Below are 56,270 nucleotides of genomic sequence, written 5' to 3' on the forward strand. Positions count from 1 at the left end.
CGCGTGCGCCTTGCAGAAGCCGTACGAGCCGAACGCCTCGACGATCTCCCAGGTACGTTCGATCACCTCGGGGGTGTACCCCCGTCGGCCGGTCCGCTCCGTGAACCAGGCCCGCACCTGCCCCTGGACCTCCGGATTCGACAGCGCGCGCCGCTTCTCGTCCGCCTCGCCCCGGTCGCAGCCGGTCATGATCCGCAGGATTTCGATGATCTGCTCGTGGAAGACGACCACGCCGTAGGTCTCGCGCAGCGGCTCCTCCAGGTCCGGGTGCGGGTAGCGGGCGGGTACGCGGCCGTGCCGGGCCTCGATGAAGGGCCGCACCATGTCGGCCGAGACCGGCCCGGGGCGGAACAGCGAGATGTCGACCACCAGGTCGTGGAAGGTGGCGGGCAGCAGCCGGCCGACCAGGTCGCGCTGGCCCGGCGACTCGATCTGGAAGCAGCCGAGCGTCTCGGTGGAGCGGATCAGGCCGTAGGTGGCGGGGTCGCCGGGCGGCACCTGCGCCGGGTCGTCGAGGTCGACGGCGCGGCCGGTGGCCCGCCCGATCTCGGCGGTCGCGTGCGCCATCGCGGACTGCATCCGTACGCCCAGCACGTCCAGCTTGAGCAGCCCCATCTCCTCCACGTCCACCTTGTCGAACTGCGACATCGGCAGCGGGGAGCCGCCTTCGCCGTCGCGGTGGGGGATCTCGCTGCGGGTCGGTACGACGGGGGTGCGGTCCAGCAGCGAGGCGTCCGAGAGCAGCACCCCGCACGGGTGCATGGCGATGCCGCGCGGCAGTGCGTCCAGCGCCTCGACCAGGTCCCACATCGGCCCGTACCGGTCCGCGTCCACGCCGCGCAGCTCCGGCAGCTCGGCGAGGGCCGCGCGGGCGTCGCGCGCCCGGATGTGCGGGAAGGACTTGGCCAGCCGGTCCACCTCGGCCGGGTCCATGCCCAGGGCGGCGCCCACGTCCCGTACGGCGTGCCGGACGCGGTAGGTCTCGGGCATGGCGACGGTGGCGACCCGTTCGGTGCCGAAGCGGTCGAAGATCGCGCGGTAGACCTCCAGGCGGCGCGCGGACTCCACGTCGATGTCGATGTCGGGCAGCACCGCGCGGCGCTTGGACAGGAAGCGCTCCATCAGCAGCCGCTGTTCGACCGGGTCGGCGTGGGCGATGCCCAGCAGGTGGTTGACCAGCGAGCCCGCGCCGGAGCCGCGTGCGGTGACCCGGATGCCCAGGTCCCGGGTGTCCTCGACGACCTGGGCGACGGTCAGGAAGTACGACGCGAAGCCGTGGTGTTCGATGATGTCCAGTTCGTGGTCCATCCGCTCCCAGTACGTGCGGCGGCGGTCGTAGCCGCGCAGCACCATCCCGGCGGCGCAGCGCGAGCGCAGCACCCGTCCGGCCGTACGGCGCGCGGCGCCCACCAGGCGGGGTTCGGGGAAGTGCACGGTGCCCAGCCCGATGTCGTCCTCCGGGTCGACCCGGCACCGCGCGGCCGTCTCCTCGGTCATCTCCAGCAGCCGCTGTGCGGTGCCGCGGCCGAGCCCGGCCGCCTCGGCGACCCGCTCGGCGGCGCGGGCCATCGCGTTCGCGTCCTTGAGCCACCGTTCGCCGCTGTCCCGGGCCTCCGGGCGGTGCCGGTCCACCGGGACCAGGCGGCGGGCGGAGTCCAGGACGTCGGCGACCGGGCCCTGGCCGGGGTCGGCGTAGCGGACGGCGTTGGTCAGTACGGCGCGGACGCCGTGTTCGACGGCGAAGCCGAGGGTGCGGGCGGCGAGGCGCAGCGAGCCGGGTCCGGTGCCGGTGCGGCCGTGGTCGACGACCTCCAGGCGCAGCGCGTCACCGAACAGTTCGCGCCAGGGGGCGAGGAGCCGGGCGGCGCGGTCGGGGCGCCCGGCGGCCAGCGCGCGGCCGGTCTCGGAGTCCGGGCCGAGCAGGACGGTGACCGCGTCGGGCGCCCCGGCGCGCACCGCTTGCGTGAGGGCGTCCCAGGTCAGCACGGGCCGGGTGGAGTCCCCCGGCAGGGTGGCCGCGTGCGCGGCCGAGACCAGGCGGCAGAGCATGGCCCAGCCGGCCGCGCCGTCCCGGGCAAGGAAGACGGCGCGGGCCGCCGACTCGTCGATGAAGGCGCCGCCGCGCACCGGGCCGCGCCGCCGGGCCGTACCGGGGGCCGGTGCCGGATGATCGCCCACGGGCGGGGCCACCGCCAGTTCGGTGCCGAACAGCGGGCGGACGCCGGCCGAGGCCGCGGCCTTGGCGAAGCGGACGGCTCCGGCGAGGCCGTCCCGGTCGGTCAGCGCGAGGGCGTCCATGCCGCGTTCGGCGGCGCGCTCGGCGAGCCGCTCCGGGTGGGCGGCGCCGTACCGCAGGGAGAAGCCCGAGGCGGTGTGCAGATGCGTGAACCGTGGCATCCGCGCCTCCTGCCGCTCGTACACCCCCTGACCGTTGCTGCGTCCCCCGTCGCGGTTCCACCATAACTCTTTTCTCGAACAACCGTACGAAATTCGAACAGCGCCTGCCGCCGTCCACCCCGAACGCCCCTCCATCCCCCACCCCTCCGCCCCGATCAGCCCGCCCGGCCTGCGAAGGCCCGCGATGGACCGGAAGATATGGGGCAAAAGGTATGAGAACGAAAGATCTACTCGGCACGACAGGGCGAGGGAGTGGCACATGGCCACGGCGGACGACGGCACCCGCGGAACCCGGGACGAGGACACCCGGGACACCAGCTTCCTCGGGGAGGTGAAGGACGCGATCTCGGCGCGGGCCGCCCTGCTGATGATCGGCGTACTGGCCCTGACGGCCCTGTTCATCGCGTCGTACGCGGGCGCCTTCCACTCCCCCAAGCCGAAGGACATCCCGCTCGCGGTCGTCGCGCCCCAGCAGATGGGCGGACAGCTCGTCGAACGGCTCGACAAGCTGCCGGGTTCCCCCCTCGACCCGCGCGCGGCCTCCTCCGAGGCGGACGCGGCACGGCAGATCGAGGAGCGGGACATCGACGGCGCGCTGATCGTCGACCCGCGCGGCACCACCGACAAGCTGCTGGTGGCCAGTGGCTCCGGCGCCTCGCTCTCCCAGGCCGTCGAACAGGTCGTCACGCAGGCCGAGAAGGCGCAGAAACGCACCGTACAGGTCCAGGACATCGCCCCCGCCGACAAGGACGACACCCGCGGCCTGTCCTCGTTCTACCTGGTGGTCGGCTGGTGCGTGGGCGGCTACCTGTGTGCCGCGATCCTCGCGATCAGCTTCGGCGCCCGTCCCACCAACCTCAAGCGGGCGGTCGTCCGGCTGGGCGCGCTCGCCGTCTACTCGATCCTCACCGGCCTGGCCGGCGCGGTCGTCATCGGCCCCATCCTGGGGGCCATGCCCGGCAGCCTGTTCGGGCTGTGGGGCCTGGGCGCGCTGATCGTGTTCGCGGTGGGCGCCACCACCTTCGCCTTCCAGGCCATCGCCGGGATCATCGGCATCGGCCTGACCATCCTCGTGGTGGTGATCGCCGGCAACCCCAGCGCGGGCGGCGCCTACCCCTACCCCCTGCTGCCGGGCTTCTGGCGCGCGATCGGCCCCGCGCTGCCGCCGGGCGCGGGCACCTGGGTGGCCCGCTCCATCGCGTACTTCCACGGCAACGCGGTGACCGGCCCGCTGCTGGTGCTGTCCGCCTGGGCCGTCGCGGGCACCGCGCTGACGCTGGTCTTCTCCGCCCTCACCAAGGGCCGCACGGCGATCAACCGCAGCGAGGTACGGCAGTGACGGCGGTACGGCCGCGACAGTGACAGCGGTACGGCTGCGGCAGTGACAGCGGCGGCCCCCGGCACCGCCCGTGCCGGGAGCCGCCGGTGCTCCCCTCACATGTGCGTACCGCCGTCGATGCGTATCTCCGTACCGGTGACGAACGCGCCGTCCTCGGAGGCGAGCATCGCGATGACGCCCGCGACCGTCTCCGGTGGCGCGAAGCCCTCGCCGATGGCCGGCATCAGCTTCCCGAACAGGCTCATGTCGGCGTCCGCGGGCAGGCCCGGGTCGTCGGTCATGCCGGACCGCACGGACCCCGGCGCCACACACACCGCGCGCAGCCCCTGCTTGGCGTACTCGCTCGCGATGGCGTGCGTCATGGACTGGATGCCGCCCTTGCTGGCCGCGTACGCCGCCATGTAGGGGTGCGCGAACGCGGCGGAGGTGGAGCTGAAGTTGACCACCACCGGCGCCCGGCCGCGCAGCAGCGCGGGCAGCGCCTCGCGGATCATCAGGAAGGTGCCGGTCAGGTTGACCGCGATGATCCGGTTGAAGGCGTCCAGGCTGGTCTCGTGGGTGTGCGAGGCGCGCAGGATGCCCGCGGCGTTGACCAGGACGTCCAGTCCGCCGAGCGCCTCGACGGCGGCGGTGACGCCCGCGCGCGCCGCGGCCTCGTCCGCGATGTCCAGGACCGCGGTGCTCAGCCGGTCGCCGCGGCCGTCCGCCGCGGCCCGCTCCGCGGTGGCCTTCAGTCCCGCTTCGCTGATGTCCGCGGCCACCACCCGGCCGCCCTCGGCCAGCACGCGGTGGACGGTGGCCTGCCCGATGCCCGACCCGGCCCCGGTGATCAGGACGCGGCGTCCGTCGAAGCGCTCCATGTGGCTCTCTCCTGCCCTCGGTGTCCGCGTTCCGCCGCGGACGACACCGGCACCGTACGCCCAAGTGGCACGTTGTGCCACATCCGCGCGTCGTGCCACTTGGCCGTACGGGCGACGTAAGCTCACTTTCATGCCCACCGCACCGCGCTCCACCGCACCGGCCCCCGCGCCCCCGGCGCCCGCCGCGCCCTCCCTGACCGAGCGGCGCAAGGCAGAGACCCGGCTGGAGATCGCCCGCGCCGCGGCGGCCCTGTTCGCCGAGCGCGGCTCCGCCGTCACCGCCGACGACATCGCCCGCGCCGCCGGCGTCGCCCTGCGCACCTTCTACCGCTACTTCCGCACCAAGGAGGAGGCCGTCGCGCCGCTGCTCGCCGTCGGTGTACGGCAGTGGCTCGCGGACCTGCGCCGACTGGCTGCGGAGGGGGACGGCCTGCCCGTACGGGACGTGCTGGAGCGGGCGGCACGGCAGGCGCTGACGCCGTCCGACGAGCGGGCCGCCGAGGCGCTGCGCTGGACGCGCGGGCTGCTGCGGGCGATGCGGGACGACCCGGCACTGCGCTCGGTCTGGCACCACGTGCACCACGACTCCGAGGAGGCGCTGATCCCCGTCCTCGCCGGGATGACGGACGGCGGCACGGCGGAGGTACGGCTCGCGGCGGCGGCCGCGAACACGGCGATGCGGGTCGCGGTGGAGACCTGGGCGGCGGACGACGCGCCGGAAGAGCGCGCGGACGACCCGGCCGAGCTGGTGGTACGGGGAATGCGCGCGCTGACGGCCGGCCTGTCCGGACTGGACCGGCGCCGGACGACGACACCACCACCCGTCTGACCGGCACCGGACGACGACGGCACCACCACCCGCCTGACCGCACCGCCCTCCTGACCGGCGCCGGACATGACACCGCCGGGCCCCGCGAAGGGCCCGGCGGCAGTTCGTACGGGGCGGATTTCACCGGCCGCCCCGGCGGAGCACTTACAGCGCGCGCTCCAGGCGCTCCGCCACCAGCTTGGTGAAGCGCGCCGGGTCGCTCAGTTCGCCGCCTTCGGCGAGCAGCGCCATGCCGTGCAGCAGTTCGGCCGTCCCGGCGAGGTCCGCGTCGTCGGGGCGCTCGGCCTGCGCCTTGCGCAGCCCTTCGACCAGCGGGTGGCCGGGGTTGAGCTCCAGGATGCGCTTGGCCTCGGGCAGTTCCTGGCCCATGGCGCGGTACATGTTCCGCAGCGCCGGGGTCACGTCGTCGGTGTCCGAGACGACGCAGGCCGGGGAGACGGTCAGCCGGGAGGACAGCCGTACCTCCTTGACCTCCTCGCCGAGCCGCTCCGTCATCCAGGACAGCAGCCCCGCGAAGTCCTCCTGGCGCTTCTCCCGCTCGGCCTTGTCCTCCTCGGACTCCTCCTTGGCGAGGTCCGCCTCGCCCTTGGCGATCGAGCGCAGCGGCTTGCCGTCGAACTCGGGGACGGTCTCGACCCACACCTCGTCGACCGGGTCGGTCAGCAGCAGCACCTCGTAGCCCTTGTCCCGGAAGGCCTCCATGTGCGGCGAGTTCTCGATGGCGGTACGGGACTCGCCGGTCATGAAGTAGATGTGCTCCTGGCCCTCCTTCATGCGCTCGGCGTACTGCTGGAGGGTGGCCTGCTCCTCCGGGTCGCGGGTGGTGGCGAACGAGGCGATGCGCAGGATGGCGTCGCGGTTCTCGTGGTCGCTGAGCAGGCCCTCCTTGACGACCTTGCCGAACTCGCCCCAGAACGTGGCGTAGTTCTCCGGGCGCTGCGCCATCATCTCCTTGACGGTGGACAGCACCTTCTTCACCAGCCGGCGGTGCATGAGCTGGATCTGGCGGTCCTGCTGGAGGATCTCGCGGGAGACGTTGAGCGAGAGGTCCTGGGCGTCGACGACGCCCTTGACGAAGCGCAGGTACTCGGGCAGCAGCGCTTCGCAGTGGTCCATGATGAAGACGCGCTTGACGTAGAGCTGCACACCGCGCCGGTGCTCGCGCGCGAACAGGTCCTGGGGCGCGCGGGAGGGCAGGAAGAGGAGCGCCTGGTACTCGAACGTGCCCTCCGCCTGCATACGGAGGGTTTCGAGCGGGTCGGACCAGTCGTGGCTGATGTGCTTGTACAGCTCGTGGTACTCGTCGTCGCTCACCTCGTCCCGGGAGCGCGCCCACAGCGCCTTCATCGAGTTGAGCGTCTCGGGCCCGGGGGTCTCGGCGTCCTCGGCGTCCCCCTCCTTCTCCTCGGCCGGGGCCTCGGGGGCCATCCGGACCGGCCAGGTGATGAAGTCGGAGTACCGCTTGACGATCTCCTTGATCTTCCAGCGGGACGTGTAGTCGAAGAGCTGGTCCTCGTCGTCCACCGGCTTGAGCCGCAGGGTGACCGCGGTGCCCTGCGGCGCGTCCTCGACCGGCTCGACGGTGTACGTGCCCTCGCCGGTCGACGACCAGCGGGTGCCCTCGCTCTGCCCCGCGCGGCGGGTGACCAGTGTGACCTCGTCGGCCACCATGAACGCGGCGTAGAAGCCGACGCCGAACTGTCCGATCAGCCCCTCCGCGGTGGCCGCGTCCTTGGCCTGCTTCAGCTCCTGGAGGAACGTGGCGGTGCCGGAGTTGGCGATCGTCCCGATGAGCTGGACCACCTCGTCGTGCGACATACCGATGCCGTTGTCGCGGATGGTCAGCGTCCGGGCCTCGCCGTCGGTCTCGATGGCGATGTGGAGGTCGGAGACATCGGCGTCGGGCGCCTCGTCGCGCAGCGCTTCGAGGCGCAGTTTGTCCAGTGCGTCGGAGGCGTTGGAGATCAGTTCGCGCAGAAAAACGTCCTTGTTCGAGTAGATCGAGTGGATCATCATCTGCAGGAGCTGTCGTGCTTCTACCTGGAACTCGAACGTCTCGGTCGGCATATTCGTCAATCCTTCTCGTGTCACCAGGTGACGGGGGGTCCCGAGAACTCTAAATCAGCCGGTCGGGCCGCAGGCGCGCTTCCCCGGCACGGCCGCACGGAAGCCCGCGCGCGCGGCGGACCACAGCCCCCTCGACCTCCACCGCACCCCTCGCGCACGGCGGGTCGGCGTCCCCCTCGGCCTCCGCGATGCCCCTCGCACATGCGGCCGACAGCCGCACTTCGGCCATTAGCGGCGAACCCGCACGAGCCCCCTGCACCCCCACGAAGCACAGGAGTTGGCCGCTTTTCGCCGCGCGCCCGGCCCGGCCGGATCCCCGCGCCCCGGAGGTCCCCGCTGACCGCACGGCATAGCACACATCACGTAGCGAAACGCCCGTCGCACAACTTCACGCCACCACGCAGTGTTTTCAACCAACGACTGGAAGTCACCGATCGATGTGCTTTCCTGATGCGCCTCGGCCAGACTCCTCGGTGTCCGGCATTCGAGACAACAACCAAAGGAGTGTTCGAAAATGCGGTACATCACTGGGGGGATCGCGCTCGGCGCGGCGCTCGCGCTCGGCGGCCTGGCCACCACGGCCGAGGCACAGCCCGCGACGCCGAAGAGCCTGTACGCCCCCTCGGAGTTGGTCCTCACCGTCGGGTACGGGGACACCGCCGCCACGGCCTCCATCCAGCGCGCGGTATCGCTGAGCTGTAGCTCGTCCGGGACCGGTTCGCACCCCATGGCACGTGCCGCCTGCGCCCAGCTGCGGACCGCGAACGGCGACTTCGACACGATCACCAAGTCCGCCACGGACCGTATGTGCACCAAGGAATGGAACCCCGTCACGGTCACCGCGAACGGTGTCTGGCAGGGCCGCCGCGTCGCCTACGAGCACACCTTCGCCAACCCCTGCGCGATGGAGGGCGGCAAGGGCCTGGTCTTCGAATTCTGACCGGGCGATGACCCGCTGAGCGGTACGGCCGCCGGCACCTCGCGGCCGCACCACCGGCCGGCCCCCGGGCATCCGCAGGGATGCCCGGGGGCCGCCGTATTGCTCCTACCGCTGTACGCGACAGCTCGTCACACCCGAACGCCCCGCCACTTCACGGGCTTGGCCAGGGACGAATTGAGCGAGGAGCAGTAGGCGTACGACGTGGTTCCCGAAGCCGCGACCGCGCCTCGCGCAGTCCGGCCGTTCTTGCACTTGGCCTTTGCGTAGAACGCGCTTCCGGTGCACTTGACACCTGCCGTGTTGTCGTCATGCCAGGCCAGTTGACACCGAAATGCCGTTGCACCGGCCGGAGTTGCGGATGCGCTCTCCGCCGTGGCCACGAGTCCCGACCCGGCCAGGAGTGCGGCCGCCAACGTGCTGGCGAATATCCGTTTCACGATAGCTTCTCTCCCCGTGGAGGATCCGTTGCTCCATCGAGGATTCATGGTGGTGGCGCACCGGAAGCAAGGCAATGGAATAAGTCCCGGTTTGGACAATTTTGCATTGTCCCGCCTGGTTGTCGCATTGTCCGAGAGTTGTTCGACCGGCCCGCCCGCCGTTCGCACCGTGCTGCCGCCCCGCCCCCTCCACGGGGCGGCAGCACGGAAGCCCTCGCACCGCTCACCGGAACAGCACGGCGTGCGGCTCTCCGGCATCCGCCGGATTCATTTCGACCACGGGGCTGATGCATCATTAGAGCCAGCCGCAACGGGCTTGGCAAATCCGCTCCGGCCCTCGAACGGGAAAAGCCGGGAGGGTATTTGGACGGCGGCTCCCGACTTCCTGAAGTCGTCGCGACCCACACCGGCGAAACAGCCTCATACCGGACATTTGTCGGCCGTTTCCCCAAAAAGTGGCACGCCTGAGAGGTGCCTCACACTTCCTTCGAATGAGCGGGTCACATGACGTTCTCGTCAACATTTCAACGGCGGACGCTCGGCAGTGAAAACGATTCCCTGGATTCCCGGGTTCACTGACGGAGCCGCCCCGGCCCTCCCCTCTCCACGCCCACCTCCGCATCCGCGCCCCCTCCACCTCCGCCCGGCCACCGCTCACCGCCCATCGGCCACCGCCCACCCGTCCGGCGCTATTTACACAGACTCCTTTCCTATTCCTTTTCGCCGGCGGTCCGCCCGGAAACGGCAAACGGCCCCCGGCGGCAATTGCGTCCGGGGGCCGTTCCACTACGGAAGGACCGTACTCAGGGCATCGGCGTCACGCGCCGGCCGGTCTCAGCCGATCTCCGCGCCGACCGCCTTCAGGGCCGCCGGGACCGGCTGGAAGAAGGTTTCGCCGCCCGAGGAGCAGTCGCCGCTGCCGCCCGAGGTCAGACCCAGCGCCGAATCGCCGTCGTACAGCGCGCCACCGCTGTCGCCGGGCTCGGCGCACACGTCGGTCTGGATCAGTCCTTCGACCGAGCCCTCCTGGTAGTTGACGCTCGCGTTGAGCGCCTTGACCGTGCCGTCGTGCACCTGGGTGGTGCTGCCGCTGCGCGTGACCTTCTGGCCGACGGTCGCCTCGGCGGCCTTGGTGATCTTCTGCGGGCTGCCGCCGTAGGTGTTCACCTCGCTCGGGTGCGCGGTGTCACCGGTGTACTTGGCGATGGAGTAGTCGCTGCCCGGGAACTTGGAGTCCTCGGTGGTGGCGATCTCCTGGCCGCCCTGCTTGTCCGACCACGACTTCACGGCGTTGCCGCAGTGGCCGGCGGTCAGGAAGTACGGCTTGCCGCCCTTGACGACGTTGAAGCCGAGCGAGCAGCGCGAGCTGCTCCCCCAGATCGCGTCGCCGCCCGCGATGAACGGGGTGAACTCGCTCTTGCTGTGCCGCAGCGTGACCTTGCTGCCGAGGCTCTTGACGACCTTGTTCAGTTTGTCGAGCTTGGCGCCCGCGACCGTGCGGTCGGCGGTGACGACGACCTTGTTGGACCGCGGGTCCATCGCCCAGGCCGTACCGGGGATGGTGGCCTGCTCCTTGAGCGTCTGCCGCGCCGCGTCGAGCTGGGCGAGGCTGTGCGGGACGATTCTGGCCTCGGCGCCCTTCGCCCGTACGGCGTCGGCCGCCGCCCGGTCGACGACGTTGACCACCAGCTTCTTGGTCCCCGCGTCGTAGTACGAACCGGCCGCGTGCCCGCTGAGCTGGGACGCGAGCGCGGTGGCCGCGGCGGGCGTGAGCTGCTTGGCGGCCGGGCCGTCCGCCGCGTTGGCGTTGGCCAGGGTGAGCGTCGCGGTGGCCGCGATGGCCAGCGCGCCCGCGCCGGCCAGGACTGCACGCCGCTGGGTATTCCGTCGGTGCTTCAACTCAAAGCCTCCCGTGGGGGGATGGGCCGCGGTGTGTGGGGGGCCGCGTACCCGGAGGGTGTTGAGGAACAGACACGGAACGGGAGATGCCTGCGCAGCTTGCCGCAGGAAGTCGCGTCCATGCCAATGCGCGGTGTCGAGTATTCCGATTAACGGTGCTCGCGCACAAGACCGAGATCCGGTCTGGAGAACGGGCCGCGTCCGAGCGGCCGTTCATCTCGCGTTCCGATATCCGCGCACGTCGTTCCCCTGTGCGGACACCAAACGAACACGTTGGAGTGGCCGGGAACGGGCCTCAGGCGCGGTCTATACCTGTCTGAAAATCGATGTTCCAGGCCGGACTTCGCCCACCGGGGCCGGTACGGCAACAGGAAGATTCAGCCCATCGAGGGACTTCCTTCGCACATCAGGACGGGATTTCCGCCTCCGCGAGCCGCCGCTCCCGTGTCAGGGGAGCTGCTCCGCCTCCGGCAACTCCTCCAGCCCGGCCGCCGCTCCGGCACCCGGCGCGGTTCCGGACAGCGGTACGGATTCCGGCGCGGCCTCCGGTATGGGGGCCGACGCGGAGGCCGGTGCAGATGCCGGTGCGGCCGGCGGTACGGATGCCGGTGCGGCCGCCGGTGCGGCGGCGGTCGCCTGCCGCTCGTACGCCTCCGTCTGGGCCTGCGCCTGGAGGCCGGAGCGTTCCAGGAAGCGCAGCAGCTCCACCGGGAACGGCAGCACGAGCGTCGAGTTCTTCTCGGCGGCGACCGCCACCACCGTCTGCAACAAACGCAGTTGCAGGGCGGCGGGCTGGTCGGACATCGCCTGGGCCGCCTCGGCCAGCTTCTTGGACGCCTGGAGTTCGGCGTCGGCGTTGATGACCCGGGCCCGGCGGTCGCGGGTGGCCTCCGCCTGGCGCGCCATCGACCGCTTCATGGTCTCCGGCAGCGACACGTCCTTGATCTCCACCCGGTCGATCTGCACGCCCCAGCCCAGCGCCGGGCTGTCGATCATCACTTCCAGCCCCTGGTTGAGCTTCTCCCGGTTGGAGAGCAGGTCGTCGAGGTCGCTCTTGCCGATGATGGAGCGCAGCGAGGTCTGGGCGACCTGGGAGACCGCGAAGCGGTAGTCCTCGACCTTGACCACCGCGTCGGCGGCGTCCACGACCTTGAAGTAGACCACCGCGTCCACCCGGACCGTCACGTTGTCGTGGGTGATGCCCTCCTGTGCAGGCACCGGCATCGTGACGATCTGCAGGTTGACCTTGCGCATCCGGTCGACCCCCGGGACGATCATGGTGAATCCCGGCTCGCGCGCGGTCGGCATCAGCTTGCCCAGCCGCAGGACGACGCCCCGTTCGTACTGCTTGACCACCCGCGCCGCCGCCATCACGTACACCGCGCCCGCCGCGGCCAGCGCGACCCCGGCCGTCACCAGTTCCTCGACCATCACGGCCCCCTGCCGAATGCGCCCGTGTCCGAGTTCGTGCGTCCTCACCACGGTATGGCCGGTCCCCGCAACGGTCGAGAGTGCGCGTCGGCCTTGCCCGCGCCCAACGGGCGAGCCCTCGCCCGCCGTTGCGGACGAGGGCTCCGGTGCTGCCGGCTGCGTGGGGGGCTGGGTGTGGGGCCGTCCGGGCGCGGTACGCCGAAAGCGGGCGGCCCCCGGGTATCAGTAGATGCTGACCCCGTACGCGCTGATCGCTTCGGTGACCGGCTGGAAGTACGTGGTGCCGCCGGAGGAGCAGTTGCCGCTGCCGCCGGAGGTCAGGCCGAGCGCCGTGCTCCCGGCGTACAGGGGGCCGCCGCTGTCGCCGGGCTCGGCGCACACGGTGGTCTTGATCATGCCGTAGACGACGTCGCCGTTGCCGTAGTTGACGGTGGCGTTCAGACCGGTGACCTTGCCGCTGTGGGTGCCGGTGGTGGAGCCGCGGCGGGTGACGGTCTGGCCGACGGTCGCGTTGCCGGCCTTGCTGATGTCCTGACCGCCGACCGTACCCTCGTGCGACACGCTGTTGTTGTCGTACCGGACCAGGCCGTAGTCGTTGACGGGGAAGCTGGAGCCGGCGGTCGGGCCGATGCTGGTGCTGTGCGAGGAGTTGGTGTACCAGGGCGGGTTGCCGTCGGTGCAGTGGCCCGCCGTCAGGAAGTAGTACGCGCTGCCCTTCTTCACGTTGAAGCCGAGGGAGCAGCGCCAGCTGGTCGCGTAGATGGCGTCGCCGCCGGAGATCAGCTTGCGCAGCACGCCGGGGGTGCGCTCCACCTTCAGGGCACCGGCGTTGGCGCCCGCGGTCTGCTTGATCCTGTCGAGCTGTGCCGGGGTCACCCGGCTGTCGGCCTGGACGACCACCTTGCCGGTCGCGGGGTCGACGGCCCAGGCGGTGCCCGCGACGTCCGCGGACCGCACGGCGTCGCTCACGGCGGCGAGCTGGGACGCGCTGAACGTGGTGGGCGGGGCGGGTTCGCCCGCGTGGGCGGTCGGCAGGGCCATGGCGCCGATCGCGGCCAGCCCGGACGCGACGGCGATCAGCCGCCCGCGTCTAGCGATGCCGCTCCGGGGGGTAGTGCGCTCGTACCTCACTGCTACCTCCGAGGGGATCGTGGGACCCGCCTGTGGGCAGGTCCGTGCGACGCCGCCCGGCGGGCACGCGGGACTCCGCACGTCCCGTCAGCGCGTGCCCCGGACAGCGCTGCTTCGGGAGTTTCGAGGGCCTGGCCCGCCCGCGCAAGGGTGCCTTTCGGACGGCCGGTCGGCCCCCGTACCCACGCACGCCCCGGCAGCACCAACAGGCGCTGCCGGGGCGGCTGTTGACCCCCTCGGTCGGTGCTGTGACGGTTCAGCGCGCGATGCGGTTCCGCTCTCCTGCGCGGAGCGCGAAGGGCAGCGTGTTGCCGGGCGGCGGGAAGGGGCAGATGAAGTGGTCGGCGAAGGCGCAGGGCGGCAGCAGGGTGCGGTTGAGGTCCACCGGCACGGTGCCGTCGTCCTTGGGGGCGGGCGTCCGCAGGAACCGGAAGCGGTAGCTGTCCGTGCCGCTGGTGGCGTCGGCGAGGACGGCCCACAGCGTGCCGTCGGCCTCGACGGCGGCCTGGAGGGTGTGTTCGTCGCCGTCCAGGGTGAAGGCCAGTTCACCGGCGAGTCCGAGGCCGCGCTGCCGGCCGTCGGCGTTGTGCACCTGGACCGTGCGCCCCGCGCCGTACGGCCGGAACAGTCCGGGCCGCAGCCAGCGCTCGTCGTAGGGGAAGACGTCGATGCCGCCGAAGGTGCGCCGCGCCTCGGAGCCGGGGTCGAAGACCCGTACGGCCCAGAGTCCCTCGCGGCGCAGCACCGGCAGCCGCCGGCCGTCGTGCGCCACCCGGGCCGTCGCGGGGGCGCTGTCCGCGCCGAGCCGTACGGTGCCGTCCAGCGGGGCGCCGTCGACGGTCAGCCCGTCGTCGGCGGCCGCGCGCAGGAGCACCGCGTCGCCGTCCGCCTTCCAGTGGCCCGGTACGCCGTCCGGGTGGCCGTCGGGGAAGTCCGCGAGCCAGTGTGTGGCGGTCAGCGCGAGCGGGCCGTACGGCAGGGCGATCTCGGCGGCGCGCTGCTCGTGCCAGGTCTGCCACTGCTGCTCGGCCGGTGTGCCGGTGCGGGTGGTGATGCTCATGGCGGTCAGTCCTTCCCTACAGGACGTACCGGTTCCGGCAGCCCCAAGTGAGAGCGCAGTGTCGTGCCCTCGTATTCCGTCCGCAGGACGCCGCGCTCCTGGAGCAGCGGCACCACCCGGTCCACGAAGTCGTCCAGGCCGCCGGGGGTCAGATGCGGTACGAGGATGAAGCCGTCGGCGGCGCGGGCGGCCACGTGGGCGGTCATCTCCTCGGCGACGGCGGCGGGCGTGCCGACGAAGGACTGCCGCCCGGTCGTCTCGATCACGGTTTCCCGGATCGACAGGCCCTTGGCCTCGGACAGCGCCCGCCAGCGGTCGGCGACGGCCTTCGGGTCGGCGATCCGCACCCGGCCCTGGGCGAGGCCGGAGTCGGGTTCCGGGTCGATGTCCGGCAGCGGCCCGTCCGGGTCGTACGCGGACAGGTCCACGCCCCAGACCTGTTCCAGGGCCAGCAGCGCGTTCTGCGGTGAGACCTGCTGCCGGCGGATCGTGACGGCCCGTTCCTGGGCGTCGGCCGCGGTGTCGCCGAGGACGAAGGTGACCCCGGGCATGATCTTCAGGGAGTCGGCGGAGCGGCCGTGGGCGGCCAGCCGGCCCTTGACGTCGGCGTAGAACTCCTGGCCCGCGGTGAGCGTGCTGTGCCGGGTGAAGATCACGTCGGCGGTGGCGGCGGCGAAGTCGCGGCCCTGCGCCGAGTCGCCCGCCTGGATGATGACGGGGTGGCCCTGCGGGCTGCGCGGGAGGGTGAAGGCGCCCCGGACGCTGAAGTGCGGGCCCTGGTGGGCGACCGGCCGCGGCACGCCGCCCGCCGTCCAGGAGTCCCACAGTTCGCGGGCCGTGGCGACGAACTCGGCGGCGCGGGTGTAGCGGTCGGCGTGGTCGAGGTAGCCGCCGCGGCGGAAGTTCTCGCCGGTGAACGCGTCGGAGGTGGTGACCACGTTCCAGGCGGCGCGGCCCGCGCTGAGGTGGTCCAGGGTCGCCAGCCGCCGGGCGAGTTCGTAGGGCTCGTTGAAAGTGGCGCTGACGGTGGCGGCCAGGCCGAGGCGGTCGGTGACGGCCGCCAGCGCGTTCAGTACGGTGAGCGACTCCGGACGGCCCAGCACGTCGAGGTCGTGGATGCGGCCCTTGTGCTCGCGCAGCCGCAGCCCCTCGGCGAGGAAGAAGAAGTCGAAGCGGCCGCGCTCGGCGGTCCTGGCCAGGTGTTCGAAGGAGTCGAAGTCGATCTGTGAACCGGCCTCCCGGTCGGTCCAGACAGTGGTGTTGTTGACGCCGGGGAAGTGCGCCGCCAGGTGCATACGCCTGCTGTCCGGCGCGGTGGGCGGGGCGGGCTCGGCGGGCGAGGGTGCCGTACGGGGCGGTGCGCTGGACGTGGTCACGAGGAGACCTTCCGGGCCGGGGCGTAACGGTTGGCCGGGCGGGGCAGGCCGAGGTGCTCGCGCAGTGTCGCGCCCGGGTAGAAGCGGCGGAGCAGGCAGCGGTGCTGGAGTACCGGCACGGTGCCGTCGACGAGCAGGGCGAGGTCGCGGCCGGGGTCGGCGGGCCGCAGGTGGAAGCCGTCGCCCGCGCCGTCCGTGTGCCAGTCGCCGAGCAGGTCGGCGAGCCCGACGGCGTCGCCGGAGGAGTACAGCTCGACCGGCAGCGAGGCGAGCACCAGCAGCCGGTCCGGGTCGCGGCCCAGGGCGCGGGCGCGTTCGCGCAGGTCGGCGCGGGCGGCGGCGGCCGTGGCGGGGTCCTCCACCCGGACGAACGCGACGTCCGCGTGCGCCGCGGCCACCTCCCGCGCGGGCCGGGCCGTCGCGTCGACGGCGACGACCGGGCGGCCCTGCGGCGGCCTGGGCGTGATGGACGGCCCGCGTACGGAGAAGGACGCGCCGCGGAAGTCGACGTGGTGCAGCTTGTCGCGGTCGACGAACCGGCCGGTGGCGGTGTCGCGGATCTCCGCGTCGTCCTCCCAGCTGTCCCACAGCCGGGCGGCCACGTCGGCGACCTCGCCGGCCTCCCGCCACAGCGAGGCGGCGGGCGCGGCGTCCCGGCGGCCGAAGAGCCGGGCCTCGGCGCGGGACCTGGACACCTCCACGGTCCAGCCCGCCCGGCCGCGGCTGACCCAGTCCAGGGTGTTCACGGCGGTCGAGACGTGGAACGGCTCGGTGTGGGTGGTGGTGACGGCCGGCACCAGGCCGATGCGCGTGGTGCGCGGCGCGACCCGGGCCAGTACGGCGAGGGCGTCCGGCCCCGGCCGGGCGAAGGAGTCGCCGAGCGTGACGAAGTCCAGGGTGCCGCGCTCGGCGAGCCGGGCCAGCCGGACGTAGTGCTCCGGGTCGTAGGCCTCGGGGCCGCGGCGGGCTCTGCGGAACGGGCCGTCGAGCGCGAAGGCGAGGTGCAGGGGGCGCAGGGAGCAGGGGGGCAGGGTCATGTGACGGCCTTTCGTCGCTGTTCACGAAGTGGTGGCGGGCTGCCGCGGTCCTTCTCAGCGGGGCGGGCGCCGGGCCGGTTCCGGTGCGGCGTGCTCGCGCAGGAACCGCAGCAGGGCGCGCGCGGTGGCGTCGTTCTGCCGGAAGGCGGGCGCGTTGGTACGGGGCCGGGCGAAGGCGCCGGAGGCACGGGCGTCGGTGTGCGGGCCGAGCGCGAAGCGGCGCGGGTGCGGCCGTCCGGCGCGGTCCAGCACCCGGCCGTCGCGCGGGTCGACGGCGAGCAGGCCGCTGCCGGTCGAGGCGGCGCCGTCGTCGTGCAGGCGGCGCAGCAGGTCGTCCTTGGTCTCCGTGACGGTGGGCTGCGGGAGCCGTGCCTCGACCAGCGCGCGGGCCTCGACGCGTACGCCCGGCACGGTGTCGCTCGTGGCCAGGAACGCGCGGCGCTCCGGGTCCGCGGTGACGGTGGTGCCCGCGCCGAGGAAGCGCACCACACCGGCGCGGGACAGCGCGAGCAGCTGCCGCAGCCGTGGCCCCGGCGGCCCGGAGGCCAGGTAGCTGAAGAAGCCGTGCCACCACGGGCCGTGGTCCCCGAGCCGTACGAGCTGTCCGTACACCGACAGCAGGGCGAGGAAGACGGCCAGGTCGGGGCTGTGCGCGGGGTCGTGCCGCCGGGCCAGGTCGGCTTCGATGTAGCCGCGCAGGCCGCTCTGGAGCGAGTCGGCGCCGGGGTGGCGGACGCCCGCGAGCGGCCGGTCGAGGGCGTCCAGGTCGAGGCGGTCGGCGGGGTCGGGGACGGCGGCGGCGATCAGCGTCCGCAGTTCCGCGCTGAGCGGCCCGGCCGCCGCGTACTTCTCCTCGAAGGCGGCCCGGTCGGCACGGACCCGTTCCGGGTGCGCGGTGAACAGCCGGTGGTAGTGGGCGAAGCCCAGTTCCTTGTCGATGAGCGGCCAGGCGTCGCGCCGGAAGTCGAAGCCGCCGGGCCGGGCGAGCAGCTCGTCCACCTGGGCGGGTCCGAAGAAGCGCGGCAGCGGCGGCCGTTCGCCCTGCCAGGTGTAGCCGATCTTGGAGTGGTACGGGACGCCGCGCCGCGAACCGACGTACAGGGCCGGTTCCTTCCCCGACGGCCGGTAGACCGGTGCGCCGTCCGGCCCCGTCCCGTACGAGCCGCCGCGCCCCTCGGTGAGCAGCACCATCAGGTCGACGAAGGCCAGCCCGAAGCCGCGTACGAGCACCGGCTCGCCGGGGACCAGTCCGTCCAGGTCCGTGTCCGCGGTGAAGCCGGACGGCAGGTAGGACAGGTGGTGGCGGGCGGCGAAGGCGGCCAGGGCGCGCTGTTCCGGCGGCGGCTGGGCGTCGAGGTGGCCGAGGGTGAGAACGACGAGGTCGGCGGCGAGCGGCGTGGAGCTGCCCTCCAGCCACACCTGCTGCCGGCCGCGCTGCGGGCCGGTGATCCGCACGGCGCGGCGGCGGTGCTGGTGCACGGCGACGCCCGGCGGCAGCGCGGCCACGGCCTGCTCGTACACCCATTCCAGGTACGCGCTCTGCACCTGCCGTCCGGCGAACCCCTGCGGCCCTAACCCGCGAACGGCCTCCGCCAGTTCGCCGGGCACCGAGACCGTCCCCGCGCGCACCTGGGCGGCCCATTCGGCGAGGGTGGGGCCGGTCCGTACCGGCCCCAGCTGCTCGACGGACGCGTCGGTGAACATGGTGACGTCCTCGGCCGTCGAGTTCATCCACAGCAGCGGGGACTGGTCGCGGCGCCAGATCCGCCCGCCGCCCGGCGGGTAGGGGTCGACCAGGTGCAGGTCCAGCGGTGCGTCGCCGTACAGCTCGGGGGCGTTGGCGGCGATGCGCTCGACCAGTCCGGTGCCGCGGGGGCCCGCGCCGACGAGGACGACGGCGGGCCTCACCGGACACCGGGCCGGGTCCGGCGGGGCGAGAGAGGGAGAGGGTACGGGAACGGCGAGGCGTACGCCGCGTAGGTCGCAGACATGCGTGAAGGCTCCGTGGACGCAGTGATCCCACTGGGAAGTCGGACGTCTTCACACACGGGGCCCGGGGGCCGCCACCGGACCGCGCCCCTCAGCGCGGCCGATCCTTGAGGCTATGTGTCCGGCACGCCCTGCTGTCAAGGCTGTCCGTACTGTGAGCAGGGGATCGCGTCATGGTTGACGGGAAACCGGATGCCTGTTCCACTTAGGCCCATGGACTCACGGCAGTGGCTGGTCACCCGCGACCACATCGACTTCGGTCGTGTGTGGTCGTCGTCCTGTTGAGCTGACGCCCTGCCCCGCCCGCTGCCGTTCCGGCCGGGCCTCCCGCGGCACCTTCACCGTCCGCCGCGCCTTCACACACCCGCGCCCCGTCGGCGCACCCTCCCCTCGCAGCACCCGTGTCACCCCTGATCCGTCCGCCCGGCCCCCGGCAGCGCTCCGTGCCGACACCGTTCGGCGCCCGCGCTGCCGGGGCGCCGTCGTCACGCCCTGGTCAACACCGCGCCCCGGCCCTGCGTCCGGCCGGGTTCACCTGACCCCCCGTACGGGGCGGAACGGGACACCGTCCGCACGCGGGTCGTTCGTATTCCGTCCGGTTTGGATCTAAGAACGATCGGGTACCGGTCGGCCACTGGACGTTCCGACACTCGATGTGACAGCCTTCACACTGTCAGTTCCCGCGACTCTTCCCAGTTCTGACGCCATGCCACCCTCTTTGCACCAGATGTGTCACGAACCCCCCGTGCGGCGGCTATCCACTTGGCAGAGCATCCGCATCATGGACGACGATAGAGGTGCGGACACACAGACCGCGGGTGAGAGGAGGCGTCAATGGGATCGGTACGCAAGGCAAGCGCCTGGCTGGGCCTCGTCGACGACAACGATGACGAGCGCTACTACGACGACGACTACGCCGAGGGGTCCGAGCCCGGCAGCACCGGGAACAGCCCCTGGGTGACCGACCCGCGCGTCCAGGTCGCCGACGAGAGCGCCCAGGACCAGGGCACCCGCATCGCCACCGTCACTCCGGAGGGCTTCGGGGACGCCCGCGGCATCGGGGAGCTGTTCCGGGACGGCATTCCCGTCATCGTCAACCTGACCGCGATGGACTCCTCCGACGCCAAGCGGGTGGTGGACTTCGCGGCCGGACTGACCTTCGGGCTGCGCGGCTCGATCGAGCGGGTCGCCACGCGGGTCTTCCTGCTCACCCCGGTCGACTACCGGATTCTCAACGGTGAGCCCGCCCGGCGCCGCCCCGAGGGCGGCTTCTTCAACCAGAGCTGACAGAAGGGGCCGGTGCGTCGTTCCGGCCCGGACCGGGGCGGCCGACGGCTCCCCGGCTCCGGCCGGTCCCGCTCACCGGAACGCGTCGAGGCCGGTGAGTGCCTTGCCCAGCACCAGCTGGTGCATCTCGACGGTGCCCTCGTAGGTGAGCACCGATTCCAGGTTCGTCGCGTGCCGCATGACGGGGTACTCCAGCGAGATCCCGTTCGCGCCGAGGATCGTACGGGCCGTACGGCAGATCTCGATCGCCTCGCGTACGTTGTTGAGCTTGCCGAAGCTGATCTGTTCCGGCCGCAGCCGTCCCGCGTCGAAGCGCCGCCCCAGGTGGTGGGCGAGCAGGACGCCCTTGTGCAGCTCCACGGCCATGTCGGCCAGCTTGGCCTGGGTGATCTGGAAGCCGCCGATGGGCTTGCCGAACTGCTCGCGGGTACGGGAGTAGTCCAGCGCCGCGTCGAAACTGGCCCGCGCGGCGCCCATCGCGCCCCACACGATCCCGTACCGGGCGTGGCTCAGGCAGCGCAGCGGGCCGCCCAGCCCCTTGGCGCCGGGAAGCACCGCGTCGGCCGGCAGCCGTACCCCGTCCAGGACCAGCTCGCTGGTGACCGAGGCGCGCAGCGACCACTTGTGCCGGATCTCGGGCGCGGAGAAGCCGGGGGTGCCGGCCGGGACGAGGAAGCCGCGGATACCGTCGTCGGTCTGCGCCCAGACCACGGCGACGCCGGCCACCGACCCGTTGGTGATCCACATCTTGCGGCCGGTCAGCACCCAGTCGCCGCCGTCCCGCTTGGCGTGGGTGCGCATGTTGCCCGGGTCGGAGCCGTGGTCCGGCTCGGTGAGGCCGAAACAGCCGATGGTCTCGCCGGACGCCATGTCCGGCAGCCAGCGCTGCTTCTGCTCCTCGGAGCCGAACCGCCAGATCGCGTACATGGCGAGCGAGCCCTGTACGGAGACCAGTGAGCGGATGCCGGAGTCGGCCGCCTCCAGCTCCAGGCAGGCCAGGCCGTACTGGACGTGCGAGGCGCCCGCGCAGCCGTAGCCGGTCAGCGCCATGCCGAGGGCGCCGAGGGAGCCCAGCTCGCGGGCCAGGTCACGGATGCCGGGCAGCTCACCGCGCTCGTACCACTCGGCGATGTGCGGCAGGACCCGGTCGCCGGCCCACCGGCGGACGGTGGAGCGCACCGCCCGGTCCTCGTCGGAGAGCAGGTCGTCGATGCCCAGCGGGTCGGCCGCGTCGAAGGGCGGGAGCTGCGGGGACGGGGATGCGGACATGGCGGGGCCTCCGGTAGCTGCGCGCACACAAAAACTAGCGGTGTTAGTTATCCGGGTCCGACGGTACGACCGGCCGTGGCGCGGCGGCAAGGGCCCCCGCCGGGCGTGCGGCCCTGGCCGGACGGCCCCCGCCGAGCGTGCAGCTCTGGCCGGGCTGCCCCCCGCCGACCCCGCGCGCCCGCGCAACGGCGCCCGGCCGGGCGCGCGAGCCCGCGCGCTACCGGCCGGAGTTCGCCGGGGCCGGCTCCTGGCCGCAGTGCGCGCCGTCGCCGTCGGAGCGGTCCCCCGCGTCCGCGGCCCGCCGCGGCAGCCGCAGCGCGATGGCCGCGCCGACCAGCAGCAGCAAGGCGCTGGCGACGAGCGTGACGTGCAGCCCGTGGACGAAGGCGCCCTGCGCGGCGTCGCGCAGCACCCCCTTGGCCGTATCGCCGAGTGAGGAGGCGACCTTGTACGCCTCGCCCAGTGAGTGCGCGGCCGAGGCGGACGCCCGGTCCGGGACGCCGTCCACGTGGGACAGCCCCGGCGCGTAGGCGGCGTTCATGACGCTGCCGAGCAGGGCCACGCCGATGCCGGCGCCGAGCTGGTAGGAGGTCTCGCCGATGGCCGCGGCGCCGCCCGCCTGGTCGGCGGGGGCCTCGCTGAGCATCGACTCGTAGGCGCCGAAGAGCGTGCTCTGGAAGCCGAAGCCGAGCAGTACGAAGCCCAGGACGAGCAGCCAGGGGCGGTCCGTCTCGTCCATCGCGGTCAGGCAGAGGACCGCGGCGGCGGTGAGCACGAAGCCCAGCGAGACCATCACCCGGGGCCCGACGGCCTGCAGGACCTTCGAGCCGGTCAGCCCGGCGGCCATCGCGGCGAAGACCAGCGGCAGCATCCGCAGCCCGGTCTCCAGGGGGCTCAGGCCGAGGACGAGCTGGAGGTACTGCACCGCTATCAGCTGGAGCCCGACGAGGGCGAGCATCGCCAGCACGATGCAGCCCACCGAGGTGCCGAAGGCCGGGCGGGCGAACAGCCGCATGTCGATGAGCGGGTGCCGTCGCTTGCGCTGGCGCCGTACGAAGACGACGAGCAGCAGGGCGCCGACGAGGAGGGAGCCCAGCGTGGTCGGGCCGAGCAGTGCCTCGCCGCTGCCGATGCGTTTGACGCCGAGGACGACGCCGAGCACGCCGAGCGCCGCGACGACGGCGCCGACGGTGTCCCACGGCCCGTTGCGCTCGCCCCGGGACTCCGGCAGCAGCCAGCGTCCTATCAGGGCCATGACCGCCATCATCGGGATGTTGATGAGGAAGACCGAGCCCCACCAGAAGTTCTCGACGAGGAAGCCGCCGAGGACCGGGCCGACGGCAGCGCCGACGGCGGCCACCGCGCTCCACACGCCGATGGCGACCGCCCGCTCGCGCCGGTCGGGGAAGACCTGGCGCAGGATCGACAGCGTCGCAGGCATGATCATCGCGCCGCCGACGCCGAGCAGCGCGCGGGCGATCATCAGGGTCTGCGGGTTGGGTGCCAGTGCGGCGGCGGCCGAGGCCGCGCCGAACAGGCCGTACCCCAGGAGCAGGATGCGGCGGCGGCCCACCCGGTCGCCGAGCGTGCCGAAGAGGATGAGCAGGGACGCGGCGATCAGCGGATAGATGTCCACGATCCACAGCAGTTCGACCGGCCCGGGACGCAGGTCCTCGGTGACCGACGGCACCGCCACGTACAGGATCGTGGTGTCCAGCGCGACGAACAGCAGGCTGACGCAGAGCACGACCAGAACGGTCCAGCGACCGGCGGCGCCGCCTCCATGCCGGGGAACACCCGCCGTCCGCTCACTGCCGGACGTGGTCGTCCCGGACATTCGCGTACCTCCTGTCGTGCTCTCGCGGCCGCGGGCCGAGGCGCGGGAAACGCTCCGGCGAAACCGGCAACACGGGCGAGTTGAGACGTCAGACTACGCGAGTCGCGTGACGTGACGCGTGGCTCACCCCACGATGAGACGCTCATCGCAGGGCTCGGCGGTTCCCATACCCGCTGGCGGACGGCGGACTCCGGCCACGGGATAATCGACCGGATGAACGATCTTGCCCCCTTCCGTACCCCGGAGCGGACCGGCCCCGGCCGCGGGCGCCGGGCGCGCTCCGCCCTGCGCCGGGCCGCCCCCGCTCTGCTGGCATACACCGCGATCCGGGCCCTGGGGGTCGTCGTCCTGGCCGTCTGGTCCGCCGCGCACGGCAAGAGCTGGCACACGCTGCTCACCGCCCGCTGGGACTCGCTCTGGTACACCCGCGTCGCCGAGCAGGGATACGGCTACAGCGTCCAGCTCGCCAACGGGGACGTGCACTCCAACCTGGCCTTCTTCCCGCTGCTGCCGTGGCTGGAGCGGGGGCTGTCCGCGGTGACGCCACTGTCCGCGGCCGACGCCGGGCTGGCGGTGTCCTGGCTCGCGTCGCTCGCCGCCGCCTGGGCGCTGTACCTGACCGGCGAGCGGCTGCACGGGCCGCGGGCCGGGGTCGCGCTGGCCGCGCTGTGGGCGGCGCTGCCGGTGGGCATCGTGCAGTCGATGGCGTACTCGGAGGCGCTGTTCACCGCGCTCGCGGCGTGGGGCGTGTACTGCGTGCTGACCGGGCGGTGGGTGACCGCGGGGGTGCTGGCCTCGCTGGCGGGGCTGACCCGGCCGGTGGGGGCCGCGGTGGTGGCAGCGGTGTGGATCACCGCGGCGGTGACGCTGTGGCGGGACCGGCCGGCGGGGGGCGGGCCTGGATGGGGCCGGCACCGGCGGATGCTGCTCGGCGTGCTGCTGGCGCCCCTGGGCTGGTGCGGCTATTTCCTCTGGGTGGGTGCCCGGGAGGGCTCCCTCACCGCGTATCTGGACGTCCAGGGCGGCTGGGGCAACGGTTTCGACGGCGGCGCGGCCTTCGCCTCGTTCCTGTGGGACCTCGGCTTTCCGGCGGGCCTCGGGCTGCTGGCCGGTGTCGCGCTGGTGGTCTGGCTCTACGTCCTGGGCGCGCGCCGGGGGCAGCCGCTTCCGCTGCTCGTCTACGGCGGGACCGTCCTGCTGCTGGCACTGACGGCCAAGGGGTACTTCGGCTCCAAGCCCCGGCTGATGATGCCCGCCTATCCGCTGCTGCTGCCGCTCGCCGCCGGGCTGGCGCGGTGGCGCCCGGCGGCCGCCTGGGCGGTGACGGCCCTGGTCAGCGTGGGGTCGGCGGTGTACGGGGCGTTCTGGCTGAACGGTTCCGGCCCGCCGTGAACGGAACATTCCCCTCCGCAAGCGCCTCTCCGGGGAAACGGACCGCGACACCCGCGCGAATCGGCGATAAACTTCCCCGGCGAATTGGAAAGGGACCTCCCGGCGCGACTCTCGGTGACCCTCCCGGACGCAATCCGGCGACTGTTGAATTCCTTCCGAAAACCCCTGGCCAAAGTCTCGTTTGAGACAGATTGCACATCACATCGTCATTACAAAGCTCACAGTTTGACCAAGCACCGACATCACACGCGGTAACGTCGATTGAGTGCGTACCGATGACAAGCTCGACCAGATGGAGGAGCACCCGCCCGACCGCCCGCCGTCACGTATGACCCGGACCCGCTGGTGGCTGTTCGGGGGCACGCTGGCGGTGTACGTGGCGATCGTGGCCGGTGTGCTCGCCACGTCATGGCTGGTCACCTTCGACTGGCAGGCCATGCTCTACAGGCCGTACAAGCAGTGGCCGGAGATCCACGCCTTCCTCGACTACTTCGTGGTCCTGGGCCAGCGCGGCCCCACCGCGGTCGCCGTGGCGGCCTGGCTGGGCTGGCGCTGCTGGCGGACCAAGAACCTCCACCCGCTGCTGGTGCTGGGCACCTCGCTGCTGCTGCTCAACATCACCGCGGGCGCCGCCAAGCTGGGCATGGGCCGGCTCGGCCCCCACTACGCGACCACCATCGGCGCCAACGAGATGTGGCTCGGCGGCGATATATTCCCTTCGGGTCACACCGCGAACGCCGTCGTCACCTGGGGCGTCCTGGCCTATCTGGCGACCACGCCGCTGCGCCGCCGCGCACTGTCGGTGATCGCCGCGCTCGGCGCCCTGGGCGTGGGCATGACCACCGTCTACCTCGGTACCCACTGGGTCAGCGATGTGCTGCTGGGCTGGGCCGCCGGACTGCTGGTGCTGCTCGCGCTGCCCTGGTTCGAACCCGGCGTGGAGTGGGCCGAGGCCCGGCTGACGGCCCTGTGGCTGCGGCTGCGCGACGGCCGCCTGCGGGTGCCCGCACCGCTCTCCCCGGCGCACGTCCGCTCCGGGCTGACCGCGCCGCGCCCCGCTCCCGAGGACGAGGTGCTGGTGTGCGAGGCGACGGGCACCGCCCGGCCCGGCACCGCCGCCCGCACCGCGGACAGCCGGCCGCACCACCCGCAGCGGCCGCACGCGGCCCGCTCGGAGCGCACCCCGGTGACGCCGACCGGCAGCCGCCGCCCGCCGCACGCCGACCGTGCGCCGCGCACCGCGCCGCTGGCCCCGGCCCCGGCCCGCGGCCGCACCGGCGGCAGCTGAGGCGGCGAGACCCGCGGGGACGGTACGCACAGCCCCTCCCCCGCGCGGCCGACGGCCCCGGCCGCTCCTCCTGGAGCGGCCGGGGCCGTCGTCCTGTCCGGGTGCGGTCACCGGCGGCTCAGCCCTTCCAGCTGCGGGTGACGGCACCGTCCTTGACCTCGAAGTTCAGGCGGCCCCCCAGGTACTCCATGGTGATGATCGTGCCCGGCGCCAGGGACCGGACCGTGGTCCAGCCGCGCTCGCGGGCGCGCCCCTCGGCAGCCTCCTGCGCCAGCCCGACATAGGCCGCGGGGTCGTCATCGGGTTCGAACGGGGACTTCGGAACGGGTGCCATGGCAGCCACCGTAGGCGTCCCGTACAACGGGTGGAAGGGCCGGGGTGCCACAGGTGCGTACCTGCCCGGTCCCCCCTTGGTCACACTTCTGTCACAGCATGACAGCGCGTGTTTACCTTCGTTTTCGTCACCCGAACGAGCCGGGCACTGCACCAACCGGGTGGGAATCGAGGTCGGCCTGATTTCGGCCGTGATCGCCGGATGGCGGCGCCCACCGGCCACTTGGGGAGCGGCCGGAATTAATTCCCCGTCAGCAGCCTTTTATTCCTTCCTTTTACGCTGTCCGGCACTCCGGGAATTGGCCGACGGCACGCCGCTCACGCATATTTCGCGGGCAACGATGCCGGTCGGCGGGTTTGAGTCCGACGCCGTGCGGTACTCGCTGTTGCCGAGGAGCCCATGGGAGACAACACAGCGAACACACCGGACAAGAGTAACAACCACCGAGCGGCGTCCGCCCGCCCCAGCGCACCGGAACTCCTGCGTTCGGCCCGGGAACAGCTCGCCGAGCTGACCGGACTGGACCCCGGGACCGTGTCCCGGTTCGAGAGGACCGAGGACGGCTGGGTCCTGGAGACCGAGGTGCTGGAGCTCGCCCGGGTCCCCGAGACGATGAGCCTCATGGCGTTGTACGAGGTCACGCTCGACCCGGACGGCATGCTCACGGGCTACCGGCGCGTCAGCCGCTATGAGCGCGCGAGAGGAAGACCACAGACATGACCGTTGTCCCGGCACAACAGCAGTCCGGGGGCGGGGGCGGCACCAGTGGCCTCTACGACGTACTGGAGCTGATCCTCGACCGCGGCCTGGTGATCGACGCGTTCGTCCGCGTCTCACTGGTCGGCATCGAGATCCTCAAGATCGACATCCGTGTGGTGGTGGCCAGCGTCGACACCTACCTGCGTTTCGCCGAGGCCTGCAACCGGCTCGACCTGGAGACCGGCGCCAACAAGAGCCCCGGCCTGCCCGACGTGGTCGGCCAGGTCACCGAGTCCGGCGCCAAGGGCAAGTCCAAGGGCGCGCTCTCGGGCGCGGCCGAGACCTTCGCCGAGGCGATCGGCCAGGGGCGGGACAAGGGCGAGAGCGAAGGCGAACCGCAGCGCAGGCCGCGGCGCACCACCTCCCGTAAGAAGGAGGAGAGCGAGTGAGCACGTACGTCTACGGCATCGCCCGCGCCGGCCACCCGACGCCCGGCCGGCAGATCCTGGGCATCGGCGACCCGCCGCGCCCGGTCCGCTTCGTCCGCCAGGGCGGCCTGGCGGCGATCGTCAGCGACTCCCCCGACAAGCTGCGGCCCAAGCGCCGTGATCTGCTCGCCCACCAGCACGTACTGACCGAGGCCGGGGCGGACGGAGCGGTACTGCCGCTGCGCTTCGGCTCACTCTCCGAGAACGACGAAGCGGTCCAGCAGGTCCTGGCCAAGCATGCCGAGCACTACACGGCACAGCTGGAGGACCTCAACGGGCGGGTCGAGTACAACGTCAAGGCCGCCCACCGCGAGGAGGACGTGCTGCGCCGGGTGCTCACCGAGGAACCGGAGATCCGGACCCTCAACGAGGCCAACCAGGCGTCCGGCGGCGGCGCGTACCAGGAGAAGCTGCGCCTCGGCGAGCTGGTCGCCAACGCCGTACGGGCCCGCGAGATCGCCGACGCGCACACCGTCGAGGCGGCGCTCACGCCGAAGGCGGAGCAGTCCTGCCCCGGGCCCGAGGGCTCCGGCTGGCTGGTCAACCTGTCCTTCCTGATGCGGCGCGAGGACGCGGCCGCGTTCCTGGACGCCGCCGACCGGCTCGGCGCCGACCAACCGCATCTGGAACTGCTGGTCAACGGGCCGCTCCCGCCGTACAGCTTCGTACGCCCCCTAGAGTCCGCCGCCGCGGAGTGACCCGGTGGGCCTGATCAAGGAACTGCTGCTGCTCCCCGCCGCTCCCGTACGCGGGACCGGCTGGGTGCTGCGGCAGGTCCTCACCGAGGCCGAGCGGCAGTACTACGACCCGGCCGTGGTCCAGCGCGAACTGCGCGAACTGGCGGAGCAGCTGGACAGCGGGCAGATCGACGAGGCCGAGTTCGACCGGCGCGAGGACGCGCTGCTGGACCGCCTGGAGGAGCTGCGGCAGCAGCAGTCCGGGGCGTAACCGCCGCCCGGCCCCCGAACACCTTTTCCAGGGGTGCGCTCCCCCGCACCACGAGGACGGCACCCCACCGGACAGCACGAGATCCCCTAAAAGCATCGCGCGAAACGCCCGGACCGTGAACGGGACGGCGGACGAGCGCGACCTGACACGGAGGAGATCCCCGACATGAAGAACCGGCCGGCACTGGTGCTGGCCGTCGCCGGAGGCTATCTGCTCGGCCGCACCAAGAAGGCCAAGCTCGCCATCGGTATCGGCAGCATGGTCCTGGGCAAGCGCCTGAATCTGAGCCCGCAGCAACTGGTCTCTCTGGTCAACGACCAGATAGCCGCCAACCCGCAGCTCAAGGAGTTGCGCGAACAGCTGCGCGGCGACCTTAAGGGAGTGGGCAAGGCGGCGACCGGCGCACTGGTCACCAAGCGCCTCGACTCCCTGGCGGACAGCCTGCACGAGCGGACGCTGAACGTGCGCGACCAGTTGGACGCGGGGGAGATCGGCGGCAAGGCCGCGGACACCGTACGCGGCGTGGCCGGCGGCGGACGGGACGACGAGGACGCGTCCGACGACGGCGGGGAAGAGACCCCGGCACGCCGCGGCAGCAGCTCACAGAAGTCCGGGGGTGAGGGACGCGCCGCCGCCGGGAAGCAGAGCGCGCGCTCCTCGAAGGCCCCCGCCACGTCCGGTGCCAAGGAGACGCCGGACCGGCGCAAGCGGCCCGCGAAGCAGGCCGCCGCCGCGCCGCGGAAGACCGCCTCGGCCGCGAAGAAGACGGCCCGGTCCGGCACCCGCCGGAGCGGAGGTGAGGACCGTGGCTGACACGAAGTCCGGCGGCCCGGTGGCCGCCGTCAAGGACACCGTGGCCGGCAACCCGGCCGTCGACCGCCTCAAGGAGGAAGCCGTCTCGTTCGCCGCCGCGCAGGCCCAGCGCCTGCTGGTGGCCACCGGGAAGCGGCTCGGCGAGGCCACCACCAAGCTCACGGACGTCGCCGAGGGCCGCAGTGACGGCCTGGTCGGGCCGGTGATCAAGGACACGCTCAAGGGCGCGGTCAAGGACACCGCCAAGAACACCGTCAAGGGCGCCTTCAAGAAGCTCACCGGCGGGCGCAAGGGCGGCGGCGGCAAGGGCAAGTTCGTGACGATCAGCGAAGACGCCGACGTGGGCGTGCCCGTCCGCGAGGCGTACAACCAGTGGACGCAGTTCCAGGAGTTCAGCACCTTCGCCAAGGGGGTGCAGGGGGTGGAGTCCGCGGACGACACCGACTCCAACTGGCGCGCCAAGATCTTCTGGTCGTCCCGCAGCTGGAAGGCGCACACCACCGAACAGCTCCCCGACGAGCGCATCACCTGGACCTCCGAGGGCGCCAAGGGCACGCTCAAGGGCGTCGTCACCTTCCACGAACTGGCGCCCACCCTCACCCGGGTGCTGCTGGTCATCGAGTACTACCCCAAGGGCCTGTTCGAGAAGACCGGCAACATCTGGCGGGCCCAGGGCCGCCGCGCGCGGCTCGACCTCAAGAACTTCCGCCGCTTCGTGATGATGCGGGGCGAGGCGACGGGCGAGTGGCGCGGCGAGATCCGGGACGGCGAGGTCGTCGTCAGCCACGACGAGGCCCTGGAGCGCGAGGAACAGGACCGCGAGGAACAGGACGCCGAGGGCGCGGACAAGCCGTCCGAGGACGCGTACGAGGAGGAGTCCGGCGACTCCGGTGACGAGGAGCGGGACGCCGAGGACGCGTACGAGGACGACGAGGCGGACGACGAGCCCGAGGACACGTACGAGGACGCGGACGACGAACCCGAGGACGCGTACGACGAGGACACCGGCGACGCCGAGACCGACACCGACGCCGACACCGACGAGGAGGACGCCGCGGACGACTACGAGGAGGAACCGGCGGACGAGGAGGAGGCCGCGTACGAGCCGGAGCCGGCCCGATGAGTTCCCAGGTCCCCTCCCCGTACGGCTCCTCCGGCGGCGGCGCCAACCTCGCCGACATCCTCGAACGTGTCCTGGACAAGGGCGTGGTCATCGCCGGTGACATCCGCATCAACCTGCTCGACATAGAGCTCCTCACGATCAAGCTGCGGCTGATCGTGGCCTCGGTCGAGCGGGCGGAGGAGATGGGCATCGACTGGTGGCGCGACGATCCGTCGCTGTCCTCCGGTGCCCGGCGCCGCGAACTCGCCCGGGAGAACGAGCGGCTGCGCGAGCGGATCGCCGCCCTGGAGGAGCAGGAGCAGGAGTCGCGAGAGGAGATCACTTGAGTACGACCGGCGCCGAGCTGATGTACACCTACGCCGTCGCACGGGCCGGCTGCCGACCGCCGGACGGACTGCTCGGCGTCGCGGACGCCCCCGTGGAGACCGTCACCGAAGGCGCCCTGGCCGCCCTGGTCTCCCGGGTGCCGGCCGCCGACTTCGAGGAGGAGGCGCTGCGCGCCCACCTGGAGGAGATGGCGTGGCTGGAACGGACCGCACGGGCGCACCGCAGTGTGGTGGACACCGTGGCCGCGGAGTTCTGCGTGCTGCCGCTGCGTCTGGTGACGGTCCACCGTGACGCGCGCGGGGTCCGGCAGGTGCTCGCGCAGCGCGCCGAGGAGTTCCTGAGCGCGCTGGTGAGTCTGGACGGCCGGATGGAGTGGGGCGTCAAGGTGTACGCCGACGACACCGGGGCCGCCAAACCGGCGGTGCCCGCGGGGGATTCGCCCCGCGAGGTGTCCGCCGACGGCTCGGGCCGCGACTTCCTGCGCCGACGGCTCGCCCACCGGCAGGCCCAGGAGCAGAACCAGCGGCGCGCCGACGAACTGGCCCGCGCCGCCCACGAGGCGCTGGACAAGTTCGCCGAACGCAGCCGGCTGCACCGCCCGCAGGACGCCCGGCTGTCCGGGGTCAGCGGCCGCAACGTGCTCAACGGCGCCTATCTGGTCCCCCGCGAGCAGGCCGGGGCGTTCGCGGGCCTGGTCGGTGAGCTGGCGGACCGGAGCCAAGGGGTGCGGATCGAGCTGACCGGGCCGTGGGCCCCGTACTCCTTCGCGCAGCCGCCGCAGGCGCCGGACGCGGCCGGGAACGCCGGGACCGGTGCCGTATGACGGCACCGGTGGCCGGCCCGTCGCCGGACAACCCGCTGGCCGAACGGCAGATCGCCCTGGTCGACCTGCTGGACCGGCTGCTGGCGGGCGGTGCGGTCATCGCGGGCGATCTCACCCTGCGCATCGCCGAGGTGGATCTCGTACGGATCGACCTGCGGGCCCTGATCAGCTCGGTCAACGCCACCATCCCCTCGCCCTTCGAGGAGCTGGAGCCGTGACGTCCGAGGAAGCCGAGGAGGAGGTGGCGCCGTGACCCGGCGTGTGGAGCTGGACGAGGACACCGTGGAACGCGACCTGGTGCGGCTCGTGCTGACGGTGGTGGAGCTGCTGCACCAGCTCATGGAGCGGCAGGCGCTGCGCCGCGTCGACCAGGGCGATCTGTCCGAGGACCAGGAGGAGCGGATCGGCCTGACGCTGATGCTGCTGGAGCGGCGGATGGGCGAACTGTGCGAGCGGTACGGCCTGGAGAAGGACGACCTGAACCTGGACCTCGGCCCGCTGGGGCCCCTGCTGCCCCGGGAGTGAGCGGCGCGCGCCGCCGCCGCAATGATCCGGCCGGGGTGTGCGGGCCCCCTCGCGCGAGCGGGCCCGGACGGCCATCATGGCCTGTGCCCGAGCACGTCCCTTACCGACTTCTGGTGGCGCCGGTCCCCCGGTCGCCGCCGGTGGCTTCGGTGGCTTCTTGGCGAACGAGGTGGCGCAGATGGGTACGGACACGGTGGAGGCGAGCCCGGGGCCGGTGCGGGCGCGGCGGCCCGGCGCGGTGGTGGTGGACTGGCTGACCACCACCGACCACAAGAAGATCGGCCATCTCTATCTGGTCACCTCGTTCGGGTTCTTCCTGGTCGGTGGTCTGCTGGCGCTGCTGATGCGGGCCGAACTGGCCCGTCCCGGGCTCCAGATCATGACGAACGAGGAGTTCAACCAGGCGTTCACGCTGCACGGCACGATCATGCTGCTGCTGTTCGCCACCCCGGCCTTCGCGGGCTTCGCCAACGAGATCATGCCGTTGCAGATCGGCTCGCCCGACGTGGCGTTCCCGCGGCTGAACATGCTCTCGTACTGGCTGTTCCTCTTCGGCGGCCTGATCGTGCTGGGCAGCCTGCTGACACCGACGGGCGGCGCGGCGTTCGGCTGGACCGCCTACGCCCCGCTCAACGGGATGGTCCGCTCGCCCGGCATCGGCGCCGACATGTGGATCATGGGGCTGGCGCTCTCCGGCTTCGGCACCATCCTCGGTGCGGTCAACTTCCTCACCACCATCATCGGGATGCGGGCGCCGGGCATGACGATGTTCCGGATGCCGGTCTTCACGTGGAACGTGCTGTTCACCTCGATCCTCGTGCTGATCGCCTTCCCGGTGCTGGCGGCCTCGCTGCTGGCGCTGGAGGCGGACCGGCGCTTCGGCTCGGTGGTCTTCGACGCGGAGTGGGGCGGCTCGCTGCTGTGGCAGCACCTGTTCTGGTTCTTCGGGCATCCCGAGGTGTACATCATCGCGCTGCCGTTCTTCGGCATCATCACCGAGATCATCCCGGTCTTCTCGCGCAAGCCGATCTTCGGTTACGTGATGCTGATCGGCGCGACGATGGCGATCACCGGGCTGTCGGTGGTGGTGTGGGCGCACCACATGTTCGCGACCGGCGCGGTGCTGCTGCCGTTCTTCTCGTTCATGTCGTTCTTGATCGCCGTGCCGACGGGGGTGAAGTTCTTCAACTGGATCGGCACGATGTGGCGCGGCTCGCTGTCCTTCGAGACGCCGATGCTGTGGGCCGTGGGGTTCCTGGTCAGCTTCCTGTTCGGCGGCCTGACCGGGGTGATCCTGGCGTCGCCGCCGCTGGACTTCCACGTCACCGACACGTACTTCGTGGTCGCCCACTTCCACTACGTCGTCTTCGGCACGGTCGTCTTCGCGACGTTCGCCGGCTTCTACTTCTGGTGGCCGAAGTTCACCGGGAAGATGCTCGACGAGCGCCTGGGCAAGGTGCACTTCTGGACGCTGTTCACCGGCTTCCACACCACCTTCCTCGTCCAGCACTGGCTGGGCGTGGAGGGGATGCCGCGGCGGATCGCCGACTACCTGGCGGCCGACGGCTTCACCGTCCTGAACACCCTGTCGACCATCGGCGCCTTCCTCCTCGGCCTGTCCACGCTGCCGTTCCTCTACAACGTCTGGAAGACGACGAAGTACGGCACGAAGGTCGCGACGGACGACCCGTGGGGCTTCGGCCGCTCCCTGGAGTGGGCGACGTCCTGTCCCCCGCCGCGCCACAACTTCCTGACCATTCCGCGCATCCGCTCGGAGGCGCCCGCCTTCGACCTGCACCATCCGGAGATCGTGCGGCTCACCCCGCCGGACGCTGCGGAGCCGGAGGCGTCGTCGAAGGAGCCGGAGCAGTCGCCGAAGGAGCCGTGACGGTCCCCGGAGGAGCCGCAAGGGCCCCGGGAGAAGCCGGCGGCGGGTTCAGCGCCCGGGTCAGCCGGTCCCTGACCTCCTGGATGCGGCCCGTCAGCTCCGGTGGTTCGCGCACCTCGAAGTCGAAGCCCATCAGGACGACGTGGATCACCAGGACGTCGAGGCTGTGCGCGCCGGTGTGCAGCAGGCAGCGGTGCTCGTCGAGCGGTTCGATGACGCCGCTGGACGGGGTGATCTGCTGGGCGGCCTCCTCGGCGGAGGCGTGCAGCAGGATGGTGGCCCGCTCGGCGTAGACGTGGGTGGACACGCCCCGCGAGACGTAGTCGGCGAGGTCGTCGGCCGGGGCCGGGCGCGGGGTGAAGCGCGGGCCGTGCGGCGGGGTGGGCGTGATGCGGTCGGCGCGGAACGTCCGCCAGTCCGCGCGGTCCACGTCCCAGGCGACGAGGTACCAGCGGCGCTGCGCGGACACCAGGCGGTGCGGCTCGACGGTGCGGCGGGTGGCCGTGCCGTCGTGGGCCGCGTAGCTGAAGCGCAGCCGTTCGCTGTCCCGGCAGGCGTTGGCCAGTTCGGTGAGGGTGGCGGCGTCGACCCGCGGGCCGCCGGGGTGGCCGAGCATGGGGACGGTGAAGGCGTTGAGGGCACCGACGCGGCGGCGCAGCCGGTCGGGCAGTACCTGTTCCAGTTTGGCCAGGGCCCGTACCGAGGTCTCCTCTATGCCCTCGACGCCGCCGGCCGCCGCGGTGCGCAGCCCCACGGCGACTGCCACCGCCTCCTCGTCGTCGAGGAGCAGCGGTGGCAGTTCGGCGCCCGCGCCCAGTTGATAGCCCCCGGCGGTGCCGGGGGCCGAGTGGACCGGGTAGCCCAGTTCGCGCAGGCGGTCGATGTCGCGGCGGACGGTGCGCGAGGTCACGCCGAGCCGGTCGGCGAGATCCGCGCCCGTCCACTCGCGGTGTGCCTGCAGAAGAGAGAGCAGGCGCAGCAGTCGTGCCGAGGTCTCCAACATGCCGGAAAGTCTGGCAGCACATGCGGACAGCTACGGTCCGCGGGCTACCACCTGTACCAGCGTGTGCGACCACCTCCCGCGCCCGTGGAACGGAACAGGAAGCCGAGCAGCCATACGACAAGGACCGCGACAGCCACCCACCACAGGGCCTTGAGCGCGAAACCCGCACCGAACAGGATCAAAGCCAGAAGCAGTACCAGAAGGACAGGAACCATGTGAATCGCACCTCCGCTGCTCCGAGTGCCCCGGGCATGCGGTGTTATGCGCGCTCTCTGACGAGGCTCGGACAAGAACCGGCCGTGTCCGTCCCGCCCTTCACCCGTGCCCCGCCCCGTCCTTCACCCCTCGCCCGTCCCGTCCGTCACGCGTCACCCGTCTCCTGTGACCCGGACCGTCAGGTCGTTGTCGCGGGTGTAGGAGGGGCCGATGCTCAGCTGCCCCGACGGGCCGCCGACGGGCAGCGCCGGGTAGATGATGACTTCCTTCTTCTCCGGTACGTCGTCGAGCAGCCGGGCGATACGGACCGGCTCGGCCTCCCCCGCCACGCGCAGCCACAGGTCCCAGCGCTCACTGCCGCCGTGCCAGCACTCCGCGAGCTGTGTGTAGGGCAGGGTGAAGGCGAACTCGGGGCCGTCGCCGGTGAGCGGGACGGTGATGACCGGGGCCGCGCCGGCCGCTTCCGCGGTGCCGCGGCGGGGCGTGGCCTCGGCGCGGGCGCCGGGGCCGAGGGCGGCGCCGTAGAGGCGGCCGGCCACCGTCACGCCGCCGGCGTCGACGCAGACGTCCCCGGCCTCGGCGTGCGGTCCGCGCAGCCAGCTGCGCAGCGCGAGACTGCCGGACCTGGTCGTGTACGGGATGCGCACGCCGAGCCGGCCGATACCGGCCAGCGGGCGGCGGTCCACCAGCGAGCGCAGGTCGTTGACGCCGGGCAGCAGCCGCTGCGGCTCGCGGCCGTCGCCGAGGTCGGCGTAGACGTTCCAGCGGCCCTCGGGGAGCGCGACGGTGCTGGGCAGCACGGCGCGCAGCCGTCCGGAGCCGTTCGGGCCGAGCGGCAGGCGCAGTTCCTCCTCCGCGCCGCCGTCGCGCGGGCTGAGGACCAGTGCCGCGCTCCAGACCGGCCTGGTGCCCTGCGGGGCGGTGATGTCGAAGGTCAGTCCGCCGGCGGAGTCGGCGATGCAGTCCGCGCGGAGCGGCTGGGCGGCCCCGTCCGGCGTGCGGGCACCGCGGCCGGCGGCCGTGGCGCCCGGGTCGGCGGGGTCCGCGGCCGTGGCCTCGGTCCGCGCGGGAGCGACAGTTCCGGGACCGGCTGTCCCGGCGCCCGTCACGGGCAGTTGCGTCGACGCGTTCATACCCTCCGCACCCCTCTCACAGCGGCCTGCGCCGCGTTCTCGGTGGCGTACGCCCCCTGCTCCGGGTGGGGTCGTGTCCGTCGGGCGCCGGTCCGGACCGTCCCCCCGATGCCGTGGGCGTGGTGCATCACGAATGAGCTGTGCATCCGTCCCGGTGTTCCGTCCCCGTGTCCCTCGGTCATCGCGGACGCGTACCGTCGTCCGCCCGTTGAACGGTTAGACCGTGGTTCCGGGTTCCGGGTTGAGGCCTATGGCCAACTTGTTCCGAAAGAGTTAGGACATCGGTAGCGGTGTCGGGGAACTTTCCCCAGCCCTTGATCGTCGGCCCGGTGTCGTGCTGTATCGCCACAAGCTAAGCCGTCCCGGGGCGTCCCGTCACGAGGTGTGCAGCCACCGGCTGGGCCCGCCGGGGTCCCCGTGCATGCGGAGCGGGCCCGTCGGCACCTGCGGGGCGCTCAGGGGCGGTACGGAAGCTGGGGGACGGTGAAGCAGGTGGTGTCCATGTCGCCCTGGGTGACCCAGCCGCCCCGGCCGCCGCGTGCCGCGTCCCGCCAGCGGGCGACCGACAGGCAGGTGCGGTCGGTGGCCGGCGGCTCGGCCAGCGGCCGGTACGAGGCGGGAAGCAGCAGGCCGCGGGCGGTGTAGGGGGCGCCCTGCCCGACGAAGCGCTCCACGCACGCGCGGGTGAGCCGCTGCCCGCAGGAACGCGCCGCGTCGGCGAACCACATCGCCGCCGCCCAGCCCTCCAGCTGCCACTGCGACAGCGGTCCTCCCTCGGTGTACCGGGCCATCCCGGCGCGGAAGTCCCGTACCGCCGCGCCGCCCGGCCCGCTCCCCGGATCGTCGTAGTTGCGGCTGGCGCCGGTGGCCCACAGGGCGTTGCGGCAGCCCGGCGAGTCCTGGTAATCCTTCGCGACCGAGTCCGACCAGTTCTGTACGTTCGTGACTTTCGCGGTCGGCCGGACACCCGCCGCGTCCATCGCCTCGCACAGCTGCGCGTTGCCGTGCGTGTCCATCGCGTCGAAGACCAGATCGGCACCCCGGTCACGCAGCCCGGCGGCGACCGCGGGGAAGTTGGGCAGCGCGAAGTCGACCTGCTCACCGGTCACCTCGTACCCCTCGGCCTCCAGACCGCGCACGATCAGCCGCGCGTACGCGGCGGACGCCGCCTGGTTGTAGGAGACGACGGCGGCGCTGCGGGCCCGCTGCGCACGCTTGAAGTAGCGGTAGACCTCCGTGCCGCCGTACAGCTTCCCGCCCCAGCCCGCCGCCTTGCCGTCCCGCGGCGCCCGGCTGCCGTAGATCCCGTACAGGTGCGGATAGGTGTCGTACGCGGCGCCGACCGGCTGTCCCCCGATGTCGGGGACGCCCGCGGCGGAGACGCGGGGCGCGCCCGCGTAGTCCAGCGCGGTGGTCGCGACCAGCGCGAACACCTTGTCCTCGGCGAGGAGTTTGTGCACGCACGCGTTGTTGCCGACGCCGCTGCCCCCGTCGTCGCAGGTCACGGCGCGCACCGGCCGTCCGTTGACACCGCCTCGCGCGTTCAGTGCCGCGAAGTGGGCGAGCGCGCCGTCCCGCGGCCCGGTGAACGCCTCGCCGCCCACCGGGCTCGTCGTACTGGTGATGATCCCGACGACGATCGGCTCCGGCGCCCGGCCGGAGGCGGGCGCGGTCCCGCGGTGTTCGAAGTCGCTCTCCGGCAGTCTGCTGCCGCAGGCCGCGGTCAGCGCGAGCAGCAGCGCCGCGGCGGCGGCACCGGCCGCCTCAGCAGCCCGGCGCGTCCGCATTGCCGCTCATGCCCACCAGCGCGCACAGCGTCTTGAGCGCCACCTTCCACACCTTGTCCTGGTAGACGGAGGCGCCCTTGGCGTTCGGCAGCGCGGTGGCGCCCTTGAGGGTGAGGCTGTACGTCACGTCGGCCTCGGTCGCCGAGGTGAACCGTACGGCGGACACCCGCGCCGCGACCTGCCGTCCCCGCTGGTCGCCGTTGAACGCTTCCAGCAGCAGCTGGAGTTCCTCGCCGTTCTGGAGGTACTTCGCCTTCTCCGCGTTGGACAGTTTCGGGTCGAAGAACTTCTGCCAGTTCTCCTTGATTTCCTTCTCGGCGGCGGCCGGATCGGCCGGAGCCGCGCCCGAGGAGGACGGCGTACCGGCGGTCGCCGTTGCCGTACCGGCGCCTTGCGAGCCGGAGGGCGCCCCGCTGGGCGCGCGCTGCCCGCTGTCCTCGGCGTCGCTGCAACCCGCCGCCCCGGCCGTCATCAGCAGCACCGCCGCTGTCACCAGCGCCGGGGCCCGCCGCGCACGCCCCCCACGGACCGTCATGTACACCACCGCCTGTCGTCGCGACCGCCCGGAGCCGGTCTGGCACAAGCCTTCTAGGTGCTGTTCCCACAGGGCATAGTGCAGGCATTCGCCGAAAGCCGCGAGGGGGCGTGATGCGCAACGCGCGAACACGGTTCGGGGCGCGCCTGGCCCCGTGGGGCGGCTGGGCGGCGCTGGCGGGCGGGGCGGTGCTGTGCGCGGTCGGCTGGTACGGCGTCTCCGGCGAGCGGTTCGCCGAGCGCCAGATCCCGTTCCTGGCGTCCTGCTCGATCCCGGGCGCCGCGCTGATCATCGCGGGGGCGGTGCTGGTGGCACGGGGCGACCAGGGCCTGGCGGCGGCGCGCGTCGAGGAGCTGTACGGGCTGCTGGTCGCGTACGAACCCGACCGGAATCCTTACGAACCCGACCGGAATCCCGCGGAAAGGGCGGAGATTCCGGCGGGGACGGAGAGGGCCGCAACGGGGACCGAGGGGGTTCCGGCGGCGAACGGGACTCCGTCCGCACCGGAGAGCGCCGGAGCGGACGCGGGCCCGCCGCTCACCGTGCCCGGCGGAACGTTGCTGCACCGGCCCGGCTGCCCCCTCGTGGCGGGACGGCCGGACGCCCGGCCCGCCGACGGCCCGCGGAATACGGCGGAACCGCCGGCGCCCTGCCCCGTCTGCGAACCGGACACCCCGCACCCCGGTACGGGGCGGTGAGTTCGCTCTCGTACGACCTCACCCTGGCGGGCCTCGCGGTGGGCAGCGCCGCCGCGCTCACCGGCATCGGACTGATCGTCACCTACCGGGCCACCGGCGTGCTGAACTTCGCGCACGGCGCCGTCGCCATGGTGTGCGCCTACGTCCTGCGGCAGCTGGCGGTCGGCTGGAACTGGCCGCTGCCGCTCGCCGCCGCCGTCACCCTCCTCGTCGTCGCCCCGGGCATCGGACTCGTGCTGGACCGCGCCGTCTTCCGCCCGCTGTCCGTGCAGGGTGCGGGCCCCGCCCGCACCCTGGTCGCCTCCCTGGGCGTCTTCGTCCTCCTGGTCGGCGGCGCGGGCCTGGTCTGGGGCCCGGGGGCCCGCGCGGACGCGCCCGCGCTGCTGCCCGACGACCCCTGGGTGCAGCTCGGCACGGCCGTCACCCTGGCCGCCGGGGTCGCCGCGGTCACCCGCCGGACCCGCTTCGGACGCGAGCTGCGCGCCGTCGTCGACAACCGTCCGCTCGCCGTCCTCGGCGGCATCGACGCCGACCGGGTCGCCGCCGCCGGCTGGGCCTTCGGCTCCTTCACCGCCGGGCTGACGGGCGTCCTGCTGGCTCCGCTGCTGCGCCTGGATCCGTACGGGCTGCCGCTGCTGGTGATGGAGGTGATGGCGGTCGCGGTGGCGGCCGGGCTGCGCAGCCTGCCGGTGGCGGTGGTGGTGGCCCTGGGGATCGGCGTCGCGCAGAGCCAGCTCACCCGGCTGCATCCGGGCGGCAGCCTGGAACCGCTCCTCCAGGCCGTCGGCGCCAACCTGTTCGTCGTGGCCCTGCTGGCCGCCGCCCTGGCCCTGCGCGGCCTCGGTGTCCCCCGCGCCCTGCCGGACGCGCCCCACACCGCCTTCGCCCTGCGCACCGGCCGACTCCCCGACGGCGCGGGCCGCGCCTGGCTGGTCTGCGGCATCCTCTTCCTGCTGCCCCTCGGTTTCGCGGACGGTGACCTGCGCACCGCCACACAGGTACCGGCGCTCGCGGTGGTGCTGCTCTCCCTGGTGGTCGTCACCGGGCGCGGCGGCCAGATCTCCCTGGGCCAGGCCGCGTACGCCGGACTGGGCGCCCTGTTCACCGCGCTGCTCGTGGCGGGCCGCTTCCCCGGCCTGCCGGCCGTCCCCGGGCTGCCCGCCCTGCTGCTGGCCGTACTGCTGACCGCGCCGCTCGGCCTGCTCACCGGCTGGCCCGCGCTGCGGCGGCACGGTCTCGCGACGGCCCTGGCCACCCTCGCCTTCGGCGTCGCCGTCAGCCGGTTCGTCTTCGCCCAGCCGTACGCCACCGCCGGTCTCCCCCTCGACCGCCCCGCCGGTCTCACCGACGACCGCGCGTACTACGTCCTCGAACTGGCCCTGCTCGGCCTCGCGCTGCTCGGCGTGGCGGCGCTGCGCCGTGGCCGCACCGGGCGCGCGCTGGCCGCGATGCGCGACCACGAGCCGGGGGCGGCCGCCGCCGGTGTGCCCGTACCGGCCCTCAAGCTGGCGGCCTTCGCGGTGGGCGCCGCCCTGGCCGCGCTGGGCGGCGGGATGCTCGGCATGGCACTGCGCACCTTCGACCCGGCGTCCTACGACCCGGTCCGCGGCCTGCTGTGGTTCGCGGCCGTGCTGGTCCTGGGCGCCGACAGCCTGCTGGCGGCGCCCGCCGCCGCGGTGCTGCTGCTCGGCCTGGACGAGGGGGCCGAGGGCGGCGCGGCGGCCGCGGTGATCGGCGTTCTCGCCGTACTGGCCGGACGGCTCCCGCACGGCCCGTACGCCGCCCTGCGCGATGCCGCCGCCCGCCTGTCCGCGATGCCGGAGCCACGGCTGACGCCCCTGGGAGAGCGCATACGGGCGAGGCTGGCGCCGCCGCGTGCCTCCGGGCCCCACCGCCCCGCGCCGCACGAACCCGGACCCCGTACCCCACAGACCCCTCCCACACCTGCCCTTCCCTCCTCCCCCACCCCTTCCGGCCGTCTCACCGCCCGCGCTCTGCACGCCCGTTACGACGGCTTCACCGTCCTGGACGGTGTCGACCTGACCGTGGCGCCGGGCCGGATCACCGCGCTCATCGGGCCCAACGGCGCGGGCAAGAGCACCCTGTTCCACTGTCTGTGCGGCACGCTGCGCCCGGCCGCCGGGCGGGTACTGCTCGGCGGGGCCGACATCACCCACCGCTCCGCGCACGTCCGGGCCCGCCTCGGACTGGCCCGGACCTTCCAGCAGCTCGCCGTGTTCGAAGGGATGACCGTGGCCGAGAACGTCCGGGTCGGCGCCGAGCAGAGCGGCGTACCGGACCCGGCCGCCGCCACCGGCCGGGCCCTGGACCTGCTCTCCCTCGACGGGCCGCTGCGTGGCGCACCCGTCGCGGGCCTGGACACCGGCACCCTGCGCCGCGTCGAACTGGCCCGCGCCCTCGCCGGCCGCCCGCGCACCCTCCTGCTGGACGAGCCCGCCGCGGGCCTGGACAGCGCCGAGGTGGCCGCGCTCGCCGACGTGCTGCGCGCCGTGGCGGCCGACGGCACGGCGCTGCTCGTCGTCGAGCACGACCTCGATCTGGTCGCCGGTCTGGCCGACACGGTCTACGCGATGGCGGAGGGCCGGATCGTGACCCGCGGCCCCGCCCGCCGCGTCCTGGCGGAGCCGCGGCCGTGACCGGGCAGAGCCGTGCGGGGCGGCGGACCGGAGCGCCCGCGCCATGAGCATCGAGACGGCCCTGTGCGCAGCCCGCGTCCGGTACGGCTCCCTGGAGGCCCTGCACGGCGTCGACCTGGCCGTGCCCGCTGCCCGGGTCACCGTGCTCCTCGGGCGCAACGGTTCCGGCCGCACCACGGTCCTGCGCGCGCTGGCGGGAACCGTACCGCTCACCGCCGGGCGCATCGTGTGGCGCGGTACGGACATCACCCGGATGCCCGCGCACGCACGCGCGCGCCGCGGGCTGGCCCTGGTGCCCGACCGCGGCGCCGTATTCAGCTCACTCTCCGTCGGCGAGCAGCTCGAACTCGCCGCGCCGGACGGCGCCGTCGGCCCGGCCCTGGATGCCTACCCGCAGCTGCGCGCGCTGCTCGGCCGCCGCGCGGGCACCCTCTCCGGCGGCGAACAGCGGATGCTCGCCATGGCCCGCGCGCTGGCCGGCCCGGCCCGGCTCCTCCTCCTGGACGAACCGGCCCAGGGCATGTCACCGGCCGTCACAGCACGGACGCACGCGCTGCTCGGCGAACTCGCGGCCGCCGGACGCACCGTCCTCGTCGCCGAGCAGGCGCTGCCGCCCGCCCTGTGCCGCGCCGCCACGGTCGCGTACGTCCTGCGGCGCGGCAGCGTCGCCTTCGGCGGGGAACCGGCCGAGGCCGCCCGGTTCCCCGGGCTCAGAGCCGGCCCGGCGTCACCACCCGGCCGATGAGCACGGGCAGCGCACGGTCCCCCTTCTTGAGCCCGTACCGCTTGGCGCAGTACGGCCAGGCCGACCAGCCCTGCCTGCGCAGCACCCGCTCCGCGACGGCGATCTGCTGCTCGCGGGTGGCGAGGTCGGCGCGTGGCGCGTAGGCCAGGCCGCCGTGCTCTTTCCAGGTCGACTGCCGGAACTGCAGTCCTCCGTAGAACGCGTTGCCGGAGTTCTTGCGCCAGTCACCGCCGCTCTCGCACTCGGCGATGCAGTTCCACGGCCCTTTCCTGAGGGAGCAGCCCGCCGGGGACGGCAGGTGGGGTGCGGTGTCCTGCGCCTGCACGCCGCCGGGCGCGCACAACAGGACGACCGCTGGGACGAGGGACAGGACGGCCGCTCTGCGACGGCCGGCTTTCGCGCGGCGCTTGGGCATCAGCGCCCGAAAAGAATGGGACATCGCGTCACGCTAAACAGGGGTGCGCGGGTGCCCGCGCCGCCGCGCCCGGACAGCGCGACGCCCCACCCGGTCGGTGGACGGCCGGGTGGGGCGTTCGGCGTACGGTGCCGAGGGCGGGGCCGTCGTGCTGCCCGCGCGTGCCGCGGGGCGGCCCCGTGGCTCAGAGCGTGAGCCGCTGGCCCGGGACGATCATGTTGGGGTCGCCGCCGACGACGGCCCGGTTCGCGGCGTACAGCTGGCGCCAGCCCACGTTGTGCGCGGCGGCGATCCGGCTGAGCGTGTCGCCCTGCCGCACCGTGTACCCACCGGTGCCGGCCCGCGACCTGCCGCGGTCGGCGTGCCCGCCGAAGCCGCGCGCCTTCTTGCCGACCTTGGCGCCCACGTCGCGGCGCACGTCCTTGTGCACGTACCGCTTGCCGCTGCTGCTCTGGCCGGAACGGAACGCCTTGGGTGCCTTGGGCGCGCTCCCGTACGCACCGGCGCGTGCGGAGCAGGTGGGCCAGGCGCCCCAGCCCTGGGACGCCTGGACTCTGGAGGCCACGGCGATCTGCTGGGCGCGGCTGGCTCCGGCGGCGGTCGGTGCGTAAGCGCCGCCGCCGTGTGCGCGCCAAGTGCTGTGGGTGAACTGGAGGCCACCCGAGAAGCCGTTGCCGGTGTTGATGTGCCAGTTGCCGCCGCTCTCGCAGCGGGCGATGCGGTCCCACACTCCGCCGTCCGCCGCCTGCGCCGGTCCGGCGGTGGCGGCCACCAGCGCGAGCGGGGCCACCAGGGCCGCCCCGGCGAGCGCGGCGATGTCACGGCGTATGACGCCCTTCGAAAAAGGCATGGAATCCCTCTCCACGGCCCCGGGAGTCCCCCTGGTGCCGTGGCGCGGACGCTTCTTGCGTCCGCGGACCGCGGCACCCCGCCCGCCGCGGGGTGGTGCCGGTCGTGCTCGGTAGTGCTGCGTACGGTGCATCCGGTGCCACACGACTCGGCTCGTGTGCCGTGTCTCGCGTGGCGTGCCGGCCGTGGTGCGGGCCGGCGGTGGATGCGGACGGCGGGCGTCCCCGGGTGGTGCTCGGTGCACACGGCCGGAGAATCTAGGGAGGCTCACGCCCTGTTATCAACCGTGGCGCCGTCCCACCTGGCCAGTCAGGCGTTACCGGAGGTATCAGCCAAATCCGGCCACCCACTTGATTCCTTGATTTCCGCATTTGTCACCCTGACACCCCGACGATCTGTGACCCACCTCACCAGCTCAACTTCCGTGCCCACAGCACAAGTTGGCAGGGAGTGATCGATTCCGGTCCATAGCTCACACTCCGCTTCGAACGGTTCGATTCCGTACCCGGCCGCGCGTGACTCCTGCCACAGATCGCCCGTTGTCCTGGTACGAGCCGGGGGCCCCCGGCAGCCCGCGCAACGATCGAGGAGCCATCCGTGCCGCGCATGCTCGACGTCAGTGACGACGTTCGCGCCGAGATCGGTGACGAAGAAGCCGACCGCCTGCTGGCCGGTGGCAACGCCCCCGGCAACTACGACTGCACCTCCTGCCGCACCCCCGGCGACAGCGACCAGGAGCGCACCAGCACCGTCCTGTTCGTGGGCGAGGAGACCGCGGTGCTCGCCTTCGCCCACGCGTCGTGCATCCCCTCGCAGGTCGTGCCGGTCTCCGAGGAGCAGCTCCAGGGCGCCGTGCGCTCCATCACCGGCGAGGACGGCCGGGCCGCCGAGCCCGCCGGACCGCCGCCCGCCACCCCGTTCGCCGCCCTCCCCGGCGAGCACCGGCAGGCGACACTCGGTGTCACCTGCGGCCTGGTCCTGGTCGAGAACGACCTGCGGCCCGCGCTGGTCGTCGAGCCCGCCGGGCCCATCGCCCGCCCCGGCTCCACCGAACCGGGCGACGCGTTCCTCCCGCTGCTCCTGGAGCACGGTTTCGCCCCGGTCGCCGACATGGCCGTACTGCCCTCCCCCAACCCGGGCTGGTCGGTGCTGCTGGCCGCCGGGCAGCTGCACGCCATCCTCCAGCCGGGCGCCGACGGCGGCCAGCCCAGCTCCTGGTGGCAGGCCCACCAGCCGCTGCCCGTCTCGGACGGCTGGCGCGCCGCCGCCGCCAAGGCCCGCACCGTCCTGGTGTACGCGGCGCCGGTGGGCGCCGTCGGCCACCAGCCGCGGGAGGACCTGATGCGGGAGGCCATGGAGAAGGCCGCCGCCGAGGACCGGCTGGTGGCCGCCTCCATGCCGCTGGCGGGCACCTGACCGGGACGGCTCCCGCCTTCAGGCGCCCCGGCTCCGCCCCGCACGGGACGGAGCCGGGGCGCCGCTGCCCGCCAGGGCCGCGAGCCGGTCGCACTCCCCGCCGATCAGCCGATTCTTCGCAGAGCCCGCATCCCGGGAGCATCCGGGTCGTTGGCACAGACGTGCACGCATACGACCCCTCCTCCCGCGTCCCGTATCCCTACCAGATCCCCGGTATGCGCCCGTCGCACGACGCGACCACGGCGACCATGGCGGCCCCCCACCCCGCCCCCGCCTCGGCCACGCCGATCTACGACTCGCTGTACGCCGAGTACCGCCGCTCCTTCCGCGCGCTGCCGGGGGACCGGAGCGGGGAGGAAGGGCTGAGCGCCGAGGCGATGCGGAGCATCTGGGGCCGCACGACCACCGCGACCGGCCACCTCCCGTCGGCCGGCCACTGGGAGCCGGTCCCCCGCCAGCAGTACCACGGCCACCCGCACCACGGGGGCGGCCACCACCGGGGCCACTTCCCTCCGGCGCTGCCGCCGGCGCCCCGCGAGTACCGCCCGCACGGCCACTGACCGCCCGCACGCCCTCCTAGGCCCCACCTGCTCTCGTACGCCCGCACATCCCTGTACGCCCCGCACAACCCTGTACGCCCCGCACATCCTCGTACGCCCGCACATCCCGTGACTCCCGCGCACGAAAAACGGTGGCGGGGCGGCCCCCAGGAGCCGCCCCGCCACCGTCCGCCGTTGCGACGGCGGCTACTTCTTCTTGCTGCGCTTCTCGCGCACCCGTACGGAGATGTGGATCGGCGTCCCCTCGAAGCCGAACTCCTCACGCAGCCGGCGCTCGACGAAGCGGCGGTAGCCGGCCTCCAGGAAGCCGGAGGCGAAGAGCACGAACCGCGGCGGCTTGGTGCCCGCCTGCGTGCCGAAGAGGATGCGCGGCTGCTTGCCGCCCCGGATCGGGTGCGGGTGGGAGGCGACGATCTCGCCGAGGAAGGCGTTCAGCCGGCCGGTGGGGACGCGGGTCTCCCAGCCGTCCAGCGCCGTCTCGATCGCCGGGACCAGCTTCTCCATGTGCCGGCCGGTGCGCGCCGAGACGTTGACCCGCATCGCCCACGGGATCTGCACGAGGTCCCGCTCGATCTCCCGCTCCAGGTAGAAGCGGCGCTCCTCGTCCAGCTGGTCCCACTTGTTGTACGCGATGACCAGCGCGCGGCCCGCCTCCACGGCCATCGTGATGATCCGCTGGTCCTGGACGCTGATGGACTCGCTCGCGTCGATCAGGACGACCGCGACCTCGGCCTTCTCCACGGCGGCCGCGGTACGCAGCGAGGCGTAGTAGTCGGCGCCCTCCTGGAGGTGGACGCGCTTGCGGATGCCCGCGGTGTCCACGAACTTCCAGGTCTTGCCGCCCAGCTCGATCAGCTCGTCGACCGGGTCGCGAGTGGTGCCGGCCACCTCGTTGACGACCACCCGCTCCTCGCCGGCGACCTTGTTCAGCAGGGAGGACTTGCCGACGTTCGGGCGGCCGATCAGCGCGATCCGGCGCGGCCCGCCGAGCGGGCCGCCGAAGGTCTGCGCGGGCGCCTCGGGCAGCGCGTCGAGGGCGGCGTCCAGCATGTCGCCGGTGCCGCGGCCGTGCAGCGCGGAGACCGGGTGCGGCTCGCCGAGGCCGAGCGACCACAGCATGGCGGCGTCCGCCTCGCCGGACGGCCCGTCCACCTTGTTGGCGACCAGCACGACGGGCTTGCCGGCCCGGCGCAGCAGCTTGACGACGGCCTCGTCGGTGTCGGTGGCGCCGACCTTGGCGTCGACGACGAAGACCACCGCGTCGGCGGCCTCGATCGCGAACTCGGCCTGCATCGCCACCGAGGCGTCGATGCCCAGCACGTCCTGCTCCCAGCCGCCGGTGTCGACGACCTTGAAGCGGCGGCCGTTCCAGTCGGCCTCGTAGGTGACCCGGTCGCGGGTGACGCCGGGCCGGTCCTCGACGACCGCCTCGCGGCGGCCGATCATGCGGTTCACCAAAGTCGACTTGCCGACATTGGGGCGGCCGACGACGGCGAGGACGGGCAGCGGGCCGTGCCCGGCCGCGGCGATGTCGCCGCCGACCTCCTCCGGGTCGAAGCCCTCCTGCGCGGCGAGCTCCATGAACTCCGTGTACTCGGCGTCACCAAGCGCACCGTGCTCGTCGCCGGTGGGGGTCTGGTCGTTCATGAAGTCCGTTCCTCGTTCTCCGTCATCGGTGCCCGCTCGTCCGCGGGCCGCCGTTCAAGTCTCGTTCAGTGCCCGGTCAGGCGCCTGGCCTGGGCAAGGTGAGCGGTCAGCCGCTCCTGTATCCGCAGCGTCGCCGCGTCCAGCGCCGTACGGGTGCGCCGGCCGCTGCCGTCGCCCGCCGCGAAGGCGTCGCCGAAGACGACGTCGACACGGCTGCGCAGCGGCGGCACCGCCTTTATCGCCCGGCTCCGGCGCTCCGCGCTGCCCAGCACGGCCACCGGCACCACGGGCGCGCCGGAGCGCACCGCGAAGTACGCGAGGCCCGCGCGCAGCGAGGCGAAGTCGCCCTCGCCCCGGGTGCCCTCGGGGAAGATCCCCAGCACACCGTCGTTCTCCAGCACGGCCAGCGCGTCGGTGACGGCCTTCCGGTCGGTGCCGGAGCGGTCCACCTTCAGCTGGCCGATGCCGCGCAGGAACGGGTCCAGCGGGCCGACGAACGCTTCCTTCTTGATCAGGAAGTGCACCGGCCGCGGCGCGGTGCCCATCAGCATCGGGCCGTCCAGACCGTGCGCGTGGTTGACCGCGAGGATCACCGGGCCGGCCGACGGCACCCGCCAGGCGCCCAGCACCCGCGGCTTCCACAGCCCGTACATCAGGCCAATGCCGATGCGCCGCCCGACCGCGGCGCCGCCCGCGCTGGGCGCCCGGCCGCCGCCCGCGCCCGCTGCCGCGCCGCTGCGCGTCACCGCGCCGCCTTCGCGGCCATCGCCGCCTCGGTCAGGGTGACCACGCACTCGATGACCTGCTCCAGCGTGAGGTCGGTGGTGTCCACCTCGACCGCGTCGGCGGCCTTGGCCAGCGGCGAGGTCTTACGGGAGGAGTCGGCCGCGTCCCGCTTGACCAGGGCCTCGCGGGTGGCCGCCAGGTCGGCGGCGTCCTTGCCGGTCAGCTCACCGCTGCGGCGGGCCGCGCGGGCCTCCGGCGACGCGGTGAGGAAGATCTTCAGGTCGGCGTCGGGCAGCACGGTGCTGCCGATGTCCCGGCCCTCGACGACGATGCCCTCCGGGGCCGCGGCGGCGATCTCCCGCTGCAGCTCGGTGATCCGGGTCCGTACCTCGGCGACCGCGCTGACGGCGCTGACGGCCGAGGTGACCTCCTGGGTGCGGATCGGGCCCGCGGCGTCCAGGCCGTCCACGGTGATCGTCGGCGCGGCCGGGTCGGTACCGGAGACGATCACGGGCTTGACCGAGGCGTCCGCCACGGCGACGGCGTCCTTCACGTCGAGGCCGTTGCTCAGCATCCACCACGTGATCGCGCGGTACTGGGCACCGGTATCCAGGTAGCCCAGCCCCAGCTTGGCGGCGACGGCCTTGGAGGTGCTGGACTTGCCCGTGCCTGCGGGGCCGTCGATGGCGACAATCACTGCAGCCGGGGCGGTCCGGGCGGGGGTTTCCACGGTGTCGGGCACCTTCCTCGATCACGGGGCGGGACAGGGGCCGCCGCGTGGGGCCCCGCACAAGGTTACTGGCAAGCAGCGGCGCACCGTGCAGCCCGTACGCCCCCGCCTCCGTATCGGCCCCGCCCCGGGCGCCGGACCCCGGCTACTGCCGTATCGACCAGCCGCGCTCGCGCAGCTCCGCCGCGAGCACCGGTGCCGCCTGCGGCTCCACCATGAGCTGGATGAAGCCCGCCTGCTGGCCGGTGGCGTGCTCGATGCGCACGTCCTCGATGTTGACCGCGGCCCGGCCGGCGTCCGCGAAGACGCGGGCCAGCTCGCCGGGCTGGTCGCCGATGTGCACCGCGACGATCTCGTACGCGGCCGGGGCGGCGCCGTGCTTGCCCGGCACCCGCTCGCGGCCCGCGTTGCCGCGCCGCAGCACGTCCTCGACGCCGCGCGCGCCCTCGGCGCGCCGGTCCTCGTCGGCGGCGTCCAGCGCGCGCAGTGCCCGTACGGTCTGCTCCAGGTCGGCCGAGACCTCGCTGAGCACGTCGGCGACCGGCCCCGGGTTGGCCGAGAGGATGTCCATCCACATACGGGGCGCGGACGCGGCGATCCGCGTCACGTCCCTGATCCCCTGCCCGCACAGCCGTACCGCGGTCTCGTCCGCGCTCTGGAGGCGGGCGGCGACCAGGCTGGAGACCAGCTGCGGCGTGTGCGAGACCAGGGCCACGGCCCGGTCGTGGGCGTCCGCCTCCATGACGACGGGCACCGCGCGGCACAGCGCGACCAGCTCCAGCGCCAGGTTGAGCACCTCGGTGTCGCCGCCCTCGGCCGGGGTCAGCACCCAGGGGCGCCCCTCGAAGAGGTCGGCGGTGGCGGCGAGCGGTCCGGAGCGTTCCTTGCCCGCCATCGGGTGCGTGCCGAGGTACGCCGTCAGGTCGCAGCCCAGCGCCTCCAGCTCACGGCGCGGGCCGCCCTTGACGCTGGCCACGTCGAGGTAGGCGCGGGCGGCGCCCCGCCGCATCAGCGCGGCCAGCGACGGCGCGACGTGCGCGGGCGGTACGGCCACCACGGCCAGGTCGACCGGGCCGGGCGGCTCCTCGGCCGTGCCCGCGCCGAGCGCGGCGGCGGTCTCGGCCTGATCCGGGTCGTGGTCGTCCAGGTACACCTGGACGCCGCGGCCGTGCAGCGCGAGGGCGACGGAGGTACCGATCAGGCCGGTGCCGATGACGAGCGCGGTCCTCACTGGGCGATGTCCTTCCGGAGGGCGCCGGCGGCACCGAGGTAGACGTGTGCGACCTCGGCCTTGGTGCGGTCGGTCTCGATGTGCGCGAGGACGCGCACCACGCGCGGCATGGCGCCCGCGATGTCCAGTTCCTGCGCGCAGATCAGCGGGACGTCGCTGATGCCCAGCTGCCGGGCGGCGACCGCGGGGAAGTCGCTGTGCAGGTCGGGGGTGGCGGTGAACCACACGCTGATCAGGTCGTCCGGGGCCAGGGCGTTGCGCTCCATGACGGCCGTCAGCAGCGCGGACACCTGCTCGTGCATGTGTCCGGCCTCGTCCCGCTCCAGTTGCACGGCCCCGCGTACCGCTCGTACCGCCACGTCACCGCTCCCCTGACTTTCCGTGTACGGCGCCCGGCACGCGCCCCGCGCCCGCCGCCGTTTTCCTCCCCGTCAGCCTAGCCAGGTACGGGAGCGGAGCACGACGCCGCCCGGTCCGCGAGACACGGACCGGCCGGGGACGGAACGCGGCGCCCGTCCGGAAACGGGTCCCGGACACCTCCGGGGCCGGGACTACCGCTGTCCGACGGTCCGGTACCGGCGGGCGGCGAGGTCCCGGAGCGCGGGGTCCTGGGGTATCTCGCCGTCGGGTGTCAGCCGGTCCACGGCCTGCGGCAGGGTGTGCGCGAGCTGCTGGGCCGCTTCCCGAGCGCTGACGCCGTTCTCCTCGGCTATCCGCCGCAGGGTCTCGCCGGGCAGCGCCTGTTCGACCTCTTCGGGGGTGACCGGCTCGTTGGCGCCGCGGCCCACCCAGGAATGCGCCTGCCGTCCCAGCTCTCCCTGGAGGAGTTTGCCGAGCACGGTCTGTATGGCGCCTCCATGGCCGCCGTGGCCGCCCCCGTGGCCGCCCCCGTGGCCGGCTGGGCCGTGCCCCCCGGGGCCGGTGCCGCCGAGCGCCCCCATCAGCGAGCCGATGAGACCTGCCGTCACGCCGCCCGGACCGCCGCCGGGCAGCCGTCCCCGCAGTCTCCCGAGATCTGGTGATCCTGTCATGTCCGTGCCTTTCCACGAATTCCTGGCAGTCTCGACGAGACACCGGCTCCGGGGCTTACGCGACGCGTGACGTCTATCCAACGTACCGGCGCCCGGCGTTTGCGCCACCCGGAATCCGGCTGGCGCAGACCGCTCCCACCAGCCACAATCCCCCCTCACGCGGTCCCCGGCCGCGGGCCGCGCCCGCACCGCGGACCACGGCGGTCCGGCGCGCCGTCACACATCCCACACCTTCCCCAGCCCCACCAGCTGGTCGCGGTACTCGATCCGGTCCGCCCACTCCGCGGGCCACGCCCCGGCGCCCAGATGGGCACCGGCGAAGGCACCGGCGAGGCAGCCGATCGAGTCGGAGTCGCCGGAGGAGCAGGCGGCCCGGCGCAGCGCGGTCAGCGGCTCGGCGGGGAAGAGCAGGAAGCACAACAGGCCGGTGGCGAGCGCCTCTTCGGCGATCCACCCGGCGCCGGTGGCCAGGCACGGGTCGGCCTCCGGGTCGGGGGCGCGCAGCGCGGCGTCCAGCCGGTCCAGGGCGCCGAGGCACTCGTCCCAGCCGCGCGCGATGAAGTGCTCCGGAGCCGGGTCCCGGGCATGCCGCCACAGGTCGCCGAGCCAGTCGGCGCGGTAGACGGTACGGCTCTCGACCGCGTACGAGCGCAGCAGCCCGGTCAGCTCGTCCGGCCGGGCGCCCTGCGCGAGCAGGTGCACGGCGTACGCCGTCAGGTCGCTGGCGGCGAGCGCGGTCGGGTGCCCGTGCGTGAGCGCGGACTGGAGCTGCGCGGCCCCGGAACGCTGCTCCCGGCTCAGCTTCGGCACCAGCCCCACGGGCGCCACCCGCATGTTCGCGCCGCACCCCTTCGAGCCGGTGCGGCTGGCCTCCACCCATGGCCGCGCGCCGTCGCTGAGCAGGCGGCAGGCGGTGAGGCAGGTGTTGCCGGGCGCCCGGTTGTTGTCCGGGGAGCGCCACCAGTCGACGTAGTTCCGCCGTACGGGCGGGAGCAGGTGCGCGGCGTCCAGACCGCCGTGCGCGGCCGCCATGGCCTTGCGCAGGCCGAGCCCGAGGGCGATCGTCATCTGCGTGTCGTCGGTGACGTACGCCGGGTCGGGCAGCGCCATCCCGCGCCACGGGCCGCTCTTGGCGAGGATCGCGGGTACGTCGTCGAACTCGGTCGGAAACCCGAGCGCGTCACCGAGCGCCAGCCCGATGAGCGATCCGGTCGCGGCGGACGACATGAAAGAACCACCCCTTAATCGTCACAGTGACAATAAGAGGTGGTTCCACCAACCGGCAAGGAGCCGAGGGCCCAGCTCCCGGCCCTCCGGCCCTCCGGCCCCTAGAGCTCGACCTCGCGCATCAGCATGCCGACCTCGGTGTTGGTCATCCGCCGCAGCCAGCCCGACTTCTGGTCGCCCAGCGAGATCGGGCCGAAGGCCGTCCGCACCAGCTTGTCGACCGGGAAGCCCGCCTCGGCCAGCATCCGCCGCACGATGTGCTTGCGGCCCTCGTGGAGGGTCACCTCGACCAGGTAGTTCTTGCCGGTGTTCTCCACCACCCGGAAGTGGTCGGCGCGCGCGTAGCCGTCCTCCAGCTGGATGCCGTCCTTGAGCTGCTTGCCCAGGTCACGCGGGAGCGGGCCCTGGATCGCGGCCAGGTAGGTCTTCTTCACGCCGTACCGCGGGTGGGTCAGCCGGTGGGCCAGCTCGCCGTGGTTGGTGAGCAGGATGATGCCCTCGGTCTCCGTGTCCAGCCGGCCCACGTGGAACAGCCGCGTCTCGCGGTTGGTCACGTAGTCGCCCAGGCACTGGCGCCCGTCCGGGTCCTCCATCGTCGAGACGACACCGGCCGGCTTGTTCAGCGCGAAGAAGAGGTACGACTGCGTGGCGACCGTCAGGCCGTCCACCTTGACCTCGTCCTTCTCCGGGTCGACGCGCACGCCCTGCTCCATGACGACCTGCCCGTTGACCTCGACCCGCGCCTGGTCGATCAGCTCCTCGCACGCGCGGCGCGAGCCCATGCCCGCACGGGCCAGCACCTTCTGCAGGCGCTCGCCCTCCTGGTCACCGAACGTCTTCGGCGTCTTGATCTGCGGCTTGCTGTGACGGGCGCGGTTGCGCTCCTCCACCTGCGCGTCGTACTCACGGGGCCGCGCCGGAGCCTGCCCGCGGCCACGCGGCGGCTGCCCCTTGCCGCCCGGCTTGCCGCCGCTCTTCGGGCTCGTACGAGGACCGCCCTTGGCGCCGCCGCGGGCAGCCGCGCCGCGGCCCCTGCGCTCGTCGCCACGGTCCGGAGCGCCACCACGGCCGCCCTGGGCGCCGCCACGGCCGCCGCCCGAACCGCCACGGCCGCCGGAACCGCCGGAGCCGCCACGGCCCGCGCCGTCGCCGCGGCCCTGTCCGCCCTCGCCCACGTCGTAGCGGCGCTCCTCGGGACGGGGCCGGCCTGCGCGCTGCTGCTTCTCGTCCTTCTTGTTGCCCGCACCCCGGTAGTTGTTGCCCCTACCGGCGTCCCTGTCGTTCCTGCCGCTGCTTCGCATCAATGATCCGTCTGAGAGTCGCCGCTGTCGTCTACGTCGAACGACGGAACACCTTCCCGGGAATCGCCCTCGACCGCCTCCGCCTCCGGGAGGAAGGGAGCGAGCTCCGGGAGCTCGTCCAGGCCACGCAGGCCCATCCGCTCCAGAAAGTAGTTCGTCGTCCTGTACAGGATCGCACCTGTTTCAGGTTCCGTCCCCGTCTCCTCCACCAGACCACGCTGGAGAAGGGTGCGCATCACACCGTCACAGTTCACCCCGCGTACGGCCGAGACCCGGGAACGGCTGACCGGCTGACGGTACGCGACCACGGCCAGAGTCTCCAATGCGGCCTGCGTCAGCCGTGCCTGCTGGCCGTCCAGCACGAAGCTCTCCACGGCGTCCGCGTACGCGGGCCGGGTGTAGAACCGCCACCCCCCGGCCACCAGCCGCAGGTCGAACCCGCGCCCCTGCCGGGTGTAGTCCTCCGACAGCTCCCGCAACGCGAGCGCCACCTCCCTGCGGGGCCGCTCCAGCACCCTGGCCAGGTGCTCCTCGGTCGCGGGCTCGTCCACGACCATAAGCACCGCCTCCAGCGCCGGCCGCAGCTCCAGGTCCGCGACACCGAGCGCCCCCACCGGGGCGCGCTGATCCTCCGGCCCGCCCTCGTCCCCCTGAGCCGTCTGCACCACCACCGCCACCTCACTCACCCCGCGTCCTCACCTTCCGCACCCACCCGGGCCTCCGGCCCGGCCTCCCGGTCGAACTCGTCCGTCACGACCGGCGCGCTCTCCGCACCGCCAGTCCACCGGACCGTCAGCGCCCCCAGAGCCTGGTCCTGGTCCAGCTCCACCACCCGCTCCCGGTACAACTCCAGCAGCGCGAGAAAGCGGGCGACGACGGTCAGCGTGTCCGGCGCGTCCCCGGCCAGCTCCGCGAAACCCGCCTCCCCCACGGCGCGCAGCCGCGCCACCAGCACCTCCGCCTGCTCCCTGACGCTGACCAGCGGCGCGTGGATGTGGTCGACGTACACCTGCGGCCTGGCCCGGGGCTGCATCGCTTTCACAGCCAGCCGGGCGAAGCCCTCCGCCCCGATGCTGATGGCGACCTCGGGCAGCAGCTCCGCATGGTGCGGTTCCAGTCCGACGGTACGGGGATGACGGCGCCCCTCGTCCTCCAGGCGCGCGCTGAAGATGTCCGCGATGCGCTTGTACGCGCGATACTGCAGCAGCCGCGCGAACAACAGGTCACGCGCCTCCAGCAGCGCGAGATCCGCCTCGTCCTCCACCTCGGCCACGGGCAGCAGCCGCGCCGCCTTCAGGTCGAGCAGCGTCGCCGCGACCACCAGGAACTCCGTGGTCTGGTCGAGGTCCCAGTCCGGCCCCATGGCCCGGATGTACGCCATGAACTCGTCCGTCACCCTGGACAGGGCGACCTCGGTGACGTCCATCTTGTGCTTGGAGATCAGCTGAAGCAGAAGATCGAAGGGCCCCTCGAAATTCTCCAGCCGAACGGTGAACTTCCCGTCACCGGCCTCACCACCCTCAACGGGCGGGGCATGATCTTCGGTCGTCGGCATCGCGGTCCATAGGGGGAGTTCGGTCCCGGCCAGCGTATCCGCCCCGGGGGCCAGCCGAATCGCCGGGCGCGCCGCGATGGGGGGTGCTTGCGCGGTGGGGGTGGGCGTTGTGCGCGTGGGGTCCGGTGGGTGGGGGCTCGGGCCCACGCGGACGGGGTCACTCTCCCCCAGCCTTCGGCCGGGGGGACCCCCACGACACCGTGTACGTCACCGGTGACTACATAGTGAACCCAGATACCCGGCTGCTCTGCGGGGAGACCCCTGCGTGGACCCGAGCCCGGCCGGATTGCGGCTCTCCCGCCATCGTGGCTCACATACCCCTGCGCGCAGCGCAGGGGCCGGGGCCGCGTCCACCGCGCGCAGCGCGGTGGACTGAGCCCGCCGCGCGGAGCGCGGCGGCTGGGTCAGCACGCCGTGGGTGCGCACCCGCGCCGGGTGACGCCACGGCCGCCCCCGCCTCCACCCCGTGAGCCTCACCACGCGGTGGGCGGGCACGCGGGTGATCGAAAAACTCCCCCCAGCTGGCCGCAGTCGCCAAACAACGTGAGGGGGTGCGTAGGGGGCCATCCCCGCAGAGCAGCCGGGTATCTGGGTTCACGATGTTGTCACCGTTGACGTACACGGTGTCGAGGAGTTGGCCCCCTGCGCGCCCCCGCCCCACAGCGAAAGCCATACGACCCCGCCCGCCAGCGAACCCCCTCGCGCGAAGCGCAAACGCCCACCCCGCACAAGGTGAACCCACAAACCGAAAACCGCGCGCGTCAGCGCCCCCGCAACCGCCGCACCAAAATACTCGCGTCCCCCCGCGACTCCAGGTCCGCCAGAACCACCGCCACCGCTTCACGAACGATCCGCCCGCGATCAACCGCAAGCCCGTGTTCGCCACGAAGGACGAGGCGAGCGTGTTCGAGGTCCATGAGCTCCTCGGCGGAGACGTAGACCGTGATCTTCTCGTCGTGCCGTTCGCGCCCGCTG

53 protein-coding genes (2 of these 53 running past the window's edge) are annotated in these 56,270 nt (G+C 72.9%); 22 read left to right on the plus strand and 31 right to left on the minus strand.

What is annotated here, in order from left to right; all coding sequences use genetic code 11:
* Positions 1–2,397, minus strand: partial view of a DNA polymerase III subunit alpha gene (locus A6A06_RS37655; protein WP_073768128.1) — the 5' portion only. Its footprint begins 1,386 nt before the window's first position; 2,397 of the gene's 3,783 nt are visible here — the first part of the coding sequence; it begins with the start codon at positions 2,395–2,397; the stop codon falls past the left edge of the window.
* Positions 2,398–2,656: 259 nt separating this feature from the next.
* Between A6A06_RS37655 and A6A06_RS37660 the strand changes: the two genes are divergently transcribed.
* A complete protein-coding gene (locus A6A06_RS37660; protein WP_073768129.1) occupies positions 2,657–3,736 on the plus strand; it encodes an ABC transporter permease in 1,080 nt (359 codons plus the stop codon).
* A 95-nt stretch (positions 3,737–3,831) separates the two neighbouring features.
* Here the strand turns inward: A6A06_RS37660 and A6A06_RS37665 are convergent, their stop codons facing one another.
* Complete coding sequence (locus A6A06_RS37665; RefSeq protein ID WP_073768131.1) at positions 3,832–4,596, minus strand: SDR family NAD(P)-dependent oxidoreductase; 765 nt, start codon at positions 4,594–4,596, stop codon at positions 3,832–3,834.
* A gap of 130 nt (positions 4,597–4,726) precedes the next feature.
* Between A6A06_RS37665 and A6A06_RS37670 the strand changes: the two genes are divergently transcribed.
* Complete coding sequence (locus A6A06_RS37670) at positions 4,727–5,425, plus strand: TetR family transcriptional regulator (protein ID WP_073768133.1); 699 nt, start codon at positions 4,727–4,729, stop codon at positions 5,423–5,425.
* A gap of 144 nt (positions 5,426–5,569) precedes the next feature.
* Here the strand turns inward: A6A06_RS37670 and htpG are convergent, their stop codons facing one another.
* Complete coding sequence (gene htpG / locus A6A06_RS37675; RefSeq protein ID WP_073768134.1) at positions 5,570–7,492, minus strand: molecular chaperone HtpG; 1,923 nt, start codon at positions 7,490–7,492, stop codon at positions 5,570–5,572.
* Between the two features lie 514 nt (positions 7,493–8,006).
* Here htpG and A6A06_RS37680 point away from each other — a divergent pair.
* On the plus strand, positions 8,007–8,432 hold the full coding sequence (locus A6A06_RS37680) for a subtilase-type protease inhibitor (RefSeq protein WP_073768136.1): 426 nt from the start codon (positions 8,007–8,009) through the stop codon (positions 8,430–8,432).
* Between the two features lie 1,271 nt (positions 8,433–9,703).
* Here A6A06_RS37680 and A6A06_RS37685 read toward each other — a convergent pair.
* The 7 genes from A6A06_RS37685 to A6A06_RS37715 all read right to left on the minus strand — a co-directional run bounded on the left by A6A06_RS37685 (position 9,704) and on the right by A6A06_RS37715 (position 18,711).
* Positions 9,704–10,768 (minus strand): S1 family peptidase, encoded by a 1,065-nt coding sequence (locus A6A06_RS37685; protein WP_073768138.1) that lies wholly within the window; start codon positions 10,766–10,768, stop codon positions 9,704–9,706.
* A gap of 447 nt (positions 10,769–11,215) precedes the next feature.
* On the minus strand, positions 11,216–12,199 hold the full coding sequence (locus tag A6A06_RS37690; RefSeq protein ID WP_073768140.1) for a slipin family protein: 984 nt from the start codon (positions 12,197–12,199) through the stop codon (positions 11,216–11,218).
* Positions 12,200–12,421: 222 nt separating this feature from the next.
* Entirely contained in the window at positions 12,422–13,330 is a 909-nt protein-coding gene (locus tag A6A06_RS37695; RefSeq protein WP_073768142.1) for a S1 family peptidase, read from the minus strand.
* Positions 13,331–13,586: 256 nt separating this feature from the next.
* Entirely contained in the window at positions 13,587–14,390 is an 804-nt protein-coding gene (locus tag A6A06_RS37700; protein WP_073768144.1) for a DUF1684 domain-containing protein, read from the minus strand.
* Between the two features lie 5 nt (positions 14,391–14,395).
* A complete protein-coding gene (locus A6A06_RS37705) occupies positions 14,396–15,685 on the minus strand; it encodes an NtaA/DmoA family FMN-dependent monooxygenase (protein WP_073768412.1) in 1,290 nt (429 codons plus the stop codon).
* A gap of 77 nt (positions 15,686–15,762) precedes the next feature.
* Positions 15,763–16,803, minus strand: coding sequence for an LLM class flavin-dependent oxidoreductase (locus tag A6A06_RS37710; RefSeq protein WP_073768146.1), 1,041 nt, complete (start codon positions 16,801–16,803; stop codon positions 15,763–15,765).
* A gap of 54 nt (positions 16,804–16,857) precedes the next feature.
* Positions 16,858–18,711, minus strand: coding sequence for an FAD/NAD(P)-binding protein (locus tag A6A06_RS37715; RefSeq protein WP_073768148.1), 1,854 nt, complete (start codon positions 18,709–18,711; stop codon positions 16,858–16,860).
* Between the two features lie 915 nt (positions 18,712–19,626).
* Between A6A06_RS37715 and A6A06_RS37720 the strand changes: the two genes are divergently transcribed.
* Complete coding sequence (locus A6A06_RS37720; protein ID WP_073768150.1) at positions 19,627–20,079, plus strand: cell division protein SepF; 453 nt, start codon at positions 19,627–19,629, stop codon at positions 20,077–20,079.
* A gap of 72 nt (positions 20,080–20,151) precedes the next feature.
* Here A6A06_RS37720 and A6A06_RS37725 read toward each other — a convergent pair whose 3' ends face one another.
* Both A6A06_RS37725 and A6A06_RS37730 read right to left on the minus strand, forming a co-directional pair.
* Positions 20,152–21,348: an acyl-CoA dehydrogenase family protein gene (locus tag A6A06_RS37725; RefSeq protein ID WP_073768152.1), complete on the minus strand. Its 1,197-nt coding sequence runs from the start codon at positions 21,346–21,348 to the stop codon at positions 20,152–20,154.
* Between the two features lie 217 nt (positions 21,349–21,565).
* Positions 21,566–23,185, minus strand: a complete 1,620-nt coding sequence (locus A6A06_RS37730) for an MFS transporter (protein WP_073768154.1) — start codon at positions 23,183–23,185, stop codon at positions 21,566–21,568.
* 213 nt (positions 23,186–23,398) lie between these two features.
* Here A6A06_RS37730 and A6A06_RS37735 point away from each other — a divergent pair, with 213 nt between their 5' ends.
* Both A6A06_RS37735 and A6A06_RS37740 read left to right on the plus strand, forming a co-directional pair.
* Entirely contained in the window at positions 23,399–24,577 is a 1,179-nt protein-coding gene (locus A6A06_RS37735) for a glycosyltransferase family 39 protein (RefSeq protein WP_073768156.1), read from the plus strand.
* A gap of 265 nt (positions 24,578–24,842) precedes the next feature.
* On the plus strand, positions 24,843–25,865 hold the full coding sequence (locus tag A6A06_RS37740; protein WP_073768158.1) for a phosphatase PAP2 family protein: 1,023 nt from the start codon (positions 24,843–24,845) through the stop codon (positions 25,863–25,865).
* Between the two features lie 118 nt (positions 25,866–25,983).
* On the opposite strand, the gene A6A06_RS37745 is transcribed toward A6A06_RS37740, so the two are convergent.
* Positions 25,984–26,199, minus strand: a complete 216-nt coding sequence (locus A6A06_RS37745) for an I78 family peptidase inhibitor (RefSeq protein ID WP_073768160.1) — start codon at positions 26,197–26,199, stop codon at positions 25,984–25,986.
* Positions 26,200–26,598: 399 nt separating this feature from the next.
* Here A6A06_RS37745 and A6A06_RS37750 point away from each other — a divergent pair, with 399 nt between their 5' ends.
* The 11 genes from A6A06_RS37750 to ctaD all read left to right on the plus strand — a co-directional run bounded on the left by A6A06_RS37750 (position 26,599) and on the right by ctaD (position 33,833).
* The gene (locus A6A06_RS37750; protein WP_073768162.1) at positions 26,599–26,919 is read left to right on the plus strand and encodes a gas vesicle protein GvpO; all 321 of its coding nucleotides are present in this window, start codon (positions 26,599–26,601) and stop codon (positions 26,917–26,919) included.
* Positions 26,916–27,347, plus strand: a complete 432-nt coding sequence (locus A6A06_RS37755) for a gas vesicle structural protein GvpA (protein ID WP_073768164.1) — start codon at positions 26,916–26,918, stop codon at positions 27,345–27,347. Before A6A06_RS37750 ends, A6A06_RS37755 begins: the two co-directional genes overlap by 4 nt.
* Entirely contained in the window at positions 27,344–28,084 is a 741-nt protein-coding gene (locus A6A06_RS37760; protein ID WP_073768166.1) for a GvpL/GvpF family gas vesicle protein, read from the plus strand. Before A6A06_RS37755 ends, A6A06_RS37760 begins: the two co-directional genes overlap by 4 nt.
* 4 nt (positions 28,085–28,088) lie before the next feature.
* Positions 28,089–28,334 (plus strand): gas vesicle protein GvpG, encoded by a 246-nt coding sequence (locus A6A06_RS37765; protein ID WP_073768168.1) that lies wholly within the window; start codon positions 28,089–28,091, stop codon positions 28,332–28,334.
* 165 nt (positions 28,335–28,499) lie between these two features.
* Complete coding sequence (locus A6A06_RS37770; protein WP_073768170.1) at positions 28,500–29,147, plus strand: hypothetical protein; 648 nt, start codon at positions 28,500–28,502, stop codon at positions 29,145–29,147.
* Positions 29,140–30,270 (plus strand): SRPBCC family protein, encoded by a 1,131-nt coding sequence (locus tag A6A06_RS37775; protein WP_073768172.1) that lies wholly within the window; start codon positions 29,140–29,142, stop codon positions 30,268–30,270. The genes A6A06_RS37770 and A6A06_RS37775 overlap by 8 nt, the downstream gene beginning before the upstream one ends.
* The gene (locus A6A06_RS37780; RefSeq protein ID WP_073768174.1) at positions 30,267–30,596 is read left to right on the plus strand and encodes a gas vesicle protein; all 330 of its coding nucleotides are present in this window, start codon (positions 30,267–30,269) and stop codon (positions 30,594–30,596) included. The genes A6A06_RS37775 and A6A06_RS37780 overlap by 4 nt, the downstream gene beginning before the upstream one ends.
* A complete protein-coding gene (locus A6A06_RS37785; protein ID WP_242441139.1) occupies positions 30,593–31,420 on the plus strand; it encodes a GvpL/GvpF family gas vesicle protein in 828 nt (275 codons plus the stop codon). Before A6A06_RS37780 ends, A6A06_RS37785 begins: the two co-directional genes overlap by 4 nt.
* Positions 31,417–31,638 carry a gas vesicle protein gene (locus A6A06_RS37790; RefSeq protein ID WP_073768176.1) on the plus strand — a complete coding sequence of 74 codons (222 nt, stop codon included), beginning with the start codon at positions 31,417–31,419 and terminating at the stop codon, positions 31,636–31,638. Before A6A06_RS37785 ends, A6A06_RS37790 begins: the two co-directional genes overlap by 4 nt.
* A gap of 31 nt (positions 31,639–31,669) precedes the next feature.
* Positions 31,670–31,945 carry a gas vesicle protein K gene (locus A6A06_RS37795; protein ID WP_073768178.1) on the plus strand — a complete coding sequence of 92 codons (276 nt, stop codon included), beginning with the start codon at positions 31,670–31,672 and terminating at the stop codon, positions 31,943–31,945.
* Positions 31,946–32,123: 178 nt separating this feature from the next.
* Complete coding sequence (gene ctaD, locus A6A06_RS37800; protein ID WP_073768180.1) at positions 32,124–33,833, plus strand: aa3-type cytochrome oxidase subunit I; 1,710 nt, start codon at positions 32,124–32,126, stop codon at positions 33,831–33,833.
* Here the strand turns inward: ctaD and A6A06_RS37805 are convergent.
* From A6A06_RS37805 to A6A06_RS37825, 5 genes are all read right to left on the minus strand, one after another.
* Entirely contained in the window at positions 33,763–34,836 is a 1,074-nt protein-coding gene (locus A6A06_RS37805) for a helix-turn-helix transcriptional regulator (protein WP_073768182.1), read from the minus strand. The genes ctaD and A6A06_RS37805 overlap by 71 nt on opposite strands.
* Before the next feature lie 44 nt (positions 34,837–34,880).
* Positions 34,881–35,051 (minus strand): hydrophobic protein, encoded by a 171-nt coding sequence (locus tag A6A06_RS37810; RefSeq protein ID WP_073768184.1) that lies wholly within the window; start codon positions 35,049–35,051, stop codon positions 34,881–34,883.
* 153 nt (positions 35,052–35,204) lie between these two features.
* Positions 35,205–36,185, minus strand: coding sequence for a hypothetical protein (locus A6A06_RS37815; RefSeq protein ID WP_242441140.1), 981 nt, complete (start codon positions 36,183–36,185; stop codon positions 35,205–35,207).
* A 455-nt stretch (positions 36,186–36,640) separates the two neighbouring features.
* On the minus strand, positions 36,641–37,972 hold the full coding sequence (locus tag A6A06_RS37820) for an ABC transporter substrate-binding protein (protein ID WP_073768186.1): 1,332 nt from the start codon (positions 37,970–37,972) through the stop codon (positions 36,641–36,643).
* Entirely contained in the window at positions 37,950–38,507 is a 558-nt protein-coding gene (locus tag A6A06_RS37825) for a hypothetical protein (RefSeq protein WP_079194620.1), read from the minus strand. The genes A6A06_RS37820 and A6A06_RS37825 overlap by 23 nt, the downstream gene beginning before the upstream one ends.
* A 113-nt stretch (positions 38,508–38,620) precedes the next feature.
* Between A6A06_RS37825 and A6A06_RS37830 the strand changes: the two genes are divergently transcribed.
* The 3 genes from A6A06_RS37830 to A6A06_RS37840 are packed head-to-tail and all read left to right on the plus strand — an operon-like array spanning position 38,621 to position 42,607.
* Positions 38,621–39,205 carry a hypothetical protein gene (locus A6A06_RS37830; RefSeq protein ID WP_073768188.1) on the plus strand — a complete coding sequence of 195 codons (585 nt, stop codon included), beginning with the start codon at positions 38,621–38,623 and terminating at the stop codon, positions 39,203–39,205.
* Positions 39,202–41,862, plus strand: coding sequence for an ABC transporter permease subunit (locus tag A6A06_RS37835; protein WP_073768190.1), 2,661 nt, complete (start codon positions 39,202–39,204; stop codon positions 41,860–41,862). Before A6A06_RS37830 ends, A6A06_RS37835 begins: the two co-directional genes overlap by 4 nt.
* A 43-nt stretch (positions 41,863–41,905) precedes the next feature.
* Entirely contained in the window at positions 41,906–42,607 is a 702-nt protein-coding gene (locus A6A06_RS37840) for an ABC transporter ATP-binding protein (RefSeq protein ID WP_073768192.1), read from the plus strand.
* Here A6A06_RS37840 and A6A06_RS43665 read toward each other — a convergent pair.
* Complete coding sequence (locus A6A06_RS43665; RefSeq protein ID WP_338015983.1) at positions 42,573–43,046, minus strand: transglycosylase family protein; 474 nt, start codon at positions 43,044–43,046, stop codon at positions 42,573–42,575. The genes A6A06_RS37840 and A6A06_RS43665 overlap by 35 nt on opposite strands.
* Positions 43,047–43,206: 160 nt before the next feature.
* Positions 43,207–43,872 (minus strand): LysM peptidoglycan-binding domain-containing protein, encoded by a 666-nt coding sequence (locus A6A06_RS37850; protein WP_073768196.1) that lies wholly within the window; start codon positions 43,870–43,872, stop codon positions 43,207–43,209.
* A gap of 596 nt (positions 43,873–44,468) precedes the next feature.
* On the opposite strand from A6A06_RS37850, the gene A6A06_RS37855 reads away from it, so the two are divergent.
* Positions 44,469–45,287: a hypothetical protein gene (locus A6A06_RS37855; protein WP_199931395.1), complete on the plus strand. Its 819-nt coding sequence runs from the start codon at positions 44,469–44,471 to the stop codon at positions 45,285–45,287.
* Positions 45,288–45,448: 161 nt separating this feature from the next.
* A complete protein-coding gene (locus tag A6A06_RS37860) occupies positions 45,449–45,847 on the plus strand; it encodes a hypothetical protein (protein WP_073768200.1) in 399 nt (132 codons plus the stop codon).
* 186 nt (positions 45,848–46,033) lie between these two features.
* Here the strand turns inward: A6A06_RS37860 and der are convergent, their stop codons facing one another.
* The 11 genes from der to A6A06_RS37915 all read right to left on the minus strand — a co-directional run.
* A complete protein-coding gene (gene der / locus A6A06_RS37865; RefSeq protein ID WP_073768202.1) occupies positions 46,034–47,494 on the minus strand; it encodes a ribosome biogenesis GTPase Der in 1,461 nt (486 codons plus the stop codon).
* A 65-nt stretch (positions 47,495–47,559) separates the two neighbouring features.
* Positions 47,560–48,147, minus strand: coding sequence for a lysophospholipid acyltransferase family protein (locus A6A06_RS37870; RefSeq protein ID WP_242441154.1), 588 nt, complete (start codon positions 48,145–48,147; stop codon positions 47,560–47,562).
* An 89-nt stretch (positions 48,148–48,236) separates the two neighbouring features.
* Entirely contained in the window at positions 48,237–48,950 is a 714-nt protein-coding gene (gene cmk, locus A6A06_RS37875) for a (d)CMP kinase (RefSeq protein WP_242441141.1), read from the minus strand.
* Between the two features lie 145 nt (positions 48,951–49,095).
* A complete protein-coding gene (locus A6A06_RS37880; protein WP_073768208.1) occupies positions 49,096–50,181 on the minus strand; it encodes a prephenate dehydrogenase in 1,086 nt (361 codons plus the stop codon).
* Entirely contained in the window at positions 50,178–50,540 is a 363-nt protein-coding gene (gene aroH, locus A6A06_RS37885) for a chorismate mutase (RefSeq protein ID WP_073768210.1), read from the minus strand. Before aroH ends, A6A06_RS37880 begins: the two co-directional genes overlap by 4 nt.
* Before the next feature lie 192 nt (positions 50,541–50,732).
* The gene (locus A6A06_RS37890) at positions 50,733–51,212 is read right to left on the minus strand and encodes a YidB family protein (RefSeq protein WP_073768212.1); all 480 of its coding nucleotides are present in this window, start codon (positions 51,210–51,212) and stop codon (positions 50,733–50,735) included.
* 216 nt (positions 51,213–51,428) lie between these two features.
* A complete protein-coding gene (locus tag A6A06_RS37895) occupies positions 51,429–52,439 on the minus strand; it encodes an ADP-ribosylglycohydrolase family protein (RefSeq protein ID WP_073768214.1) in 1,011 nt (336 codons plus the stop codon).
* Between the two features lie 101 nt (positions 52,440–52,540).
* The gene (locus A6A06_RS37900; protein ID WP_073768216.1) at positions 52,541–53,740 is read right to left on the minus strand and encodes a pseudouridine synthase; all 1,200 of its coding nucleotides are present in this window, start codon (positions 53,738–53,740) and stop codon (positions 52,541–52,543) included.
* The gene (gene scpB, locus A6A06_RS37905; RefSeq protein WP_443333825.1) at positions 53,740–54,408 is read right to left on the minus strand and encodes an SMC-Scp complex subunit ScpB; all 669 of its coding nucleotides are present in this window, start codon (positions 54,406–54,408) and stop codon (positions 53,740–53,742) included. The genes A6A06_RS37900 and scpB overlap by 1 nt, the downstream gene beginning before the upstream one ends.
* A 14-nt stretch (positions 54,409–54,422) precedes the next feature.
* Positions 54,423–55,295 (minus strand): segregation and condensation protein A, encoded by an 873-nt coding sequence (locus tag A6A06_RS37910; protein WP_199931396.1) that lies wholly within the window; start codon positions 55,293–55,295, stop codon positions 54,423–54,425.
* Positions 55,296–56,056: 761 nt separating this feature from the next.
* Positions 56,057–56,270, minus strand: partial view of a hypothetical protein gene (locus A6A06_RS37915; protein WP_242441142.1) — the final stretch only. It continues 371 nt past the right edge of the window; only the last 214 of its 585 coding nucleotides appear in the window; its start codon lies off the right edge, out of view — the gene reads right to left on this strand; its stop codon occupies positions 56,057–56,059.

This window comes from Streptomyces sp. CB02923 (genome assembly GCF_001905005.1).
Taxonomy (GTDB): domain Bacteria; phylum Actinomycetota; class Actinomycetes; order Streptomycetales; family Streptomycetaceae; genus Streptomyces.

What these genes read in the sequence shown, in the direction of transcription:
- A6A06_RS37820 (WP_073768186.1), bottom strand. Translation starts at nt 37,972, where the DNA reads ATGCGGACGCGCCGGGCTGCTGAGGCGGCCGGTGCCGCCGCCGCGGCG.
- A6A06_RS37720 (WP_073768150.1), top strand. Translation starts at nt 19,627, where the DNA reads ATGGGATCGGTACGCAAGGCAAGCGCCTGGCTGGGCCTCGTCGACGAC.
- htpG (WP_073768134.1), bottom strand. Translation starts at nt 7,492, where the DNA reads ATGCCGACCGAGACGTTCGAGTTCCAGGTAGAAGCACGACAGCTCCTG.
- A6A06_RS37755 (WP_073768164.1), top strand. Translation starts at nt 26,916, where the DNA reads ATGACCGTTGTCCCGGCACAACAGCAGTCCGGGGGCGGGGGCGGCACC.
- A6A06_RS37725 (WP_073768152.1), bottom strand. Translation starts at nt 21,348, where the DNA reads ATGTCCGCATCCCCGTCCCCGCAGCTCCCGCCCTTCGACGCGGCCGAC.
- A6A06_RS37805 (WP_073768182.1), bottom strand. Translation starts at nt 34,836, where the DNA reads ATGTTGGAGACCTCGGCACGACTGCTGCGCCTGCTCTCTCTTCTGCAG.
- A6A06_RS37900 (WP_073768216.1), bottom strand. Translation starts at nt 53,740, where the DNA reads ATGCGAAGCAGCGGCAGGAACGACAGGGACGCCGGTAGGGGCAACAAC.
- ctaD (WP_073768180.1), top strand. Translation starts at nt 32,124, where the DNA reads ATGGGTACGGACACGGTGGAGGCGAGCCCGGGGCCGGTGCGGGCGCGG.
- A6A06_RS37690 (WP_073768140.1), bottom strand. Translation starts at nt 12,199, where the DNA reads ATGGTCGAGGAACTGGTGACGGCCGGGGTCGCGCTGGCCGCGGCGGGC.
- A6A06_RS37790 (WP_073768176.1), top strand. Translation starts at nt 31,417, where the DNA reads ATGACGGCACCGGTGGCCGGCCCGTCGCCGGACAACCCGCTGGCCGAA.
- A6A06_RS37815 (WP_242441140.1), bottom strand. Translation starts at nt 36,185, where the DNA reads ATGAACGCGTCGACGCAACTGCCCGTGACGGGCGCCGGGACAGCCGGT.
- A6A06_RS37730 (WP_073768154.1), bottom strand. Translation starts at nt 23,185, where the DNA reads ATGTCCGGGACGACCACGTCCGGCAGTGAGCGGACGGCGGGTGTTCCC.
- A6A06_RS37665 (WP_073768131.1), bottom strand. Translation starts at nt 4,596, where the DNA reads ATGGAGCGCTTCGACGGACGCCGCGTCCTGATCACCGGGGCCGGGTCG.
- A6A06_RS37890 (WP_073768212.1), bottom strand. Translation starts at nt 51,212, where the DNA reads ATGACAGGATCACCAGATCTCGGGAGACTGCGGGGACGGCTGCCCGGC.
- A6A06_RS37750 (WP_073768162.1), top strand. Translation starts at nt 26,599, where the DNA reads ATGGGAGACAACACAGCGAACACACCGGACAAGAGTAACAACCACCGA.
- A6A06_RS37745 (WP_073768160.1), bottom strand. Translation starts at nt 26,199, where the DNA reads ATGGCACCCGTTCCGAAGTCCCCGTTCGAACCCGATGACGACCCCGCG.
- A6A06_RS43665 (WP_338015983.1), bottom strand. Translation starts at nt 43,046, where the DNA reads ATGTCCCATTCTTTTCGGGCGCTGATGCCCAAGCGCCGCGCGAAAGCC.
- A6A06_RS37895 (WP_073768214.1), bottom strand. Translation starts at nt 52,439, where the DNA reads ATGTCGTCCGCCGCGACCGGATCGCTCATCGGGCTGGCGCTCGGTGAC.
- A6A06_RS37705 (WP_073768412.1), bottom strand. Translation starts at nt 15,685, where the DNA reads ATGCACCTGGCGGCGCACTTCCCCGGCGTCAACAACACCACTGTCTGG.
- A6A06_RS37670 (WP_073768133.1), top strand. Translation starts at nt 4,727, where the DNA reads ATGCCCACCGCACCGCGCTCCACCGCACCGGCCCCCGCGCCCCCGGCG.
- der (WP_073768202.1), bottom strand. Translation starts at nt 47,494, where the DNA reads ATGAACGACCAGACCCCCACCGGCGACGAGCACGGTGCGCTTGGTGAC.
- A6A06_RS37770 (WP_073768170.1), top strand. Translation starts at nt 28,500, where the DNA reads ATGAAGAACCGGCCGGCACTGGTGCTGGCCGTCGCCGGAGGCTATCTG.
- A6A06_RS37700 (WP_073768144.1), bottom strand. Translation starts at nt 14,390, where the DNA reads ATGAGCATCACCACCCGCACCGGCACACCGGCCGAGCAGCAGTGGCAG.
- A6A06_RS37910 (WP_199931396.1), bottom strand. Translation starts at nt 55,295, where the DNA reads ATGCCGACGACCGAAGATCATGCCCCGCCCGTTGAGGGTGGTGAGGCC.
- A6A06_RS37735 (WP_073768156.1), top strand. Translation starts at nt 23,399, where the DNA reads ATGAACGATCTTGCCCCCTTCCGTACCCCGGAGCGGACCGGCCCCGGC.
- A6A06_RS37680 (WP_073768136.1), top strand. Translation starts at nt 8,007, where the DNA reads ATGCGGTACATCACTGGGGGGATCGCGCTCGGCGCGGCGCTCGCGCTC.
- A6A06_RS37825 (WP_079194620.1), bottom strand. Translation starts at nt 38,507, where the DNA reads ATGACGGTCCGTGGGGGGCGTGCGCGGCGGGCCCCGGCGCTGGTGACA.
- A6A06_RS37710 (WP_073768146.1), bottom strand. Translation starts at nt 16,803, where the DNA reads ATGACCCTGCCCCCCTGCTCCCTGCGCCCCCTGCACCTCGCCTTCGCG.
- A6A06_RS37830 (WP_073768188.1), top strand. Translation starts at nt 38,621, where the DNA reads ATGCGCAACGCGCGAACACGGTTCGGGGCGCGCCTGGCCCCGTGGGGC.
- A6A06_RS37660 (WP_073768129.1), top strand. Translation starts at nt 2,657, where the DNA reads ATGGCCACGGCGGACGACGGCACCCGCGGAACCCGGGACGAGGACACC.
- A6A06_RS37870 (WP_242441154.1), bottom strand. Translation starts at nt 48,147, where the DNA reads ATGTACGGGCTGTGGAAGCCGCGGGTGCTGGGCGCCTGGCGGGTGCCG.
- A6A06_RS37840 (WP_073768192.1), top strand. Translation starts at nt 41,906, where the DNA reads ATGAGCATCGAGACGGCCCTGTGCGCAGCCCGCGTCCGGTACGGCTCC.
- A6A06_RS37850 (WP_073768196.1), bottom strand. Translation starts at nt 43,872, where the DNA reads ATGCCTTTTTCGAAGGGCGTCATACGCCGTGACATCGCCGCGCTCGCC.
- A6A06_RS37810 (WP_073768184.1), bottom strand. Translation starts at nt 35,051, where the DNA reads ATGGTTCCTGTCCTTCTGGTACTGCTTCTGGCTTTGATCCTGTTCGGT.
- A6A06_RS37780 (WP_073768174.1), top strand. Translation starts at nt 30,267, where the DNA reads ATGAGTTCCCAGGTCCCCTCCCCGTACGGCTCCTCCGGCGGCGGCGCC.